This is a genomic window from Ectothiorhodospira marina (genome assembly GCF_900109495.1).
GTDB lineage: Bacteria > Pseudomonadota > Gammaproteobacteria > Ectothiorhodospirales > Ectothiorhodospiraceae > Ectothiorhodospira > Ectothiorhodospira marina.
The window spans coordinates 458,527-515,809 of record NZ_FOAA01000001.1 but is presented as its reverse complement, the minus strand read 5'-3'; the positions used below and the strand labels follow the sequence as shown (position 1 = coordinate 515,809).

Annotated in this window: 51 protein-coding genes and 1 tRNA gene (2 of these 52 running past the window's edge); 24 read left to right on the top strand and 28 right to left on the bottom strand. The window is 61.0% G+C overall.

Annotated elements, in window-relative coordinates; translation table 11 throughout:
• On the top strand, window positions 1-2,289 hold the 3' portion of the coding sequence (locus BMY52_RS02385; protein WP_090250333.1) for a putative bifunctional diguanylate cyclase/phosphodiesterase. Its footprint begins 24 nt before the window's first position; 2,289 of the gene's 2,313 nt are visible here — the last part of the coding sequence; its start codon lies off the left edge, out of view; its stop codon occupies window positions 2,287-2,289.
• A gap of 8 nt (window positions 2,290-2,297) precedes the next feature.
• Here BMY52_RS02385 and malQ read toward each other — a convergent pair whose 3' ends face one another.
• Genes malQ through glgC form a run of 3 tightly spaced genes read right to left on the bottom strand, consistent with a single transcriptional unit; the run spans window position 2,298 to window position 6,836 of the window.
• Window positions 2,298-3,791: a 4-alpha-glucanotransferase gene (malQ, locus tag BMY52_RS02380; RefSeq protein WP_090250331.1), complete on the bottom strand. Its 1,494-nt coding sequence runs from the start codon at window positions 3,789-3,791 to the stop codon at window positions 2,298-2,300.
• A 44-nt stretch (window positions 3,792-3,835) separates the two neighbouring features.
• Window positions 3,836-5,521, bottom strand: a complete 1,686-nt coding sequence (locus tag BMY52_RS02375) for a glycoside hydrolase family 57 protein (RefSeq protein ID WP_245740504.1) — start codon at window positions 5,519-5,521, stop codon at window positions 3,836-3,838.
• Between the two features lie 49 nt (window positions 5,522-5,570).
• Window positions 5,571-6,836 (bottom strand): glucose-1-phosphate adenylyltransferase, encoded by a 1,266-nt coding sequence (gene glgC, locus BMY52_RS02370; RefSeq protein ID WP_090250326.1) that lies wholly within the window; start codon window positions 6,834-6,836, stop codon window positions 5,571-5,573.
• Between the two features lie 191 nt (window positions 6,837-7,027).
• Here glgC and glgB point away from each other — a divergent pair, with 191 nt between their 5' ends.
• The 3 genes from glgB to BMY52_RS15975 all read left to right on the top strand — a co-directional run bounded on the left by glgB (window position 7,028) and on the right by BMY52_RS15975 (window position 9,833).
• Window positions 7,028-9,205, top strand: a complete 2,178-nt coding sequence (glgB, locus tag BMY52_RS02365; protein WP_090250325.1) for a 1,4-alpha-glucan branching protein GlgB — start codon at window positions 7,028-7,030, stop codon at window positions 9,203-9,205.
• A gap of 50 nt (window positions 9,206-9,255) precedes the next feature.
• Window positions 9,256-9,331: transfer RNA gene (locus BMY52_RS02360), tRNA-Ala, on the top strand.
• Window positions 9,332-9,404: 73 nt separating this feature from the next.
• Window positions 9,405-9,833 carry a DUF1326 domain-containing protein gene (locus BMY52_RS15975; RefSeq protein ID WP_425429215.1) on the top strand — a complete coding sequence of 143 codons (429 nt, stop codon included), beginning with the start codon at window positions 9,405-9,407 and terminating at the stop codon, window positions 9,831-9,833.
• A gap of 22 nt (window positions 9,834-9,855) precedes the next feature.
• Here BMY52_RS15975 and BMY52_RS02350 read toward each other — a convergent pair whose 3' ends face one another.
• Window positions 9,856-10,182 carry a rhodanese-like domain-containing protein gene (locus BMY52_RS02350; RefSeq protein ID WP_090250322.1) on the bottom strand — a complete coding sequence of 109 codons (327 nt, stop codon included), beginning with the start codon at window positions 10,180-10,182 and terminating at the stop codon, window positions 9,856-9,858.
• 90 nt (window positions 10,183-10,272) lie between these two features.
• Complete coding sequence (locus BMY52_RS02345; RefSeq protein WP_090250319.1) at window positions 10,273-10,701, bottom strand: CBS domain-containing protein; 429 nt, start codon at window positions 10,699-10,701, stop codon at window positions 10,273-10,275.
• Window positions 10,702-10,896: 195 nt separating this feature from the next.
• Here BMY52_RS02345 and BMY52_RS15565 point away from each other — a divergent pair, with 195 nt between their 5' ends.
• Both BMY52_RS15565 and BMY52_RS02335 read left to right on the top strand, forming a co-directional pair.
• Window positions 10,897-11,145, top strand: a complete 249-nt coding sequence (locus tag BMY52_RS15565) for a hypothetical protein (RefSeq protein ID WP_245740501.1) — start codon at window positions 10,897-10,899, stop codon at window positions 11,143-11,145.
• Between the two features lie 91 nt (window positions 11,146-11,236).
• Window positions 11,237-11,557: an RES domain-containing protein gene (locus BMY52_RS02335; protein WP_245740520.1), complete on the top strand. Its 321-nt coding sequence runs from the start codon at window positions 11,237-11,239 to the stop codon at window positions 11,555-11,557.
• 63 nt (window positions 11,558-11,620) lie between these two features.
• On the opposite strand, the gene BMY52_RS02330 is transcribed toward BMY52_RS02335, so the two are convergent.
• The 3 genes from BMY52_RS02330 to BMY52_RS02320 all read right to left on the bottom strand — a co-directional run bounded on the left by BMY52_RS02330 (window position 11,621) and on the right by BMY52_RS02320 (window position 14,703).
• Window positions 11,621-12,103, bottom strand: coding sequence for an RES family NAD+ phosphorylase (locus BMY52_RS02330; RefSeq protein ID WP_090250317.1), 483 nt, complete (start codon window positions 12,101-12,103; stop codon window positions 11,621-11,623).
• Window positions 12,103-12,606 carry an antitoxin Xre/MbcA/ParS toxin-binding domain-containing protein gene (locus BMY52_RS02325; protein WP_177169808.1) on the bottom strand — a complete coding sequence of 168 codons (504 nt, stop codon included), beginning with the start codon at window positions 12,604-12,606 and terminating at the stop codon, window positions 12,103-12,105. The genes BMY52_RS02330 and BMY52_RS02325 overlap by 1 nt, the downstream gene beginning before the upstream one ends.
• A 342-nt stretch (window positions 12,607-12,948) precedes the next feature.
• Complete coding sequence (locus BMY52_RS02320; RefSeq protein ID WP_143050406.1) at window positions 12,949-14,703, bottom strand: sensor domain-containing diguanylate cyclase; 1,755 nt, start codon at window positions 14,701-14,703, stop codon at window positions 12,949-12,951.
• A gap of 200 nt (window positions 14,704-14,903) precedes the next feature.
• Between BMY52_RS02320 and BMY52_RS02310 the strand changes: the two genes are divergently transcribed.
• Together BMY52_RS02310 and BMY52_RS02305 are read left to right on the top strand one after the other, a co-directional pair.
• Complete coding sequence (locus BMY52_RS02310; RefSeq protein WP_143050405.1) at window positions 14,904-15,359, top strand: hypothetical protein; 456 nt, start codon at window positions 14,904-14,906, stop codon at window positions 15,357-15,359.
• A 265-nt stretch (window positions 15,360-15,624) separates the two neighbouring features.
• Entirely contained in the window at window positions 15,625-16,143 is a 519-nt protein-coding gene (locus BMY52_RS02305) for a type IV toxin-antitoxin system AbiEi family antitoxin domain-containing protein (RefSeq protein WP_143050404.1), read from the top strand.
• On the opposite strand, the gene BMY52_RS02300 is transcribed toward BMY52_RS02305, so the two are convergent.
• The 4 genes from BMY52_RS02300 to pufB form a co-directional block, all read right to left on the bottom strand.
• Window positions 16,128-16,322, bottom strand: a complete 195-nt coding sequence (locus BMY52_RS02300) for a hypothetical protein (RefSeq protein ID WP_090250301.1) — start codon at window positions 16,320-16,322, stop codon at window positions 16,128-16,130. The genes BMY52_RS02305 and BMY52_RS02300 overlap by 16 nt on opposite strands.
• Entirely contained in the window at window positions 16,322-17,179 is an 858-nt protein-coding gene (locus tag BMY52_RS02295) for an ATP-binding protein (protein ID WP_218140376.1), read from the bottom strand. The genes BMY52_RS02300 and BMY52_RS02295 overlap by 1 nt, the downstream gene beginning before the upstream one ends.
• A gap of 309 nt (window positions 17,180-17,488) precedes the next feature.
• Entirely contained in the window at window positions 17,489-17,662 is a 174-nt protein-coding gene (gene pufA / locus BMY52_RS02290; protein WP_090250299.1) for a light-harvesting antenna LH1, alpha subunit, read from the bottom strand.
• A 90-nt stretch (window positions 17,663-17,752) separates the two neighbouring features.
• Entirely contained in the window at window positions 17,753-17,911 is a 159-nt protein-coding gene (gene pufB / locus BMY52_RS02285; protein ID WP_090250296.1) for a light-harvesting antenna LH1, beta subunit, read from the bottom strand.
• Between the two features lie 321 nt (window positions 17,912-18,232).
• Between pufB and BMY52_RS02280 the strand changes: the two genes are divergently transcribed.
• The 3 genes from BMY52_RS02280 to BMY52_RS02270 all read left to right on the top strand — a co-directional run bounded on the left by BMY52_RS02280 (window position 18,233) and on the right by BMY52_RS02270 (window position 20,722).
• Window positions 18,233-18,544 carry a PepSY domain-containing protein gene (locus BMY52_RS02280; RefSeq protein WP_090250295.1) on the top strand — a complete coding sequence of 104 codons (312 nt, stop codon included), beginning with the start codon at window positions 18,233-18,235 and terminating at the stop codon, window positions 18,542-18,544.
• A gap of 97 nt (window positions 18,545-18,641) precedes the next feature.
• Complete coding sequence (locus tag BMY52_RS02275; protein WP_090250292.1) at window positions 18,642-20,021, top strand: sensor histidine kinase; 1,380 nt, start codon at window positions 18,642-18,644, stop codon at window positions 20,019-20,021.
• The gene (locus BMY52_RS02270) at window positions 20,021-20,722 is read left to right on the top strand and encodes a response regulator transcription factor (protein ID WP_090250289.1); all 702 of its coding nucleotides are present in this window, start codon (window positions 20,021-20,023) and stop codon (window positions 20,720-20,722) included. The genes BMY52_RS02275 and BMY52_RS02270 overlap by 1 nt, the downstream gene beginning before the upstream one ends.
• Here the strand turns inward: BMY52_RS02270 and BMY52_RS02265 are convergent.
• Window positions 20,698-21,144, bottom strand: a complete 447-nt coding sequence (locus tag BMY52_RS02265) for a cytochrome c (protein WP_090250286.1) — start codon at window positions 21,142-21,144, stop codon at window positions 20,698-20,700. The genes BMY52_RS02270 and BMY52_RS02265 overlap by 25 nt on opposite strands.
• 190 nt (window positions 21,145-21,334) lie before the next feature.
• Between BMY52_RS02265 and BMY52_RS02260 the strand changes: the two genes are divergently transcribed.
• From BMY52_RS02260 to BMY52_RS02235, 6 genes are all read left to right on the top strand, one after another.
• Window positions 21,335-21,922: a cytochrome b/b6 domain-containing protein gene (locus BMY52_RS02260; protein ID WP_090250283.1), complete on the top strand. Its 588-nt coding sequence runs from the start codon at window positions 21,335-21,337 to the stop codon at window positions 21,920-21,922.
• Window positions 21,923-21,987: 65 nt separating this feature from the next.
• Window positions 21,988-23,172: a TolC family protein gene (locus BMY52_RS02255; protein ID WP_245740499.1), complete on the top strand. Its 1,185-nt coding sequence runs from the start codon at window positions 21,988-21,990 to the stop codon at window positions 23,170-23,172.
• Window positions 23,169-24,254 (top strand): efflux RND transporter periplasmic adaptor subunit, encoded by a 1,086-nt coding sequence (locus BMY52_RS02250; RefSeq protein WP_245740497.1) that lies wholly within the window; start codon window positions 23,169-23,171, stop codon window positions 24,252-24,254. The genes BMY52_RS02255 and BMY52_RS02250 overlap by 4 nt, the downstream gene beginning before the upstream one ends.
• Before the next feature lie 5 nt (window positions 24,255-24,259).
• Window positions 24,260-27,346 carry an efflux RND transporter permease subunit gene (locus BMY52_RS02245; protein ID WP_090250278.1) on the top strand — a complete coding sequence of 1,029 codons (3,087 nt, stop codon included), beginning with the start codon at window positions 24,260-24,262 and terminating at the stop codon, window positions 27,344-27,346.
• A gap of 11 nt (window positions 27,347-27,357) precedes the next feature.
• Complete coding sequence (locus BMY52_RS02240) at window positions 27,358-27,657, top strand: DUF3240 family protein (protein WP_090250276.1); 300 nt, start codon at window positions 27,358-27,360, stop codon at window positions 27,655-27,657.
• Window positions 27,658-27,756: 99 nt separating this feature from the next.
• The gene (locus tag BMY52_RS02235) at window positions 27,757-28,200 is read left to right on the top strand and encodes a hypothetical protein (protein WP_143050403.1); all 444 of its coding nucleotides are present in this window, start codon (window positions 27,757-27,759) and stop codon (window positions 28,198-28,200) included.
• 80 nt (window positions 28,201-28,280) lie between these two features.
• On the opposite strand, the gene cysN is transcribed toward BMY52_RS02235, so the two are convergent.
• From cysN to BMY52_RS02215, 4 genes are all read right to left on the bottom strand, one after another.
• A complete protein-coding gene (gene cysN / locus BMY52_RS02230; protein ID WP_090250270.1) occupies window positions 28,281-30,185 on the bottom strand; it encodes a sulfate adenylyltransferase subunit CysN in 1,905 nt (634 codons plus the stop codon).
• Window positions 30,185-31,087, bottom strand: a complete 903-nt coding sequence (gene cysD / locus BMY52_RS02225) for a sulfate adenylyltransferase subunit CysD (RefSeq protein ID WP_090250268.1) — start codon at window positions 31,085-31,087, stop codon at window positions 30,185-30,187. The genes cysN and cysD overlap by 1 nt, the downstream gene beginning before the upstream one ends.
• Entirely contained in the window at window positions 31,084-31,902 is an 819-nt protein-coding gene (locus BMY52_RS02220; protein WP_177169807.1) for a helix-turn-helix domain-containing protein, read from the bottom strand. The genes cysD and BMY52_RS02220 overlap by 4 nt, the downstream gene beginning before the upstream one ends.
• A 146-nt stretch (window positions 31,903-32,048) precedes the next feature.
• Window positions 32,049-32,696 (bottom strand): TetR/AcrR family transcriptional regulator, encoded by a 648-nt coding sequence (locus BMY52_RS02215; protein ID WP_090250263.1) that lies wholly within the window; start codon window positions 32,694-32,696, stop codon window positions 32,049-32,051.
• A 234-nt stretch (window positions 32,697-32,930) separates the two neighbouring features.
• On the opposite strand from BMY52_RS02215, the gene BMY52_RS02210 reads away from it, so the two are divergent.
• From BMY52_RS02210 to BMY52_RS02200, 3 genes are all read left to right on the top strand, one after another.
• Window positions 32,931-34,067 carry an efflux RND transporter periplasmic adaptor subunit gene (locus tag BMY52_RS02210; RefSeq protein WP_090250260.1) on the top strand — a complete coding sequence of 379 codons (1,137 nt, stop codon included), beginning with the start codon at window positions 32,931-32,933 and terminating at the stop codon, window positions 34,065-34,067.
• Window positions 34,068-34,142: 75 nt separating this feature from the next.
• Entirely contained in the window at window positions 34,143-37,274 is a 3,132-nt protein-coding gene (locus tag BMY52_RS02205) for an efflux RND transporter permease subunit (RefSeq protein WP_090250258.1), read from the top strand.
• 137 nt (window positions 37,275-37,411) lie between these two features.
• On the top strand, window positions 37,412-38,668 hold the full coding sequence (locus tag BMY52_RS02200; protein ID WP_090250254.1) for an MgtC/SapB family protein: 1,257 nt from the start codon (window positions 37,412-37,414) through the stop codon (window positions 38,666-38,668).
• A 21-nt stretch (window positions 38,669-38,689) separates the two neighbouring features.
• On the opposite strand, the gene phnE is transcribed toward BMY52_RS02200, so the two are convergent.
• From phnE to BMY52_RS02150, 9 genes are all read right to left on the bottom strand, one after another.
• Window positions 38,690-39,481, bottom strand: a complete 792-nt coding sequence (gene phnE, locus BMY52_RS02195; protein ID WP_090250251.1) for a phosphonate ABC transporter, permease protein PhnE — start codon at window positions 39,479-39,481, stop codon at window positions 38,690-38,692.
• On the bottom strand, window positions 39,478-40,287 hold the full coding sequence (locus BMY52_RS02190; protein ID WP_218140375.1) for a phosphonate ABC transporter ATP-binding protein: 810 nt from the start codon (window positions 40,285-40,287) through the stop codon (window positions 39,478-39,480). Before BMY52_RS02190 ends, phnE begins: the two co-directional genes overlap by 4 nt.
• Window positions 40,284-41,168 carry a phosphate/phosphite/phosphonate ABC transporter substrate-binding protein gene (gene phnD / locus BMY52_RS02185; RefSeq protein WP_090250246.1) on the bottom strand — a complete coding sequence of 295 codons (885 nt, stop codon included), beginning with the start codon at window positions 41,166-41,168 and terminating at the stop codon, window positions 40,284-40,286. The genes BMY52_RS02190 and phnD overlap by 4 nt, the downstream gene beginning before the upstream one ends.
• 23 nt (window positions 41,169-41,191) lie before the next feature.
• Complete coding sequence (locus BMY52_RS15325) at window positions 41,192-42,001, bottom strand: energy transducer TonB (protein WP_177169806.1); 810 nt, start codon at window positions 41,999-42,001, stop codon at window positions 41,192-41,194.
• A complete protein-coding gene (locus BMY52_RS02170) occupies window positions 41,998-42,390 on the bottom strand; it encodes an ExbD/TolR family protein (protein WP_090250238.1) in 393 nt (130 codons plus the stop codon). Before BMY52_RS02170 ends, BMY52_RS15325 begins: the two co-directional genes overlap by 4 nt.
• Complete coding sequence (gene exbB, locus BMY52_RS02165; protein WP_090250235.1) at window positions 42,374-42,823, bottom strand: TonB-system energizer ExbB; 450 nt, start codon at window positions 42,821-42,823, stop codon at window positions 42,374-42,376. The genes BMY52_RS02170 and exbB overlap by 17 nt, the downstream gene beginning before the upstream one ends.
• Before the next feature lie 159 nt (window positions 42,824-42,982).
• Window positions 42,983-45,814, bottom strand: coding sequence for a TonB-dependent receptor (locus BMY52_RS02160; RefSeq protein WP_090250232.1), 2,832 nt, complete (start codon window positions 45,812-45,814; stop codon window positions 42,983-42,985).
• 212 nt (window positions 45,815-46,026) lie between these two features.
• Window positions 46,027-47,901, bottom strand: coding sequence for a phytase (locus BMY52_RS02155; RefSeq protein ID WP_177169805.1), 1,875 nt, complete (start codon window positions 47,899-47,901; stop codon window positions 46,027-46,029).
• A 309-nt stretch (window positions 47,902-48,210) separates the two neighbouring features.
• Complete coding sequence (locus BMY52_RS02150; protein WP_090250227.1) at window positions 48,211-50,610, bottom strand: alkaline phosphatase; 2,400 nt, start codon at window positions 50,608-50,610, stop codon at window positions 48,211-48,213.
• A 192-nt stretch (window positions 50,611-50,802) separates the two neighbouring features.
• Between BMY52_RS02150 and BMY52_RS02145 the strand changes: the two genes are divergently transcribed.
• Both BMY52_RS02145 and BMY52_RS02140 read left to right on the top strand, forming a co-directional pair.
• Window positions 50,803-51,144 (top strand): carboxymuconolactone decarboxylase family protein, encoded by a 342-nt coding sequence (locus BMY52_RS02145; protein ID WP_090250224.1) that lies wholly within the window; start codon window positions 50,803-50,805, stop codon window positions 51,142-51,144.
• 162 nt (window positions 51,145-51,306) lie between these two features.
• Window positions 51,307-52,410 (top strand): GGDEF domain-containing protein, encoded by a 1,104-nt coding sequence (locus tag BMY52_RS02140; protein WP_090250222.1) that lies wholly within the window; start codon window positions 51,307-51,309, stop codon window positions 52,408-52,410.
• Between the two features lie 36 nt (window positions 52,411-52,446).
• On the opposite strand, the gene BMY52_RS02135 is transcribed toward BMY52_RS02140, so the two are convergent.
• Entirely contained in the window at window positions 52,447-53,304 is an 858-nt protein-coding gene (locus tag BMY52_RS02135; RefSeq protein WP_090250219.1) for a hypothetical protein, read from the bottom strand.
• A 3-nt stretch (window positions 53,305-53,307) separates the two neighbouring features.
• Complete coding sequence (locus tag BMY52_RS02130) at window positions 53,308-55,386, bottom strand: molybdopterin-containing oxidoreductase family protein (RefSeq protein ID WP_090250216.1); 2,079 nt, start codon at window positions 55,384-55,386, stop codon at window positions 53,308-53,310.
• A gap of 264 nt (window positions 55,387-55,650) precedes the next feature.
• On the opposite strand from BMY52_RS02130, the gene BMY52_RS02125 reads away from it, so the two are divergent.
• Together BMY52_RS02125 and BMY52_RS02120 are read left to right on the top strand one after the other, a co-directional pair.
• Window positions 55,651-56,217, top strand: a complete 567-nt coding sequence (locus tag BMY52_RS02125; RefSeq protein WP_090250213.1) for a TetR/AcrR family transcriptional regulator — start codon at window positions 55,651-55,653, stop codon at window positions 56,215-56,217.
• Window positions 56,214-57,283 carry the 5' portion of an MFS transporter gene (locus BMY52_RS02120; protein WP_090250211.1) on the top strand. The gene runs 112 nt beyond the window's last position, so 1,070 of the gene's 1,182 nt are visible here — the first part of the coding sequence; the start codon lies at window positions 56,214-56,216; the stop codon falls past the right edge of the window. The genes BMY52_RS02125 and BMY52_RS02120 overlap by 4 nt, the downstream gene beginning before the upstream one ends.

Here is a 57,283-nt window from a genome sequence, read left to right as displayed (position 1 = left end):
GACCCACAACACCTGCGCGAAAGGGCCCGTCAGATCCTTCGGGATCACAGCTTCGAGCACACCCTGGCCGCGCTGGATGAGGGGGATCTGGATCTGGAATCCCTTCTCGAGCAGCTCCACATCTACCATGCGGAGCTGAAGATCCAGCAGGAGGCACTTCAGGACAGTCAGCAAACCACCGAGGCGACGCTCACCCGTTTTAGCGGCCTGTACCAGGAATTGCCCATCCCTGTTCTGTGCATCGATGAACAAGGGTTCATCCAGGATGGCAACGCCGCCGCCCACCGCCTGCTGGCCCTGAATCACAAGCTATTCTCCCACATGGCCATTCCGGAACACCGCCTGTTCCTGGGCTCCGCGCTGCAGCGGGCTCGCAATGAGGGCATGTCCCAGTGCCACAGCGTCAGGCTGTGCAGCCGTGATGGCTCACCGCTGGTCGCCGACCTGAAGATCATCCACCTGGATCAGCACATCAGCGGGCGAAGCGAATATATCTGCAACGTGGTGGATCAAACCGAACTCATCGAGCAACAGGACAACCTGCTGCAGGCGAACCAGCAACTCCAGAAACTCGCCCTGGTCGTCGAACAGAGCCCCAGCATTGTGGTGATGACCGACCACTCAGGCGTGATCGAATACGTCAATACCCGTTTTTGCACACTCACCGGTTACTCATCCGGCGAGGTACAGGGCCGACCGATTGCCCGGCTCCAGGCCCATGGCCTGGAGCCGGATGAAGACACTCAGGAAGAGGTCTGGCAGACCCTCAAGCAAGGACGCGCATGGGAGGGTGAACTGTGTGTGCGCAAGAAACACGGCCAGCACTATTGGGAGCAGGCCACCATCACGCCGCTGCGGGATACCCAGGGCCGGATCACCCATTTCGTGAAGATGGCCGAGGATATCAGCGACAAGAAGGCCCTGTCGGCTCAGCTCACCTTCCTGGCCCACTATGATCCACTGACGGAGTTGCCCAACCGCGCCCTGATGCGTGAGCGCGTGGATCAGGCCATGGCATCTGCCCATCGCCACGAACACATGATGGCCCTGTTCGCCATTGACGTGGACGGTCTCAAACTGGTGAATGACTCCCTGGGCCACGCGGCAGGGGATCAACTCCTGTGCGGCGTGGCCCAGCGCCTGCGCGGGCTGCTGCGTGAGGAAGACAGCCTGGCTCGCCTGGGAGGAGATAATTTCGTCATCCTCTGCGGGCAAATCAGCAGTCACCAGGATGCGCTGGCGGTGGCCGAGCGCATCCATGGTGTGCTGGAAGAGCCCTTTAGCATTGACGACCACAATCTGGTGGCGACGGCCAGCACCGGGATCGCCCTCTACCCCGAGGATGCCGACAACACGGACGAACTTCTGCGCCGCGCCGATACGGCCCTGCACCGGGCCAAAGCCGATGGCGAAAAGGGTGGATACCGCTTTTACACCACCTCGCTGAACAAGCAACTGGAAGAACGTTTCCGTCTGGAACAGGATCTACGCCAGGGCCTGGAACGCAACGAACTGGTAGTGTTCTACCAGCCTCGGGTCCACATGGGTTCGGGTCGCATCCTGAGCCTGGAGGCCCTGGTGCGATGGAATCATCCCGAGTTTGGCCTGATCCCGCCGGGCCGATTCATCCCCGTTGCCGAGAGCACGGGCCTGATACTGGGCATCGGTCCCGTGGTACTGGAGAAAGTCTGCGAGCAGATCCATCAGTGGCAAAGGGCGGGACTCACCACCGTGCCGGTCGCTATCAACCTTTCCACTCAGGAGTTGTACAAGAAGAACCTGGCACGCAACATCGCCAGCATGGTCCGTGCCGCCGACATACCCCCCAACATGCTGGAATTCGAGATCACGGAAAGCACGGCCATGCGCTCCATGGGCGAGGCCATCACCATCCTCACACAACTATGGGAGGCGGGTTTCTCGCTCTCCATCGACGATTTCGGCACTGGCTATGCCTCCATGAGCTACCTGAGCAATCTGCCAGTCCAAGGGCTCAAGATCGATCGCTCCTTTGTGGCTCAACTCAACCGGGAGTCCGACTCGCGACGGCCGGGCGCAACCATCGTCAAAGCGATGATAGGCCTGGGCCACAACCTGGACCTGGGTGTGATTGCCGAGGGCGTGGAACACCCAGCCCAACAGACATTCCTTCTGGAAAATGGCTGCCACATGGGCCAGGGGTTCCTGTTCAGCCAGCCATTACCCCCCTCGGAAATGGAACCCCTACTCCGGATCGGTGCCATCTGGCCTCAATACCATCCGGCACCCTCAGTGATTGGGACAGGCTAAGCCGTCCACTATTCCCGACCGTACAACGCCATCAGATGACGCAGGTCGGAAGTCAGTTCTCCAGGCACTTCATCCCACTGAAAACGCCATGCCCAATTGTCCGAGGTGGTCCCGGGCACATTCATGCGGTGTGTGCCGTCCAACACCAGGGCATCCTGCATGGGAATCACCGCCAGGCGCGCCACCGAGGCCAGGGCGCTGCGAATCAGCGGCCATGGCATGGGTTCTGACGGGCGTCCCAGATAGTCCAGAACGTGCTGTTGCAAGCTTTCATCACAGGACTCGAACCATCCCAGGGTCGTGTCATTATCATGCGTGCCGGTATAGACCACCGCATTCGCCACGTGCCGATGCGGCAAATAGGGATTACTGGCGCCCCCCTCGAAGGCGAACTGCAGGATCTTCATTCCCGGCAGACCGTTATCGTCCCGCAGGGCCTCCACCTCATCGGTGATCACCCCCAGGTCCTCGGCCACCAGGGGCAAGGTGCCAAAATGCTCCCGCAGCCGCTGAAACAGGGCCTGACCCGGTGCCAAAGTCCAATGCCCGTTGATGGCCGTGTCGTCCTCCACCGGGATGGACCAGTAGGCCTCGAAGCCCCGGAAGTGATCGATGCGGATCAGGTCCACCATCTCCAGGGCGGCACCGATGCGCTCGATCCACCAGGCAAACCCGCTCTCCTGCATGCGCTTCCAATCGTAATGGGGGTTGCCCCAGCGCTGCCCCGTGGTAGAGAAATAATCCGGCGGCACGCCCGCCACATGCATCGGTCGCCCCCGCTCATCCAGATCAAAGAGTTCACGATGCGCCCAGACATCGGCACTGTCATGGGCCACAAAGATGGGCATGTCCCCAAACAGCAGGATACCCCGGTGGTTGGCGTGTTGCTTGACCGCCGCCCACTGCAGATAGAACAGGAACTGCTCGAAACGATACTGCGCCAGCGTGTCTGCCAGGCGTTGGCGGGCCGCCTCCATGGCCTCGGGATCCCGGTCCCGCAGTTCTGATTCCCATTCCCACCACGGAGCCCGATCCTGCTCCCGCTTGAGAGCCAGATACAGGACATAATCCTCCAGCCAGAAGGCATGGCGCGCCTTGAAGTCCTCCAGGGCCTGCTGATCGTCACGATCTGCCGAGGCCATGAACCCCTCATGGGCCTGACGCAGGGCTTGAGAGTCAAAGGGGTCCAACATGCCCTGCTCATCCAGCAGAGCCCCATCAGACAGCCAACCACGCGCCTGCAAATCATCCAGGCAAATCAATTGGGTGCTGCCGGCATGCACCGACATGCACTGGTAGGGTGAACCGCCCCCATGGGGCTGGTTCAAGGGCAATACCTGCCAGACGCTGGCCCCGGCAGAAACCAGGAAATCCACGAAACGGTGGGCTTGTGCCCCCAGCGCACCCTGCTGACCGGGTCCGGGCAGGGAGGTGGGATGAAGCAGGATACCGGCGCGGCGCCGGTCCAGGGTGGATCGTACTTGGGCGCTGTGTTGGGACACAGTTCCTCCGTCCTATGCATGGAATTCCGGGCTCTTTGGCGAGCTTACCCGTCCGATTTTTGTCCCTGCCGCATGACGCCCCCGGCAGCGGGCTCCCCGCTACCCCGACTGAGTACATGCGACAGTTCCTCTGGCGGGGTCTTTCCCAGCAGGCGGTAGAGGTGGACCAGGTGTTGGCGGTACAAGCGTTCAAACAGGCTCACGGTCCCTGAGGGGTTGTAGTCACCAAACCACCAGCACCAGTCCGAGCCTTCGCACACAGCCAGTTGCAACGTGGCCGCTTCGGCCTGCGCCGGCGTCAACTGCCCTTGGGACATCACCTCGTCAAAAATCTGCTTGGCCTGGATGAGCATCTCCCAGCCCCGATTCTTGTCCCGGGAACCCACCCAGGTATCAAAGTTACCGTACACCCAGCTTCCCGCCACGACGTGTTCCAGCGCCCGCTGTGGTCTGGCATTGAGACAATCACTGAATGTGGCAAGTTCGATGTCCGTGTGAGCTGCCAGGCGGCGGTAAAGAGCCGAGAGGAAATAATAACCATTGGCAGGATAATATTCCCAGGCATTCTCACCATCCAGGATCACTGTGACCAGGGCGCCACGCCCGTGGTTGTTTGAATCGCGATGCCAGCGCTGACCGATCTCTTCCAGATGATGGACAAAATCCCCCACCGCATCGTCGCCATGCCAGTCGGTATAACGAAAGCCAATGGAATCGGACAACCCGTCGTCACGGAAGAATAAGGACAGTTCGCGATCCTGGAAACGATACGGCTGATATAACCAGTGGCGATCGTCAGGCAGGTCCTCTTCCCGGCCCTGCTTGAGGGAATGGGTGAGTACACCCTCTCCGGAAGCGGACCAGCGGATACCCGCCTCGTCCAGCAGGGTCAAAGTGGCATCGCTGACACTGCCTTCCGACGGCCAGCAGCCAGCTGGCCGTCGGCCAAAGTGTCTTTCAAAGCTCTCCAGTCCCCGCTGCAGATGCCACTGCACCCGGGCTCGGCCGTCCGGATACTGGCCACTTTGCGGCAATTCTGCCTGTGGCGCCGCCTCGTGGGCCGATTCCATGTCCAGCATCAGCGGCATGATGGGGTGGGCATAAGGGGTGAAGGAGAGCTCCACCCGCCCGGACTCCGCCAAGCGCCGGTAACGCCCCAGCAGGCCATCAAGCAATTCCTCGATCACCTCCAGGAGTTGCCGACGTTGCGCCAAGGTGAAATCCCGGCCCTGCTTCATCAGTGGCTGGATGCGAGGATCGGTGCGGCGCACCGTCTCACCCAGCCAGACCAGGTGATACCAGGTCACGAGATCAAAAAAGAAGTGATCCCCCTGATAGGACACATAATCCGGATGCTGCTTGAGCCAGGTGACCATGTCTGCCAGCAGTCGGTAGGGCCCGAAGGGTTCAATCAGACGCTGACGATTGGCGCGGGTGCAGGCCTCCGCCAGGTTCAGTCGCTGGGAGGCGTCACCGGGTGGCCGTTCGGCCACCAACAGTGCCAGGACCGGGTCATGGATCTGACCCTCTCCCTTGAGAAAGGCACGCACCTGGCGGGCATAGTCCTCGATCTGATCCAGCAGGATGGGAGCAAAGTTCACCACCGCCCGGGCACCCGGTTCTGCTTCCAGGTGCGCCGCCATATCCACGTAGTCCTTGATGGCGTGCAGATACGTCCAGGGCAGTGCATATTCGCCGGTGTGGGCATCCAGGTACTGAGGCTGATGCATGTGCCAGCACAGCACCACCCTCAACGGCGGGTGCGCCGCGTTCGAGGGGTCAAACGCCATGATGAGGCATGTTGCCGAGCATGTCCGGCGTGACCACCGTCACCCCGCCATCGGAGACATAAAAACGCTTGGCATCCTGTTCTCGGTCCCTGCCGATCACCATTCCCTCCGGAATCCGGCAACCCTTGTCGATGACCGCCTTGTGAACCACGCAGTTACGACCGACATCCACATCCGGAAGGATGACCGAATCGGTCACCTGGGCATAGGAGTTCACTGTCACATTGGAGAATAACAGGGAATGGCGTACCAGCGATCCAGAGATGATGCAGCCACCGGATACCATGGAATCCACAGCCATGCCGCGTCGATCATCATCGTCAAACACGAACTTGGCTGGCGGTAGTTGTTCCTGGTAGGTCCAGATGGGCCAGTCCATGTCGTAAAGATTCAGTTCCGGGGTCACCCCAATCAGTTCCAGATTGGACTTCCAATAGGAGTCGATGGTCCCCACGTCACGCCAGTACGCCTGGGTGCCGGTCTGTACATCACGAAAGGGATAGGCCATCACCCGGCAGGACTGGAGCACCTTGGGAATGATGTCCTTGCCAAAATCGTGGCTCGAACCCGGGGTATCGGCATCCGCCACCAGTTGCAGGAAGAGAAAGTCCTTGTTGAACACGTAGATGCCCATGGAGGCCAGGGCCTTGTCCGTCTTGCCTGGTAACGGCTGAGGATGCTCGGGCTTCTCGTCGAAACGTTCCACCCGGCCATCGGCATCCACCCCCATCACGCCAAACCCGCGCGCCATGTCCAGGTCCACCTCCAGGCAGCCCACGGTCATATCGGCGCCGGACTCCACGTGGTAGGCGATCATGTCGCCATAGTCCATCTTGTAGATATGATCCCCCGCCAGGATGAGCACATAGCTGGGGTCGTGGTCACGGATGATGTCCAGATTCTGAAATACCGCATCGGCCGTGCCCTTGTACCAGGAGGTCTCGATACGCTGTTGCGCCGGCCATAGCTCGATGAACTCACCAAATTCGCCGCGCAGGAAGCTCCAGCCCCGCTGCACATGCTGAATCAGGGAATGCGCCTTGTACTGGGTGATCACACCCACCTGGCGAATGCCCGAGTTGATGCAGTTGGAGAGCGGAAAATCGATGATCCGGAACTTCCCCCCAAAGGGCACCGCAGGCTTGGCCCGCCATAGGGTCAACTGCTTGAGGCGGGAGCCACGCCCGCCAGCCAGTATGAGTGCCAGGGTGTCTCGGGTGATGCGGCTGACGAAGCGTTGGGATTGTGGTTTCATACCTGCCTTCTCTGACCCGGGTGTGTGGAGGACTTGGCCCCTGGAGCATGTTAAGGTTTTTTTCGCAGGGTCGCATCCGACCGGCACATCGCGTTCCCTGCCATCATGGTACGCGATCATTTCGATTCTATTACATTTTCCGGCCGCCACATCAAGGCAGGCCCAACCGCCGAACCAGGACGGGAACCCACATGCGTGCAACCAACCGTGACGACATCCAACGCATCCTGGACGCCAGACATCATGATCCGTTCAGCCTGCTGGGCAGCCATGTGGAACAGGAACAACGGGTGGTTCGTGCCTACCTGCCCTACGCTGCCCAGGCCTGGCTCGACGACCTGGACGAGCCCATGGAAAAGGTCCATGACCGAGGCATCTTCGAGTGGCGCGGTCCCCTGGACGCCCTGCCTGAGCATTATCGCCTCCGCTGGGACGACGGCCACGGCCAGGAACACATCGACTACGACCCCTACAGCTTTGGTCCCGTAGTATCGGATTTTGACATCCATCTGTTCAATGAAGGCCGGCACTGGCATGCCTACCGCTTCCTGGGGGCCCATGCCCACGAGGTGAATGGCATTGAGGGCGTGCGCTTTGCCGTGTGGGCCCCTTCTGCCGAACGGGTTTCCGTAGTGGGCGACTTCAATCGCTGGGATGGCCGTTGCCACACCATGCGAGTGCGCGGCGGCAGCGGAGTGTGGGAATTCTTCCTGCCTGGCCTGGAGCCCGGCGCACTGTACAAGTATGAAATCCGTAACCGGGACACCGGGGTCACCCAGGTCAAGACCGACCCCTATGGACAGCGTTTCGAGTTACGACCGCAAACCGCCGCCGTGGTCCATGATCCGGAACCCTTCCCCTGGTCCGACGAGGCCTGGCTGCAACAGCGTGCCGGTGATGCCTGGCTGCACCGCCCCATGTCCATCTACGAGGTTCACCTGGGCTCCTGGCGTCTTGGCAGCGATGGGGAGTTCCTCAACTACCGAGAGCTGGCCCGCTCGCTGGTCCCTTATGTGAAGGAGATGGGCTTCACCCACATCGAACTGCTGCCAATCACCGAACACCCCTTCGACGGCTCCTGGGGCTACCAGACCACTGGCTATTACGCCCCCACCAGCCGTTTTGGCAGCCCCGACGACTTCCGGGATTTTGTCAATCACTGCCATGAACAGGGTATTGGTGTATTGCTGGACTGGGCCCCAGGGCATTTCCCCAAGGACGCGCACGCCCTGGCCCGGTTCGATGGCAGCGCCCTGTACGAGCATGAAGACCCCCGCATGGGCGAACACCGTGACTGGGGCACGCTGATCTTCAACTATGGACGCAACGAGGTGCGTAACTTCCTCGTCTCCAGCGCCATGTACTGGGTGGAGGAATTTCACATCGATGGCCTGCGGGTGGATGCCGTGGCCTCCATGCTCTACCTGAACTATTCCCGTGAAGAGGGCGAATGGGTTCCCAACAAGTTCGGGGGCCAGGAGAACCTGGACGCCATCGAATTCCTGCGGGATCTCAACAGTAGCGTGCAGGGTAATCACCCCGGCGCCCTGATCATGGCCGAGGAATCCACCTCCTGGCCCCAGGTCACGCGCCCCACCTGGCTGGGTGGCCTGGGCTTCTCACTCAAGTGGAACATGGGGTGGATGAACGACACCCTGGAATACATCAAGAAGGACCCCATCCACCGTCACTACCACCACGACCAGCTCACCTTCGGCCTGCTCTACGCCTTCACCGAGAACTTCGTCCTGCCCTTCTCCCACGACGAGGTGGTGCACGGCAAGCGCTCGCTGCTCTACCGCATGCCGGGAGACGAATGGCAACGCTTTGCCAACCTGCGCCTGCTATACACCCTGATGTGGTCCTACCCAGGGAAGAAACTGCTGTTCATGGGCTGCGAATACGGCCAGGGCAATGAGTGGGACGATGCCCGGGAACTGGAGTGGTATCTGCTGCAATTCCCCTTCCACAGTGGCGTGAAGCAACTGGTGGCCGATCTCAATGCCCTCTACGCCCGCGAGGGGGCACTGCATCACTTCGATTTCGAGTGGCAGGGCTTTGAATGGATCGACTGCCACGACGCCGCCCAGTCGGTACTCAGCTTCATCCGCAAGGGCGAAGAGAAAAATGACTTCATCCTCACGGCCCTGAACTTCACCCCCGCGCCCCGGGAGGGTTACCGCATTGGCGTGCCAGCCCCAGGCCGTTACCGGGAGATCTTCAACTCCGACTCCCACTTCTACGGCGGCAGCAACCTGGGCAACCTGGAAGTGGAGGCCGAAGACCTGCCCTGGATGGGACGCCCCTACTCCGTGGTGCTCACGCTGCCTCCGCTGGCGGGCATCCTGCTCAAGCCCATTTCCACCTGAGCGCCGCCCCTGGCAAACAAGGCCTGCGCTGACTTATACTCAGCGCACATGGGGCGGTAGCTCAGTTGGGAGAGCGCAGCAATCGCACTGCTGAGGTCGTGGGTTCGACTCCCATCCGCTCCACCAGAAAAAATAAAAAGCCTTTCTTATTCATAAGCTTATAGAAGGGCTTTTTTCGCTCGACCTCGCACATCTATGTGTGCCTGGGCGACTGGCCACAGGTGATCGACTGGAACGCGCGATCGGCCGAGGTGGCGCGGGAGCACGATGTCGACGGCGCGACCTCGTTCCACTACATCCATGCCATCGACTACCGGGTCTACGGGCATTTGCAGCGCGGCGAGGATTCAGCAGCAGAAAGCATCCGCGAGCCGCATTCGACCAGCATCATCCCCACCAGGGAACGTTTCCCGGCGCCTTCCACGGAGCCAAGGCGGCCCCTGACGGCCGCTTCCAGGTCTACATCCAGGCCGTCCGGCACATCCTCGAGGGCTTGATTGCGCATGCCGAGGGCCACAATGTGGCGCATATCCCGGGCAATGCCCTGGCCGGCGGTTGGCGCAGCGTACTGATCATCGATGATCAGGCAACCGACCACCAGCACAATGCCCTGGTGTCCGCCTTTTAAGGCCAATTGACCTACACGACACTCAGGCGGCTTTTTTCTGCTCGAACCAGTCCTGGGTGCCGCCCTCATAGTCGAGGACATCAGTGAAGCCGGTATTGTCGAGCTTCGCCGCGGCCTTGCGGGAGGCATCGCAGTCGAAGTTGGCGCAATAGACCACGATCTTGCGATCCTTGCCCCCGGCGACGCGATCCACCTGCTCGGCAAAGTCATCGGATCCCACGGGGATGTTGATGGAAGTCCGGATGTGTCGTTTATTGAAGACCTCCCGGGGAAGCACGTTGATGAGGATGAAATCCTCATGATGCTCTTCATTCATTCGCTTGAGTTGTTCACGATCGATGGTTTTCATGTCTGAACTCCTCATGTCGATGCAGGTTCGGTGCATGTCAGTCGAGCGGAATCCCTTCCGCAGGCAGCGGTCCTGCAGGCCGTCGGAGGTTCAAGCGGCGTCCGCAATCCTCTCTGCGGCCCGCTCGGCGGCCGCTTCGTCCCCATGGCGGCGAATATCACCCACGGTGATGATGCCGCTCAGGCGCTTGGATTCCGGGCTGTCCAGGACGACCAGCCGATAGACCTGTTGATCGGCCATGCTTTGCGCGGCGGCATCCAGCTCGTCGTTGGCAAAGCAGTACAGAACCTTCTCACTCATGGCTTCCTGGACCGGGGTATGGGAAGGATCCTTGCCCTCGGCGAGGCAACGAATGACCATGTCCCGGTCGGTCGTGACACCGATCAACCGTTCCTGGTCAGCATCGGTGACTGGCAGAAAACCAGTCCCCATATCCCGCATTTTCCTGGCTGCGTCTGTAATCGATGATCCACCGGTGATGGTGTCGATACTCTTTGTCATCGCGTCGGCGATCTTCATGACTGCCTCCTTTTTCTGATGGCTTACATGGATTGGGACAGCAGTGACCACATGAGTTCCTGGAGCAAGGTAGCGGCCCGTGTTGGGCAGGTGCACATATACCCCCGGGAGCGAATTCCCCGGTTGATCTTATGCCAATGAGCACTAGACTCAGCTAAAAGCCAACCTTGGTTCAACTTGGGGGGCAGAAAGGATGTGGCTCGATCGACAACTCCGGCGGCAGGTACGCGAAGGCTATGGGAGCAAGGTAACCGCATCACCCGCAGCTACGGCAATATTTCCCATCACTACGATCTGGAAGACCCACAGCGGGCCATCTTCCTGGTCAAGAACGAGCCCGTTCCTGCGTTCCGTCACAAGACCCTGCTGCAACTGGTACAGGAAGGGCGGACCGAGGATGTGATCGGCTATCTGGAGTCGATCAGCGCCGGGTTCGTCGGGTGATCCTCGTCGACCTGCCTTCCGGCACCACCTTGTTTCCCGCGCTTACCCCGCAGTGGGCCAGCAGACCTCACCCTTCCTGCCACCCTGCACGATGTGTTCCTACACTGCGACGCTGCGTGATCTGGTCGACCTGCGTCAGTTACACCGCGGGGAACCCTGGGACGAGCTATGGCATGACTGGCGCGAGGATTGGCGGCACCTGAAATTCGATCTACACGTTGAACCTCCAACCTGGGTTCTTGCAGACGTGGTTCGGGCCCGTGGTTGCACAGGCCTCCTCTTCCCGAGCCAGGCACACGAGGGGGGCACGAACCTGGTCGTATACTCGGACCGGCTCACAGATGACAACTCCGTCACCGTGAACGACCCGGACGGGCAGCTACCCCGCGACCAGTCCAGTTGGGCGCGCTGATGAGACCGCTTTGCAATGGACTGCAGCCCCTTCTCGACTACCTACGAAGCCCGCTCAGGGTCGCTAATCGCCAAGACCTGGAAACGCTCTGGGATTGAAAATATCCCTCCGCACTTCAACGAGCTTGATCTGCTTGGTCAACTCATGCCGCGGATTGACAACCATAATTTCACCGAGGCCTGCCGACACAGCGCAGCTCGGGACAATCAAGCCCAGGCCCGTTCCCTCTCTCAGCCACTCATCGCCGAGCCTCTGCGTGGATTCGGGATGAGGAAAGCGGGCCCAATCCTCAGGCCAATGTTCCTGCGCCAGATACTCAATGGGAGTATCGTCAGGAATCTCGTACACTCCAAGGCGATAAGACGGAGGCACCATTCTCGGGGTTACCGTGTAATTCGCCATCTCCAGCATGGCGACCGGCGCCGACAATGCAAAATAAAGCACCGGCGTACCAGGGAGATTCCAGCGAGCCCCGTCTTTGTAGCTGCCACCCAACCCGGTATAGACCTCCAGGTACTTTTCCTTCGTGATGCGGAAAATCCGCATCAGCTGAATTCCCCATACTCGATTTTGTTCAATACCTGCGAAATCCAGCGACGACCCTCGAAGGTGTCGATCAGGTCAAGGGGGCGCTCGTCACCCAGAGCCGGTACCGGACTCTTGAACCACTGCATCGCGAGGTCATACGACTCCCAGACATCTGCTGCCTGGCGGAGCAACCGGACGGCATCCAGCACCTCCTCAGAAGTCTCTTTGGGCAGGGCTTTTCTACGGTAAACGCGACTGAGATTGCCAGAATCGATGTTCAGAATCCCCAGAAATGCTTCTCGCAGCCCCGTGGCCTCCACCACACTTTTAACCCAATCACCAGGAATGCCCTTGCGAGAGACATCGATAAACATCTTGCGACTGGAGAATACCTCTTCCGGAATGTTCCCCAGCTTTTTTCTGACCACATCACGAGTGGCATCCACGGATGGGCGATAGGCCCTGGCCTTCCGGCCAGCGACGCTGACGCGACTTTCTTCTTTCTCCGCCTGACTGATCATAGCCCACCCCGCATCAATATGAGGCGATTGTAGCATCAAAACGATGCCGGCAAGCGCAGATCAACCGTTTCTGGACGTATCTGTCCGGTGGCCCAACCCCTGCTCGGCGCTGGCACGCTCACCGGAAATCTAGGGTCTGTTGACGTTTCACATTGGGAGCCATAAAAAAGGCATCCCGCACTGCGCCAAAAAAGGTGGGAGTAACCTGTACGGTTCGAGCGGGTTTGCGGCCGCTGGCCAGCGCAAACTCAATACCCGGCTCGGGTCAATTCCCGGCATAGGAAGCATCGATCCAGACAACCCGACCACCTCACCGCCTACACCAACCCACCCGCCCGAGCCTCACCCCACCACGCGATCCTTACCCCCGGATTTGGCCTCATACAGTGCCTTGTCCGCCCGCAGGAAAAGAGAATCCGCGGACTCTCCGGTCTGCAGCGTGGCCAGTCCAATGCTGACGGTCTGCCCGATGCTCATCTCCCCCACGAGGTGAGGCTGACTGGCCACTGCCCGACGCAGCCGCTCGGCAATCTCCCTGGCCATGGTCTCGTCTGCACCCGGCATCAGGACCACGAACTCTTCCCCACCATAGCGACAGACCATGTCCCCCCGGCGTACCGAGTCGGCCATGACCTGCCCCATGCGGATCAGCACCTGGTCACCCACCGCATGCCCATGAACGTCATTGACCTGTTTAAAGTTGTCTGCATCAATCACAGCCACCGAAAGCGGTGAACCAAGAGAGTGGGCGCGGGCGACCAATTCCGGCAGGCAACGGTCCAGATGGCGACGGTTGTAGAGGCCGGTGAGATCATCCAGCAAGGTGACCCGCTCCAGTTGGTCCCCCCTACGGGCCAGTGCCTTGCGTTGCGATTGCAATTCACGGATACGATCCGCAAGTGCCAGTGACAGCATCATGGTTTCCAGGGCCGATCCCAACTGAAAGCCATAGTAGGTGATCAGATTATTGGGCAGTATCCCCAGGGCACCCAGGACGAAGAGCAAGGCGCCGATGACCATGGCTGCCCAGGCCAGGAGGAGATACAGCGCTGGCCGGAAGTTGTGAAGACGATAGGCGCGCAGGCTGGCGCCCACCACCAATACGATGACCGCCAACGCCACCAGCGAGAAGAACAGCACGCTGCCGGCCGTACCCAGCCAGACATGCAACAGAATCCCGGCCAGAGGCAGCGGCAGGGCCGCGCGCAACCAGCGGTCCCAATCCGGATCACGGCGGCGCATCAGGAGGAAACGTCGGGAGAACTGCAACGCAAACGTGGACAGCAATGCCACGCACAGAAACATCAGGAGCTGGGTGGTCTGGCTCCCCCATTCGGGGAAAAATTCCAGATGGACACCGCGCTGGAAAAAGAAATAACCCGCGGTGGAAAGAATGAAAGCAATGTACCAGGCATAGCTGGCGTCCCGCAGACTGAAGAGCAGGAACAGGTTGTAGACCGCCAGGGCCAGGATGATGCCATGATATCCCCCTTGCACCAGCCAGAACCGGGTTGCCTGAGCCTGATGCCCCTCAAAGGTCTGGATCTCGGCATGGAAACGCAGGTTCTGGCCTGTCTCCACCCTCAGCAGGTAGCGACGTGCCGGGCTGTCCGCTTCAATGTGGAAAACATGGCGCCAGGCCGGGCGCCGTTGTTGATCCCAGGCCACAGCCTGGTGTCGGGGCACCTCCTGCCACTGCCCGCTTTCCTCCTGCGCAAACAGGATCACGGAATCAAACAGGGGGTTGTCCAGCGAGAGCAGGCGCGGACGGGCATCCAGTTCCTGTAAGGCAAACGCCACCCAGAGCACCCCTGGCGATATGCCTTGGTTGAAGGAGCGTGAATCCAGTTCCACAAAATCGGGCGGATCCTTGTCCAGCAAGGCCTCGGGGGTGGTTCGCCGAGCCGTGTCCATATACACCGCGCTGTAGGGCGCCAGCGGCATCCGCTCCTGACCAGCCACATCAATGACCTCCGGCCAGCCATGGCTGGCCGCCCCCGGTGTGCCAGGCCAGGACCACACGAACATCAACAGGATGCCCAGGATGACAAGAGCCGAGCTACCGGCGAATGCCCACTGACGTCGCTCAAGCATCATGATGAAGCCCACACCACCTCGACATCCCTATTCTGGAAGGAAGGCGCCATTCTATCCCATCGGCAAGCGCAGCCGTCCCCATCCTGGCGAATCAGGGCCGCGATGATCCCGACTGGATCGGCTCCCATGTTTACCGCCAGCTGCCCGGCTACTACGGCAGCCTCAATGCCGGCAATCCTGTCCCCGGGTTCCCGGTCGACATGAGCCGGGAGACGGACCAATACTGGATGGACACCTCCGGCAGCCTGCCCCACGGCATCCCCACCTGCCAGCAATGGTGGGAAGACGCGAGTCATGGCCTGCGACAGCGTCTGCTGGAGGACAACAGCCGCACGCAGCGCGTGGTGACCTGGGTGCAATCCCGGTTCCCGGGCATGACGGTCGAGGAACGCCAGGACACCCTGGCACGCAACATCCTGGAGCAGGCGCCCCATCCCCGGCCTACCCGCCCAGGCCTGGTCAAAAAGTGTCCAATCTGTTCCGTGGCCTTCGCACCGCAAGCCCAGCAGACGTTCTTCCAGGAATTATCCACAACCTTATCCACGGATTCTGTGGACACCCTGACAGCGAACGCGAAAGGGCCCTATCCCAAAGGACTGCGCGCCAGCGCGGCGCTTGACTGGCTCCAGTCTGAAGCCAAAAAGGATTTACGGTGAACTCACGTCTTGCGCTAACATGTCGCACCGCTGTCGTCGGAATCTCCCGAAACGGCCAGCACACGGATCACGTCACGGCATTGCTCAGTATCGTGATCCACCCCGCCCCATACGCTTCACAGCAGCCTGCCGCCGAGTCCGGAGTGACCGGCCTACCGATGCCTGGACCGGTATCCAGCCAATGACGGCCCGGCAGGGGCGGCCTGATGACCTGGAACGTCCCCATTCACCTCTCGATATCAAGACGACACCAGACGATCCATCCATGACACACACCCTGAATCACCTCACCGCCCAGCAAATCTACGAACTGGCAGAGCAAAAGGCGCGCGAAGAATACGAACAGCAGGAAGCCACCCGCCGCGAACAACTCCAGGCCCTGAAGGCCGAACGTCGGGAACTGCTCAGCAGTCACCGGGAGGCCCAGCGACGTCTGCAGGAAGCCCAACGGGCGGAACTGGCCCATCTGGACGGCAAACTCCTCGAGCTTGGCGCACGCCTGCCCAAGGACAGCCCCCTCCAGGGACGATCCACCCAGCGCCCGCAGGCCGAGCAGTGGCTGCAGATTATCGCCCAGGCCCCGGAGATGACCCTGGCGAACATCCGTGAACGGGCGGCCCGGGAAGGCCTACCGACCCACAACCTCCCGCAACGCCTGGCTCAACTCAGGCGCCAGGGTCGCGTTGAACAGGTGCGCCGCGGTGTCTACCGGGTGGTTCAGCAAGATCAGGCAGTGATCAGCGGTCGGGGGCGGGAAACAACCCCCGTTCATCTTGTGTCCTGATAAGTCACACCGAAGGTGGTGTCAGCCAGCCACTTCTTGAAAGACGGATTATCACTGAATTGCTTGAACAACTCAGTGTGATCACTCAGCAAGTCCACGATCACCCGTTGCAAGGCGGCATCATTGAAGTGGACCCCAAGCGGCAGCCCATCCGCGAGGACACGGTTCTCGAAGACCATCAGGAACTCGCCGAGTCTCCTTTCAGACCCTTGAGGTATTGCTGGCCCTTTGCGGTCAGGCAGTACTGCTGCAGGCGACTGTTTGGTGTCTCGGGCAGTGTCATCTCGATGAGTCTCAGTTGCAACGCGGGCACAAGATAATGACGGCGGAAATGGGCACGGTGCCGGAGTTCCAAGTGTTGGCGAAGTTCTCCAGATGACTGCGGACCCTCGCGTAATAATTGAAGCATAGGAAGGAATGCATCGGACTGGGTCACTGACTGAGTCACTGAGGCGTTTTCTGGCGCAACCACCGGTGCAGCCAGCCAGACACTCATCCGAATGCGATTGGCAATTTCTTCAATGTGTGGCTCCGGAAGCCCCTGGGCGGCCGCCTCGGCAAAGATACGCTTGACGCCACTCCCCCACTGTTCAATCAGCCCGAGTTCGCGGAACACGCGGGCGATCACGGGATTGCGGATCATCGAAACGCCCCGTTTCATCTCGTCGATGGTCATGCCGGGCATCAGCAGCCCGGGACTTTCGATCTCGATACGATCATCGAAAAACGCGATCCGAATCGGGCTGCCCTGCTGAGAGTAGTCGCAATGCACCAAGGCATTGACGACTGCCTCACGCAGCATGGTCAGGGGGATGCTCCAAACATCGCGGCGGCGCATGGCCCCGAACTCCGCGCTCTTGAAGGCGTGCTTCTTGAGAAACAACTCGATGCTGTTGGCGGCTTGTGGCAGGGGTTCATGGATATCCGTCTGATCGAAGATGTCGATTTTGTCCGTGCCACGAAATCGACCGCACTGCACCCAGGCATCTGCAAAATGCCACTGCCGCTCACGACCAAACAGCAGGATGCCACCCACACTGGGTACCAAGCGCCCCTGATAAGGCATCAGCAGCCGCAGGGTGCGCAACTTGGCTTCGCCCAGGGGGGCGTCACAGCCAAAGGCCTCCTAGATGGCCGCCTGGTCCAGATCCTCGATCGACAGTTCCTGCTCAGTATCGCCGAGAGCGGATGTTCAGGACGATGCCTCCCACGGATTGATGGTGTTGTCCATACAACACTCAGGTCAGTACATTGCCCACGCGACCGGGCGGGATGCATGGGGTATTGCCATCCCGCCCGGTCGCGTGGGCATCAGACATTTCAAGACAAGGGTTGACTTGTCTTTTTACGCCTGCGCCACCACCTGCTCGGTGGTCTCGACCAGAGAGGCCGTGTGCATCCAGTTAAAGCGCTCGGTGCTCAGCAGGATGAAATGGATCAGAAGAGCCAGCACGGCCAGAAATGCAAACAGGGCAACCAGCGCTCTGCGCGGATCGAACAGCAGCCAAGTACGCCACATATTGAAATCTCCTATATCGGAAAGAAACTGCTTATACTGCTACGCCTGAGGTACTGCTTGGGACTTGATTCGCCGTTCAGGCGAGAAGTCTTACCAAGCCACACCCCAGGGACGCCACATCCAGGCCAGAACGTGGGCCACAGCGGCAACCGCCAGGAAGCCCATCATGCTGGACATGAAGACACCATGAAATTCCATGGCCTCTTCTTCATTGAGCCCCGAGAGCGAACCTTTCGTTTCACCAACCATTTACATACCCTCCAAATGAGCCTTATTGGCAAATACCGCGCTGGCTCAACGCCATCACGCATGTCAGGGTGAACACTACCCTACGACAAGTGCCAGGATAATGATCCAGAACAGGTAAATTCCCAAATCTGGCTGAAGCCATGCCAGAACCGGGGTACTGCCAGAGTCCCAGCCGGCATCCAGTCGGCCCATCAGTTGACCCGGTCGGTAGGCTATTCTGGCATGCCCATGCATACGGGCGGCACGGTGCATGGCTTTTAAGCTTGATTTCAGCTTACGGTGGCACACTGCCTTCACTCCCACATGAAAAGGCCCACACCCATGAATAGCCGATCATTGATCACCCCCCTCCTGTGCCTTGCCCTGATCACCCCCGGCCTGGCTCTATCCGGGGATCGCATGGAACACGACGAGATCCTGCGCCTGCGATCCGCCGGGGAGATCATGCCCATGGAAGAGATCCTCAAACATGCCAGAGAGATCGTGCCTGGGCACTTCGTGGAGGCTGAACTGGAAAGGGAAGACGGTCGCCATGTCTACGAATTGAAGATTCTCGACGCGGACGGCGTGCGCCACAAACTCTACCTGGATGCCGGCGACGGCAGCCTGATCAAACGGAAAGCCGATCGCTGAGCACACGCGGCACGAGGCAACTGAAGACCCGTTGGCTTTCCCGATACCGGCGCGCCCTCTGATCAGAGGGCGCGCCACTTTTTGAGCACGCGGATTGATGAACTCCCTAAAATTCCGACTGAGCCTGCTGGCGGGTTCCTGCCTACTGGCGCTGCTCATTGTCCAGGGCCTGGGGTTGCAGACGCTATCCCGTGTCCTGGTGGACGGCTATCTGGTGGACCGGCTGGACCATGATGCCGACACCCTGTATGTGCATCTACTGGATAGCGAGGAGGGTCCCGCCGCCTTCAATCGTACCCTGGGCATCATCTACAGTACCCCACTCTCAGGACACTACTTTCGGATTGAGTCACCTGGATCGGTGGTGCGCTCCCGCTCCCTCTGGGATGAGGACCTGGAATCCCCCGACGTTCCGGAGGGTGAGCAGTGGATCACCCGCATCCAGGGCCCTGGCGACCAGCCACTGCTGATGCTCAGCCGTGGCTACCGCATCGAGGATGAGGCTGTGGTGATCTCCGTTGCCCAGGAATTGGGACCGATGAAGGCCGCCGTGGACGAACTGGAGGGGCGTTTCATGGCCATCACTCTGCCGGCCCTGGGATTGGCGTTATTGCTGCAATTTCTGGTCATCCAGCGAGCCCTGCGCCCCCTGAATGCCGCGGTGGACGCCTGCCGCCGCCTGGAGACCGGAGAAGCCGTGCCGGTGGAACTGCCCGCCCCCCGGGAGATCGCCCCCATGCTCAAAGCAGTGAACCGGCTTGTCCACCATCACGGCCTGCGCCTGAACCGCAGCCGCCGTGCCCTGGGCAATGTGAGCCATGCCCTGAAGACCCCCCTGGCGGTCCTCTCCCAGTTGGCGGATGACATGTCAGCTCAAGGCGACGACAACGCCGCCAGAACCCTAAGGCAACAGCTGCACGCCATGAACGAGACGGTGGAGCGGGAAATGCGTCGCGCGAGCCTGGCCGGACGGGATCACCCCGGGCCCGGCTTCAATGCCCGAAAGGAACTGACAGACCTGGTGGAGGCCCTGCACCGGATCCACCAGCACCGGGTGACAGTGCATCTGCAGGTGCCCGCCGGCACATGGCCCCTGGATGCGGACGACATGCTGGAGATCTTTGGCAACCTGCTGGATAACGCCTGTCGCTGGGCGGCCTCTCAGGTTCGGGTGGAACTGCGCGTCGCTCATGATCACACCATGAAGGTCATCATTGAAGACGACGGCCCCGGCATCCCCCCGGAAGACATGCCGTTGCTTGGGCGTCAAGGTCGCCCCCTGGACGAACGGGGAGACGGGCATGGCTTGGGGCTGGGCATTGTGCAGGACGTGGTTGACCAGTATGAAGGCCAAATCACCTACGACGCCTCACCTGACCTGGGCGGGCTGCAGGTTACACTCTCCCTGCCCCTGCCTCATCCGGTTTCCCTGCATTCCAGCCCCTCACTCTCCAAGCCGCCCTCGGGAGCCCTCTGATGAGAATCCTGATCGTTGAAGATGACGCAGAACTGGGCACACGCCTGCAACGCCGCCTGCACGGAGAAGGATTGGCGGTGGATCTGGCATTGAACGGCGTGGACGGCCGGCACTTGGGTGAGACTGAGCCCTATGACCTGATCGTCCTCGACCTGGGACTGCCTGACCTGCCTGGCCTGGAGGTGCTGGCCGCCTGGCGCGACAGGGGCATCACCATCCCGGTACTGATCCTCACTGCCCGCAACAGCTGGCGAGAGCGGGTGGAAGGCTTGCAGCAGGGGGCCGATGACTACCTGGGCAAGCCCTTTCACGTGGAAGAACTGCTGGCTCGCATTCTGGCCCTGCTGCGCCGCTCGGCACCGGTCAGGGACACCACATTGCGAGTGGGCCCCTGGCACCTGGATGAACAACGTCAGATGCTGGTGGACGGCCCCACGGAATTGTCACTGACTGCCACCGAATTCAAACTGCTACGGTACTTCCTGCGTCATCCTGGCCAGGTGTTGTCCAAGACACGGCTTGCAGAGCATCTCTACGAGTATGAGAGTGAACGGGATAGCAATGTGCTGGAAGTCTACGTCTCCCGACTGCGGGACAAGCTCGGTGCAGATGTCATCCAGACCCGCCGTGGCCAGGGGTATTTACTGGCCTTGGAGCCCGCTCGACAGCCCTCCCCTCAACGCGTGCGAAACGACATGTGACAGCCCACGCAGGTAGAGGTGAGCTCGTGAAGTGCCCTGAGTGCTTTGGGCATGTCTTCCTCTTGTGCAACCTCGGCGAATTCGGTCGCTGATTCGTGCATCGCGAACGCCATCTGACGCATGCCATCCGGCATGTAGCGCCCAGGGCCACCCAGGCCGCGGGTTGCGGAGCGGTGCTTGCCCATGGTGCTGACGCCCATGGTCTGTTCTGCCATCTCTCCTGCTTCCGAGATCTCGCCACGGGCGAGATAATCCAGGATGCGTTGATAGGCGATCAGATGTTCCTGCATTTCTTCCCGCAGCAATTCACGCTGAAGCTCAGGCATATCCACCCATTGGCGGTAATCGGGCGGAGGTTCCGGGGTCTGGGCCATGGCAGGCAGAGCGCACAGGGTGAGTAGAAAAACAAACGGTAGCCGCATGACAGCACTCTGAGGAGGGATGATAGAACCACCATAGTGCCCCTTTCGCTGCACTGCAAGATGGGAGCTCAACACGGCAATGGTGAATTCGGTGAAATCGCCGCATCACCAGCGCTGGACAAATTAAGCCTGGTTTAAGCTTGCCGCGTCACACTGCCCCCATCTCCACACACATGAGGGCAACGACACCATGAACACATCCCATCAGATCACGGTCTGGGACCCCTTCGTTCGTATCTTTCACTGGGGCCTGGCCGCCGCCTTCCTCATCGCCTATTTCGTCGGTGACGATGCCATGGACGTACACACGCTGGCGGGCTATACGGTCCTTGTGCTGGTCCTGGCCCGCATCCCCTGGGGCTTCATCGGCGGCACCCATGCCCGCTTCCGGGACTTCGTGCGGCCACCCAGTGAGGTCATGGCCCACGTGCGCGGACTGCTGCGGGGACAACCTGAATACCATGAAGGCCATAACCCGCTGGCGGGCTGGATCTATGTGCTGATGTTCATCAGCCTCATCGGCCTCAGCGTCAGCGGCATTGCCACCCTGGGAGCCGAGGAATCCTCAGGCCCGCTGGCCGGGATGATGGCCGGAGTCAGCCATGACGTGGAAGAAGCGGTGGAAGAGGTCCATAAGTTCCTGGCCGACTTCACCCTGGGCCTGGTCTTGATCCATCTGGTCGGCGTACTGCTGGGCAGCCTGACCCAAAAAGAGAACCTGGTACGCGCCATGATCACCGGCCGCAAGCACACCGATGATCGCGAAGATCGGTCGTGATGGCCACAAAATCCTGGGAGTACGGGAAAACACCATCCTGGTTCAGACGGTTATCCCCGGGCCTTGTGTTCCCCATCTGCCTGACCCTGGCGAGTCCGTCGGTCAGTGCCGACACGCTGGGTCAGGTGATCTCCGCAGCTCTGGTGCGTAGTGGCGAACCCGCCCTGAGCAACAGCCTGAGGCAACAGGGAGACGCCCTGCGACGCCAGAGCAGCGGCGTTCTCTCGGCCGACCCTTCCCTGAATCTGAACTACATCTCCGACCAGATCACGGACGATGAAGGTTTCCGCGAGATCGAGGCCACGCTCGAACTGCCCTTGTGGTGGCAGGGTCAGCGCGGTGCACGGCAGGGGGTCGCTCAGGCCCTGGGAGATCAGGCCGAGGTGCTGGACCTGCAGCAGCAATGGGTCATGGCCGGACGGGTTCGGGAACAGGCCTGGGAAGTGGTTCTCGCCGAAGCCACCCTGCATCAGATGCAGCTTGCGTTGCAAACCAGCCGGGATCTGGAGATCCAGGTCACCGGGCTGGTCTCTGCTGGAGAGCTTTCACGGTTCGACCGACTGACCATCCGTCAGGAAGTGGCCGAGCGGGAGGCCGACGTCAGTGATGCTCAATCGGCGCACCGGATTGCATTGGCAGGGTACCGACAACTGACAGGCCAGACCGATTTACCCAAGCCATTGTACGAGCCCCCTGCCCCCATCACCGAGCTTCCAGAGAACCATCCCAGGCTACAGCAAGCACAGCATGCGCTTGCCCTTGCCCGGGCTGAAACCGTCCAGGCCCGGCGTTCCCGGGCGGGGACCCCGGTACTGGGCATCGGGGGGCGAAATACCCGGGAGTTCAGCGGCGCGAGTAGCCACGATGCCGTGCAGCTTTCACTGACCCTGCCTTTTGGGCTGGCCGGTCAGTCCGCACCCGCTATCGCCTCGGCGGTACGGACCCAGACCGAACAGGATGTGGCACTCCAGCAGGCGCAACTGACCACCGAACAGGCATTGTTATCGGCCCGCCTGGACCATCAGGGGGCCAAAGAGGCGCTGAACCTGGCAAAGCAGCGACAAACCCTGGCCCAGGATGCCCTGCACATGGCGCAACGCGCCTTTGATCTGGGTGAAACCGACCTGGTGCAACTCTTGCGAACCCAGGCACTGGCCCGCAACAGCGCACTGGATCTTGAACAGCGCCGTATCGAACTGGGCCGCGCCCAGGCACGTCTCAACCAGGCTCTGGGAGTCATACCCGAATGAAATACACCCTATTTCCCTTGCTCCTGGTCGCCCTTCTCGGCGGCCAGGTCGCCGCGGCGGCTCCTCCACTACCGCTGACAGAGGCCCAGGCGCAATCCCTGGGGGTGGAGTGGGCGAAACCCGCAGCAGCCGATCATTTCATCAGCGGTCGCTATCCCGGCGTGGTGACCATACCCACGGCGCAGCTAAGGGTGATCACCGCCCGCCAGAGCGGTGTCATTGAACGCCTGGTGGTGGCTGAGGGACAACACGTATCCAGTGGCACCCTGCTGGCTGAACTGAGGAGCCCAGAACTGGTGGATACGCAGCGCCAGTACCTGGATGCGTTAAACCGACTGGAGCTGGCACGGCAGGCACTTGAAAGAGATCAGAACCTGTTTCGTGAAGGACTGATTCCGGAGCGTCGGCTACTGGAAACCCAGTCCCGACAACAGGAGTTGAGCAATCACGAGAATCAGTTCAGGCAGCAACTGGCTCTGGCTGGCCTGAGCGAAAATGCTTTAACGCAATTGGCACGAACCCGGCAGCTGAGTGGCACCCTCTCGGTACACGCGCCCATCGCCGGCACCATCATCAAGCAGATGGTGGAAACCGGTCAGTCCGTGGACACGGCGGAGCCCCTCTACCGCCTGGCCCAACTGAACCCCCTATGGCTGGAAGTCCACGTCCCATTGGCGCAACTGGATACAGTCGCCCTGGGCACCTCGGTCCTGCTCCCGGCCCAGGGGCTGCAAGGCCAGGTCATTGCCGTCGGCAGCATGGTGCATGAGAAGGATCAGGGCATCTTGCTCCGGGCACGAATCCCTGATGCCGCTGAGCAGTTGCGGCCCGGGCAGTTTCTGGAGGCCCAGCTGGCCCAGCCGCTGCAACCGGGGCACTGGCGCCTCCCCGCCACGGCACTGGTGCGCCATGGCGGCGAGACCTGGATCCTTGTGGATGCGGACAACGCATTCCTCCCCCAGCCAGTACAGGTGGTGGCACAGGAAGACCAGACCGTTGTGGTGCGCGCACCACTAGAGCCTTCCAACCGGGTCGCAATACGCGGTGTTGCGGCCATGAAGGCCATCTGGCTGGGTGAGTAATTCATATGCTGACACGTTTGATACAGTTTTCCCTCAGCCAGCGCCTGCTCGTGTGCCTGGCGGTGCTGATCCTCATGGGCGCCGGCTGGCGTGCCTTTCAGGACACCCCCATCGATGCCTTTCCCGATGTCTCCACCACCCAGGTGAAGATCATCATCAAGGCGCCGGGCATGACGCCCGAGGAGATCGCCACCCGGATTACCAGCCTTGTTGAAGTGGAAATGCTCGGCATTCCTCGTCAGACCATGATGCGTTCCATTGCCAAGTATGGGCTGACCGACATCACCGTGGATTTTGCAGAGGGAACCGACATCTACTGGGCACGCCAGCAAGTGGCCGAACGCCTGAACACCGCCTGGGACAACCTGCCCGAAGGCATCGAAGGCGGCATTGCGCCCATGACCACCCCACTGGGGGAGATGTTCATGTTCACCGTTGAGGGCGAAGATCTGACGCTGGCACAACGACGGGAACTGCTGGACTGGACCATTCGCCCCGCACTGCGATCCGTTCCTGGCGTGGCCGAGGTCAACTCCCTGGGAGGATTCGTCACCACTTTTGAGGTGGTACCGGATCCGGCCCGCATGACCGCGCATGGCATCGGCCTGAATACGTTACAGGCCGCCATCAGCACCAACAATCGAAACGACGGGGCAGGACGCCTGGATGCGGGCGAGGAAACCCTGCTGGTCCGCAGCGAAGGGGCCATCAAGACCCTGGACGACCTGGCCGCCATCGTCGTCGTACCCGACCCCCACCAGCCGCTGCGGGTGGGCGACGTGGCGGACGTGCGTCTGGCGGCTCTCAGTCGCTATGGTGCCGTCACCCGCAACGGCGAGGGAGAGACGGTGCAGGGACTGGTTCTGGGTCTCAGGGGAGCCAATGCCCAGGCCGTGGTAGAAAGCGTCAAGGCCGAGTTGGCGGCTCTTGAGTCCGTGCTGCCGGAGGGCGTGCGCATCGAGACCTTTTACGATCGGAGCATGCTCGTGAACCGTGCCGTACATACGGTCACCAAGGCGCTCATCGAGGCCACGGTACTGGTCCTGATTCTGCTGGTCCTGTTTCTGGGCAACCTGCGTGCCGCCCTCACCGTGGCCCTGATACTGCCCTTGGCCGCCTTGGGTACGTTCGTGCTGATGCGGCAATTCGGTCTATCCGCCAACCTGATGTCCCTGGGTGGGCTGGCGATTGCCATCGGCATGCTGGTGGATGCCGCCGTGGTCGTGGTCGAAAACGTGGTCACGCGCTTGTCTCAAGGTGCCCGTGGTCGTCTCCCCAGGCTGAATCTGATCTACCGTGCCACCCGGGAAGTGGCCGTACCCATGGTCTCGGGCATCCTGATCATCATCATTGTGTTCCTGCCCCTGCTTACCCTGCAGGGTCTGGAAGGCAAACTGTTCAAGCCTGTTGCCCTGACCATCATTTTTGCACTGGCCTCTTCGCTACTGCTCTCGCTGACGGTCATCCCCGTATTGTCCTCGTTCCTGCTGGGGACAGGCGCCCATCATGAACCCTGGTTATCCCGCCAGCTCAGTCGCCTCTACATGCCCACGCTGGGCTTGGCCATGCGCCACGAAAAGGTGGTGGTGGCCCTTGCCGGATTGCTGCTGGTGGCTGCGGCAGGTGTTTTTGGCCTGGTGGGTAAGACCTTCATGCCCACCATGAATGAGGGGGACCTGATCGTGCAACTGGAAAAGCTGCCCTCTATTACCCTGGATGAATCCCTGGCCCTGGACCAACGAATCCAGTCGGCCTTGCTGGAACAGATCCCGGAGATACGGGGCGTCGTCGCCCGGACCGGCTCCGATGAGCTGGGACTGGACCCCATGGGCCTCAATCAGACGGACAGTTTCCTGGTCCTGGCCCCCCGTTCCGAATGGCGCTTTGAAAACCGTGAGGCCCTGATTGATGGCATCCGTGAGGTACTGGAACAGTTTCCCGGTGTGGGCTACGCCTTTACGCAGCCCATCGAGATGCGTGTGTCGGAAATGCTCACAGGCGTCCGGGGAGATCTGGCGGTGAAGGTTCTGGGGCCCGACCCACAACAACTCAACCGCATCGCCGGGGCCATCGTCAACACAATGCAGAACTTGCCGGGCGCCCGGGACGTCTATACCACCCGCAATGAAGGCGCCCAGTACCTGAATATCACCATTGATCGAATGGAGGCCGGCCGGCTGGGCATTGATGCGGATACACTGTCCACACTGCTCAGGACACAGCTGGAAGGCTGGCCCATCGGCCATGTCTTTGACGAAGGCCGCCGTATCCCGCTGGTGATTCGTGGAAGCGAGGCAATGCGGGAATCACCCGCCCGTTTAGAGGCGCTGCAGGTCACTCTGCCCAATGGCCAATCCGTGCCGCTGACCAAACTGGTCAGCCTTGAAATGACCGAAGGACACGTAGCACTGACCCGGGAAAGAGGTCAGGCCTATGCCGTGGCCATTGCCAACGTCGAAGGACGCGATCTGGTGGGCTTTGTCGAAGAAGCCCAGCAAACCGTGGCGCAGGAGGTGGATCTGCCCAGCGGCTACCGCCTGGAGTGGGGAGGTGAGTTCGAGAATCAGCAACGGGCATCCGCCCGGCTGGCCCTGGTGGTACCCATGGCCCTGGGGTTGATCTTCCTGGTGCTGTTTTCCACCTTCCGCTCGGTGCGCCAGGCCCTGCTGGTGTTGTCCAACGTCCCCTTTGCCATGATCGGCGGGATATTTGCCCTGGCCATCACCGGGGAATACCTCTCGGTACCGGCTTCGGTGGGTTTCATCGCCCTGCTGGGGATCGCCGTACTCAATGGCGTGGTTATGGTGACCTATTTCAACCAACTGCGAGCCCAGGGACAGCCCATGGACGTGGTGGTGGTGGAAGGTGCACGTCGACGCCTGCGGCCCGTCCTGATGACGGCCAGCATCGCGGCACTGGGTCTGGTGCCCCTGCTGTTTGCCACCGGCCCGGGCTCCGAGATCCAGCGCCCTCTGGCCATCGTGGTGATCGGCGGCCTGGCATCGGCCACCCTGTTGACCCTGATCCTGCTGCCCATCCTGTATCGGCGCTTTGGTTTCACACCGGTCAAGACCGAACCTTTGCCTTCCTGAGGATATCCAAGATGACGTATCAGTTGCTCTATCTGGTCATGCCCCCCCAGACCGCCGATCTGGTCACGGAATGGCTGCTGGATCGCCCCGATGTCCCTGGCTTTACCAGTGTGCCCGCGGCCGGACATGGCTCATCGGAACACTCCATGACGGTGGCGGAACAGGTGGCGGGTTACACGGCGAAGACCCTGTTACTCATCCACCTGCCCCCTGAGGCCAGCCAATCGGTACTGGACGATCTTGGCAAGGACTTTTCCGGCAGCGGCATTCATCACTGGCGCGTACCGGTCATGGACCAAGGGCGCCTCTAGGTCCGTTAATCCACCCGCGCAGATCGATCCACACCCCCTTCACGCGTGTGGTGAATGTCTAAAATACCCATCATGCATCCCCACAAGAGGTCCATACACATGAAAGGCAGACACTGGTTGTTCCCCGCCCTTACCGGCTTCATCCTCGTCACACTGTTGTCGGCATGCAGCCTGCAACCCGAGCAGGGTTCACACACCACGCTGGAAGTTGAAACCATCGACTCAACGGATTACGCGTTCGGTCCCGTTCAGGTCATACAGGAAGGAAAAGGCCTGCAAGTGAAAGGTTCCATCACCCATGGAATCGGTGGCCCCAGGGACATCCCCGGGGCCATTCATATCGAGGTGTATTCCCAGGAGGGTCAACTGCTGGCCGAAACCGATACCCACCCGATGCCCATCCATCGTCAGGCAAGGCCGGCACAGTTTGGCCTCTGGGTGCCGGTGCGCATCAATCGCCAGGCCCGAACTGCCCAGTTTGACACCTGGCTACCGGTGGAACCGGGGCTCGGCGATCGGGTCCACGTCAGCCATCGCCTCTAGCCCTATGGGCTCCTGCAACGATGATATGACCCGACGCCAGCTCAACCCACCCAGGACAGGGCCACTCACGCCACAGCACACTAGCCGATCAACTGCCGCTCCCGCAGCAACGCGATGACCGCATCGGCCGCCTCCTCGGTGCTCAGCTTTGCCGCCTGAAGATGTAGCTCCGGGTCCTCCGGGGCCTCGTAGGCAGAGTCGATGCCGGTGAAGTTCTTCAGTTCACCCCGGCGGGCCTTCTTGTAAAGGCCCTTCGGGTCACGCTCCTCGGCCACCTCCAGGGGGGTATCGACAAAGATCTCGATGAACTCACCCTCCTCCATCAGATCCCGCGCCATCCGGCGCTCACTGCGAAACGGCGAGATGAAGGCCGTCAGCACGATCAGGCCGGCGTCCACCATCAGCCGGGCCACCTCCGCCACCCGGCGGATGTTCTCCACCCGGTCGGCATCGGTAAAGCCCAGGTCCCGGTTGAGACCGTGGCGCACGTTGTCACCGTCCAGCAGGTAGGTGTGCTGGCCGGCAGCGTGCAGTTTCTTCTCCACTCGATTGGCAATGGTGGACTTGCCCGCCCCGGAAAGCCCGGTGAACCAGAGTAAGACGGGTTTCTGCCCCTTGGCGATCCCCCGCGCCTGCTTGTCGATGTCCACGTGCTGCATGTGAATGTTCTGGCTGCGGCGCAGGGCAAAGTGCAGCATGCCGGCGCCCACGGTGTTGTTGGTCATCCGGTCGATCAGGATATAACCGCCCGTATCCGCATTCTCCTGATAGGGATCGAAGGCCACCGGCTTGCTCAGACTCAGGGTACACACGCCAATGCCATTGAGATCGAGCTGTCTGGCCGCCGCGTGCTCCAGGGTGTTGACGTTCACCTGATACTTGATCTGGCTCACCGTGGCCGACACCGACTGCGTACCCAGCTTCATCAGATAGGGACGCCCCGGCAGCAGGGGCTGGTCGTGCATCCACACCAGGGTGGTCTCGAACTGATCGGCCGTCTCGGCGGGGGCATCCACACCGGAGATCACATCGCCGCGGGAGATATCGATCTCATCCTCCAGCAGCAAGGTCACCGATTGTCCGGCAATGGCCTGTTCCAGATCGCCATCGTAGGTAAAAATCCGCTTGATGTGGCTGGTCTTGCCCGAGGGCTGCACGCGGATGGCATCACCGGGCTTCACGGTGCCGCTGGCGATCAGCCCGGTGAAGCCGCGAAAATCCAGATGGGGCCGATTCACCCACTGCACCGGCATGCGGAAGGGGGTGTGCTGCAGGCGTTCCTCGTCCACCTCCACCGTTTCCAGATAGCCCATCAGAGTGGGTCCGTGATACCAGGGCATGTGATGACCGTGCTCGATGACATTATCGCCCTTGAGCGCCGACAGGGGGATGAAGGTCATGTCCTCCAGACCCAGTTGTTTGGCGAAGGCGCGGTACTCATCCACAATCTGGTCAAAGCGTGCCTTCGAGTAGTCCACCAGGTCCATCTTGTTGATGGCCACCACGATGTGCCGAATGCCGATCAGCGACATCAGAAAGCTGTGGCGGCGAGTCTGGGTGAGGATGCCGTGGCGGGCGTCCACCATCAGGATGGCGGCATCGGCGGTGGACGCCCCGGTCACCATGTTACGGGTGTACTGCTCATGGCCGGGCGTGTCGGCGACGATGAACTTGCGCTTGTCGGTGGAAAAGAAGCGGTAGGCCACGTCGATGGTGATGCCCTGCTCGCGCTCGGCGGCCAGACCATCCACCAACAGGGCAAAATCCATTTCCTCGCCCTGGGTGCCGTACTTTTTCGAGTCTGCCTCAATGGCAGCCAGTTGATCCTCGAACAGCAGTTTGGATTCGAACAGCAGCCGCCCGATCAAGGTGCTCTTGCCATCATCCACGCTGCCGCAGGTGATGAAACGCAGCAGGCCCTTGTGCTCATGGGCCTTCAGGTAGCCCTCGATATCCCCGGCGATCATGTCGGATGCGTGTGCCATCAGAAGTACCCTTCCTGCTTTTTCTTTTCCATGGAGGCGGCGCTGTCATGGTCGATGACGCGGCCCTGGCGTTCAGACGTCCTGGTGAGGAGCATTTCCTGGATGATCGCCGGCAAGGTGTCGGCCTCGGATTCAATGGCCCCCGTGAGCGGGTAGCAGCCCAGCGTACGGAATCGCACCTTGCGCATCATGGGCACCTCGCCCGGTTCCAGCGGCATGCGGTCATCGTCCACCATGATCAGCGCGCCGTCACGCTCCACCACCGGGCGCTCGGCGGCGTAGTAAAGCGGCACGATGGGAATCTCCTGGAGGTAGATGTACTGCCAGATATCCAGCTCGGTCCAGTTGGAGAGCGGGAACACGCGGATCGACTCCCCCTTGTGCTTGCGGGTGTTGTAGAGCCGCCATAGCTCCGGGCGCTGGTTCTTCGGGTCCCAGCGGTGCTGGGCGGTCCGGAAGGAGAACATCCGCTCCTTGGCGCGGGACTTCTCCTCATCCCGGCGCGCCCCGCCAAAGGCGGCATCAAAGCCATATTCATTCAGTGCCTGCTTGAGACCCTCGGTCTTCATCACATCGGTATGGATGGCGGAGCCGTGGGTGAAGGGGTTGATGTCCTTCTCCACCCCTTCCGGGTTGATGTGCACCAGCAGGTCCATGCCCATCTCCCGGGCCATGTTGTCCCGAAATGCGTACATGGCGCGAAACTTCCAGCGGGTATCCACGTGCAGCAACGGGAAGGGGGGCGGTGCCGGGGCAAAGGCCTTACGCGCCAGGTGCAGCATCACCGCACTGTCCTTGCCCACCGAGTAGAGCATCACGGGGTTCTCGGTCTCGGCGACCACCTCGCGCATGATGTGGATGCTCTCGGCTTCCAGCTTTTGTAGATGGGTGAGTGATGTCATGGCATTGGCCTGTCTGGAAAGGTCGATCTGGCCCCGTGACCGGGGGGGACATTGATCAGATAGAAATCCGGATGTACCTCCAGCCACCGGCGAATATCGGGGCTAGCCTGGAAATATGCGCCTTGGAACACCAGTGCTGTCGGCCTGCCAGGCAGCAGGTCGTGCAACCGCTGGAAGAGCGTCATATAGTCATCTGCCGCCGGTGGTGCCCACAGGCAACGGGTGTGAAGCACCCCCCGCTTGCCGTGCAGATAGAGCTGATAACGGGGCCAAACAGAGTCCGGCGCAGACTGCGACCTGATCACCCTCACGCCCCCCTGCCAGATGCCTCCGCCGGCCTTGCGCACCGCCTCCAGCACCGGCTGTACTTGCTGGCGATACCAACGGCCAGCGCTGCTGCGTTGCCGCACCAGGGCTGTCAGCGCCAGTGGCTCGGGCTTGAGGTCACGGGCCTCCAGCCAGTGCTCGACGGCACGAGCCGAGACCGGACGCCCCGCCTCGCTCAGTGCATCGGCCAGCCCACGACTGCTCCATGCCGGCTCGCCGGAATCGGGGAGCATGGTCAGCTTCGCGCCCAGCACCTGTTGAGCGGCGGCATCGAGTGTGCCCCCCTGCCCCGTCTTGCGCCCCCGCGGGCGCACTGGCACCGCCGTCCAGCCCCCTTCCCGGAAGGCCTTCCAGGCTGCAGACACGGTGGGCGCAGAAAGCCCGGCTCGGGTGGCGGTCTCAGCAACGGTGTGGCCATCCAGGCGTAGCCGCACGGCTTCAAGGCGGCGCTCATTCAGCACTTCGGGCGATAAATGTTTAGTGGACAACAAACAGTTAAACCTTTGTTTTATTTTATTTTAAAAATAAAAACGAGGGATTCTCACCCAGCCCAATCAAGCCACATCATAAAAGTACCGTCAGAATCTCACAAGCCCAGCAAACTGGGGGGGGGGTCAATATGAGAGCGGCATGATCATTCGCTCTCCCGCAGCATCCTGGCCCCCTGAAGAAACAACGACAGGGCCTGCTGCAGGGCCCGTTCGCGCTCGACCTCATCCGGGGGATGACCAAAAAGCAGGCGATAGTAGAATGGGGCGCGGGTCATATCGATGAACTGACAGGCCGCCATGTCACAATCAAGGGAGCGCAGCCGCCCCTTCTCCACCTGCGTGCGCAGGTAGTCCGCCAGCAGTCGCTGGCCACGCCGTGGCCCGGCGTCATGGAAAAACTGCTGGATGCGCTCCCGGTCCTCGCCCCTCTCCGAGACCACCAGGCGAAAGATCTCCACGGCATGCGCCTCCACCAATCGGGACTGAATGTGTCGCCCGTAAGCCAGGAGCGTGGCCTCCAGATCGTCGGTCCACATCCCCTCGACCTCGAAGGGGGCAAAGACCACCTCCGTGCGCTGCGCGATCATTGCCTCGAAGAGACCAAGCTTGTTACCGAAGAGTCGATACAGGGTGCTGAGGGAACCTCCCGCACGGCGTACAATCTCATTGACACTGGCCCCTGCGTAGCCTTGCTCCATGAAGACTTCAGCAGCGACATCCAGCAGTCTTTGACGGCGGGCCTCCCCGCGCTGGGTGCGGCAGGGGGTTGGAGTTTTGAAACATGATGGCATCGACGGCCTCGGTCGATCGGCGTGAAATGAATGCCCCTGTCATAAACGGTACGGGCGCTTGAAAGTGTAGCGTACGCTACGCTATCGTGAGGCTCTTCTCGGTACAAGGATCCGGCCACCTCCTCCTTGCGCCGCCCTGGAACATCCCCCCACCCCAGACCCGAAGGTTCGTGCCTGGGGTGGGTTCTGACATCCCCGAGCCGGCTGGACCGGCCCGTAAGATCGGTGAATCCCATGTCGATGACGATGCGCGCCCTGTTCAGCCCCCTCGGCCTCGCGGCCCTGCTGGCCCTGCCGACCCTCTCGTTCGCCGCACCTGATGGCAGCCCACCGCCGACGGTTCCGATCATCACCGTGCAACCGGCCCCTGCGGCGGTGTACAAGACCTACACAGGCCGCACCGAGGCGCATCGCCACGTGGAAGTGCGCGCCCAGGTCAATGGCATCCTGGAAGAGAGATCGTATGTGGAGGGCGCGCGGGTAGAGTCCGGTGACCCGCTGTTTCGCATCGATGCACGGCCCTATCGGGCAGCGGTCAACCAGGCAGAGGCGGACCTGGTCGCAGCCCGCGCGACCCTCTCGGCAGCCCAACGGGATTGGGAGCGCATCCGTTCTCTCTACGAGCGCAACGTTGCCAGCGAGAAGGCCTGGAATGATGCGCGCTCAGCCCTGGAGAAGGCCCAGGCCGAAGTAGAGGTGGCTCAGGCCAAGCTGGAGGCCGCGCAAATTGATCTGGACTACACCTCTGTCGACGCACCCATCGCGGGTGTCGCGGGTCTGCGGGCTGTCTCGGTGGGCAATCTGGTGGGCAACGGTGACCGGCTGGTCACCATCCAGGAGGTCAATCCCATCCAGGTGGTCCTCTCCATGCCCGTGAATGATCCCTTCGCCGATGCCCCCGCACTGAATCCCTCTCCCAGCCGTCCCATCCCGGCTGAATTGGCCGATGCGATTGATTCGGAGGGAAACCCCCTGACCGGAAAGCTGGACTATCGGGCCGCTGACATCGACCGGCGCACCAATGCCATCCGCCTGCGAGGGATATTCGACAACCCCGGCAACGTACTGCGCCCCAACGAGTATGTTCGGGTGCGCCTGAAGGTGGCCGAACCCCAGGATGCCCTCGTGATCCCGCAGACAGCCATCACCAGCGGCCCTCGGCCCAATTCCACGGCCGTCTTTGTTGTGGACGAAGAAGATCATGCCCGTCTGCAGGTGGTGGAACTGGGACCGGACACCCCTGAAGGCGTGATTGTCCGCTCGGGGCTCGAGGCAGGAGACCGGGTGATCACGGACGGCCTGATCAATGTCCGCCCCGATGCCCAGGTGACGCCGCAGCAACCGAACGGGGAAGACGCGTCGGCGGACTGATCATCCCACCGTCCCGCCTGCCCGAACCCCGATTCTGCCTGCCCTTTCCTGAAGAAAGCGGCCTGGAGCCCAGCGATGTTTTCCAAATTCTTCATCAATCGTCCCATCTTTTCCACGGTGCTGGCGATCGTCATCATGATCGCCGGCGGCGCGGCCTTCACGGCCCTGCCGGTGGAGCAGTACCCGCAGATCGTGCCGCCGGAAGTGGAGGTCCAGGCCACCTATCCAGGCGCCGACGCCGGCACCATTGCCGAGTCAGTGGCCGCGCCCCTCGAGCAGGCCATCAACGGCGTGGACAACATGCTCTACATGCAGTCGGGCAGTTCTGACGCAGGCAGCATGAACCTGACGGTGACCTTCGCCAACGACGCCGACCCAAACCAGGCCACCATCGACGTCAATAACCGGGTGCAACAGGCCGTCGCCCAGCTGCCCCAGGCAGTGCGTGACCAGGGCATCATCGTGAACAAGAAGAGTAGTTCCCTGCTCATGGTGGTCACCCTGCTCTCGGAGAACGAGCAGTTCGACACCAAGTTCCTCAGCAACTATGGCTTGATCAACATCATCGACGCCCTCAAGCGCGTGGAAGGGGTGGGTGACGCCAACCTGTTCGGGGCGCAGGACTACTCCATCCGCGTGTGGTTCGACCCCGCGCGGCTGGCCCATTTCGACCTCACTCCCGACGATGTAGCCCAGGCCATCAGCGAGCAGAACGCCCAGTTCGCCGCCGGGAAATTCAACGCTGCCCCCAATGCCTCGGGTGAGGCCTTCACCTACACCATCTCCCCCGAGGGCCGTTTCAGCCAGGTAGAAGAATTTCAGAACATCATCCTCGGGGCCTCCGAGGATGGGGGCACCCTGCGCCTGAAGGACGTGGCCGAGGTGGAACTGGGAAGCAAGCGCTACGGCTTCAACGCCACCTATAACGGCATGCCCACGGTGCCGATCGGCCTGTACCTGGCCCCCGGTGCCAATGCCCTGGAAACGGTGGACCAGGTACGCGCCACCATGGCGGATCTGGCCCAGCAATTCCCCGGCGACATGGACTACCGCGTCCCACTGGACACCACCGATTTCGTGCGCATTTCCATCAAGGAGGTGCTCAAGACCTTCGCTGAGGCACTGATCCTGGTGGTTCTGGTGATCTTTATCTTCCTGCAAAAGCCTCGTGCCACCCTGGCGCCTCTGGTCGCCATCCCCGTGGCCCTGATTGGTGCCCTGGCAGGGCTGTACCTCACCGGGATGTCCATCAACCTGCTTACCCTCTTTGGCCTCGTCCTGGCCATCGGCATCGTGGTGGACGATGCCATCATCGTCATCGAGAACGTGGAACGCATCATGCGCGAGGAGGGCCTGGGAGCACGGGATGCCTCCATCAAGGCCATGGAACAGGTCACGGGGCCCATTGTCGCCACCACGCTCGTCCTCCTGGCCGTGTTCATCCCGGTGGCCTTCGTGCCGGGATTGGCCGGGGAAATGTACCGCCAGTTCGCCGTGGCCCTGTCGGTATCCGTGGTGCTCTCGGCAGTCGTTGCCCTCACTCTGACGCCATCCATGACAGCCCTGCTCCTGGCCAACCACAAGGAGAAGGAACCGATCCTGCCCTTCCGGCTCTTCAACCGGGGCTTCGACTCCCTGCGCACGGGCTACCTGGGCGCGGTGCGCTTCTTTCTCAGGGCCTGGCCGGTGGGCCTGGCGATCTTCGTGGTCGTGCTGATCGGCACCGTACTCTTTTTCCGCGCCACCCCGTCGGGACTGGTGCCGGACGAGGATCCCGGCTACTTCATTTCCGTGATCAACATGGCCCCCAGCACCAGCCTGGAACGCACCGTGCAGGTGCGTGATGAGTACTCCAGTCTGGTAAGGGAGAACCCGGACGTCCGCATGCAGGTGGCCTTCGCCGGCTTCGACCTGCTGGCGGGCACCCAGCGTTCCTACAAGGGTGTGGCCTTCACGCGGCTCAATGACTGGTCCGAACGCACCGCTCCGGACCAGAGCGTGCAGTCCATCGTGAACCAGTCCATGGGCATGGGCGCGCGCATCGAAGAGGGGCAGATCTTTGCCTTTGTCCCCCCCCCTATCCGCGGCCTGTCCACCACCGGAGGCTTTGAAGTCTATCTGCAACAACGTGGCTCGGCGGATGTGAACAGCCTGTCCCAGGCAGCCCAGGCTCTGGTGGAGGCCGCCAACCAGCGTCCCGAGCTGGCCGAGGTGCGCTCCACCTTCGTGGCCAACACGCCCAAGTACCGGATGCAGGTGGATCGGGACCAAGCCTATGCCCTGGATGTGCCCGTGGCAGCCATCTACCGCACCATGCAGGCCACCTTCGGCACACGCTACATCAACGACTTCACCCTCTTTGGACGCAATTTCCAGGTCAACATGGCGGCCAATGCGGATTACCGGGCCAACCCCGAGGATCTGGAAAACGTCTTCGTGCGCAGCAACGGCGGCGACCTGATTCCGATCAGTTCCGTGGCCAGCCTCACGCGAGTCCCTGGTGCGGACGTCATCGACCGCTTCAACATCTTCCCCTCCGCCAAGATCATGGGCAACGCGGCCCCGGGCTACTCTTCCGGGCAGGCCCTGGCGGCCCTGCAGGAGGTCACCGCCCAGACCCTGGACGGCGGCGAGTACAGCCTGGGCTGGGTCGGGTCCGCTTTCCAGGAACTCTCTTCAGGCTCGGCCGGCAGCATCGCCTTCCTGCTGGGGGTGGTCATGGTCTTCCTGATTCTGGCCGCACAGTACGAACGCTGGTCTCTGCCCCTGGCAGTGATCACCGCCATCCCGTTCGCTGTGCTGGGTGCCTTGCTGGCCATCTGGCTGAGGGGACTGAACATCGACATCTACTTCCAGGTGGGGCTGCTGGTACTCATCGCCATGTCAGCCAAAAACGCCATTCTCATGGTGGAGTTTGCCGCCAAGATGCATCAGGAAGAGGGCCTGCCCATCAAGGAAGCCGCGCTGAGGGCTGCGCGCATCCGCTTCCGCCCGGTGATCATGACCTCCATGGCCTTCATCCTGGGGGTGCTGCCCCTGGCCCTGGCCACAGGAGCCGGTGAAGGTGCGCGCAACGCCTTGGGCACGCCCATCGTGGGCGGCATGATTGTGGCCACCTACGTGGCGATCCTGTTCATTCCCATGTTCTACGAACTGGTGGAAACCGGCACCGAGCGACTGCGGAGCCTGGGGAAGAAAAAGGGTTGAGAACAACGCCAGGCCACTTCATCGACGAAGCATCAGCGAGGTTTTAAACTCGGTCGGACGTCTTGAGGCCTCCAGGGATTTCCCCTGGGGGCGGACGTGACTCTCCTTCAGGTCCTCCAAATAACGGGATAACGACCATGGAAGAACTGACGCCGTTTTACAGTCTGGGCCTGGCTCTCGCCCTGGGGCTCCTCATCGGCCTGGAACGGGGTTGGAAAGAACGCCACCTGGATGAGGGGCGCCGCGTCGCGGGGATCCGCACCTTCGCTCTGATCGGACTGCTGGGAGGTGTTTGGGGTCTATTGGCCCAGGAGGTGGGCCAGGCTGTGCTGGCAGTGGCCTTTGGTGCGCTCGCGCTGGTATTGGTGGCCGCCCATGTCATGGCTCAGGTTCGGGACCAGGACATGGGCATCACCGGCGAGATTGCCAGCTTGCTCACTTTTGCCTTCGGCGCCCTGGCGGCCCTGGGTTATCCGGCACTTGCCGCCGCTGGCGCCGTCGTCACCGCCACGCTGCTGGGCATCAAGCCGGTTCTGCATGCCTGGGTGAATCGACTGGAGGAACGCGAGTTGTTCGCCGCCTTCCAGCTACTGCTGATCTCGGTTGTCATCCTTCCCTTATTACCCAACCAAGGTTATGGCCCCTGGGAGGCACTGAACCCCTACCGGATCTGGTGGATGGTGGTCCTGATCGCTGCCATCTCCTTTGTGGGCTATTTTTCCATGAAGATCATCGGCGAACGGAAGGGCATCCTGCTCACCGGCCTGATGGCGGGACTGGCCTCCTCTACCGCCGTGACAGTGAACTTCGCCCGCATCGCCCGAAAAACCCAAGGTTCCAGTAACGTGTTGGCCGCGGGTATCCTGGTGGCCTGCGCCACCATGTTCCCGCGAATGCTGGTGGTCAGCAGCCTGTTCAGTTGGGACCTGGCGAGACAACTGCTGTTTCCGGTCCTGGCGATGATGACCCTTTCCTATGCCCTCGCGGCCCTGTGCTGGAAGTTGAGCAGCCCAACGGCACACGAGGAAAGCCCGGGACTGACCAACCCTTTCGAGTTGAAACCAGCGTTGATCTTCGCTGCCCTGCTGGCGGGCATCATCCTGCTCTCCCAGGGCCTGTCCGAACATTTTGGAGACGCGGGCATCTACACACTGGCTGCAGTATCGGGGCTGGCCGACGTGGATGCCATCACCCTGTCGCTCGCAGACATGACCGATGGGCGACTGTCCCTTGAGACCGCCACACTGGGTATCCTCATCGCCGCCTTTGTCAACTCCCTGGTCAAGGGGACCCTGGCCATGGGCATCGGCGGGTGGGCCCTGGGTTACCGGGTTGCCGGCACCTTGAGTCTTTCCGTGGGTGCCGGCCTGCTCACTTGGTGGCTGCAGTACTGATCACGGCATGGTGGTCCCCGCTCAGATCACGCGACGACGAATTGACGCAGAGACCTGCTCAAACGCGATCACCACCACCAGGATGACGAGAATGATCATGAAGGCCCGATCGTACTGGAACAGACGCATGGAGGCAGCCAGTTCGACACCGATACCGCCAGCGCCCACCAACCCCAAGGTCACTGCCGAACGGATCGCCTTCTCGACACTATAAAGACTGGTTGCGGTCATCGATGCGAAGGTCTCCGGCAGAATCGCCCCCATGACGACCGATAGCCGCCCTGCGCCCGTCGAAGCAAGCGCCTCTGACGGGCCGGGCTGAACTTCCTCAATACGTTCGGCAAAGAAGCGCGCGGCGAAGCCGATGGTGTCCAGCACGATGGCCAGCACTCCAGCCAGGGGGCCGAGACCCACGGCCACAACGAAGATCAGCGCCCAGATCAGATCAGGTATGGTGCGCAGGGTTGCGATAACCAAGCGCACGGTGGAACGAACCAGCATGTGGGGGGTGGTATTTCGAGCCGCCAGCAATGCGAACGGCACACTCAGAACCACCCCGACACTCACACCGACGATGGCGATGTTGAGGGTTTCGAGCATGGCCCAGGCCACCGCATCCAGCCCGCCGGTATCCGGCGGGAAGGCCCGGGCGAGAAAGTCACCCAGATTGCCAATGCCCCGCAAAAGCCGCTCGGGCGTCAGTTTGATCGCCACCACGCCCTGCACGAAGATCGCCAGAAAAACTGCCCATGTCGCCCACACCGTCCAGCGCGGCGCACGCCAACGCGGCGGGATGGCTGCCTGCGTATTCATGCGCTGTCCTCCAATGAGGTCTGAGCGACGGCATCCTCAAGATACAGCGCCTCCATGCGGTCCCGCGGCACCGCTTCAAACCGGGTGTCGAAATCCACTCGTCCGGCCTTGAGGCCAACGGTTCGATCACCGTATTGCTCAACCAGGCCCAGTTGGTGCAACGAGACAAGCACTGCCATGCCGTCCTCACGAGCGACCGTTACCAGCAAGTCCATAACGGCCCGACCTGCCTCGGGATCAAGGCTCGCGACTGGCTCATCGGCGATCACGACCTCAGCCTCCTGCATCAGGGCTCTTGCGATTGCCACCCGTTGCTGCTGCCCCCCGGACAGCGTGCGCGCCGGATGATCCGCCCGATCCGCCAGCCCGACACGCGCCAGGCAGTACATGGCCTTTTCTCGAAGCCTGCCCGGTGCCAGCGGTGCAAGCACGCCCAGCACCCCAAAGGGTACTCGGCCCATTGCGCCATTGAGCACGTTTTGAAAAACCGAAACATTGCCGATGATGTTGAATTGCTGGAACACCACCGCCACCCGTCGCCGTGAACGCCGCAGATCCGAACCACGCAGGCCATCCGTGCGTTCACCGGCCACCCAGACTTCTCCTGCATCGATTCGCTCCAGGCCAGTCAGGCAGCGAATAAGCGTCGACTTTCCACTGCCGTTTGCCCCCAACAGAATCGTGACCAACCCCCTATCCACGGACAGGTCCACACCCTGCAACACAACCCGTCCATCAAAGCGTTTGTGTACGCTTCTCGCCTCAAGCCCGGGCACGGCGGATGTATCCAGACACTTTGGGCTCACAGATCAATCCCTGCCGCCCGATAGGCCTCCTCGACCAGCGAGTAGTCCAAAGCGGACCGATCAAAGCGCAGGGCCGAATCGCGCTGGACGAACTTTTCATGGTTGCGGTCGGTTGCAACCAGTGCCTCCCAGAGTGCGTCGGCATGCGCTTCGAGCCTGTCGGCGAGTTGGGTTCGGCAGTCGTGTGGCAGGCTGGCACGAACCAGCACCGGATCACCCGGCAGAAGGGGGCTCTCGGCAATCACGCGATACTCGCCATCCGGATCCATCTGACGTAGCAGTTGGAGATCACGATTCCCCCCACCCATGGCCGCGACATCACCGTTGGCCAGTGCCGCAGCACGGCTGTCGCCCGCCATGATGATATCGAGATCCCTCTTTGGATCCAGTCCCGCCTTGCGCAACATCAGTATGGGCAGCAGATGACCACTGGCAGAGCCGACATCCTTGAGCGCAACACGCTTGCCGCGCAGATCTTCCAGAGAGTGAATCTCACTGTCGGCCGGCACGAAGAAACTGCTGCCATAGTGAGGCCGTTCGACGGTGAACAATATGTCTACCCCGGTTTCACGACGGAACAGGAGGTACTCCGAGGGACCGGCAAACACCAGATCAACATCACCATAGATCAGTGCATTCCCCGCCGCAGTGCGGTTAGAGAGAGAGAACAACTGAAGCTCGATCCCGGTAATCGTTTCAAAGCGCTTGGCGAAGGGGCCAAATGCATCGTGGAGGTTCCCCATCCCCTCAATACCTGTATCCGCCATCCTGAGCACGGATGGACAGTTGTCCAGCGGTTCGGACCCCGCGGTACTCTCGATGCTCAACCCGCCGCCTAACGCCAATACCATCAAGCCGTACTTGAGGTGTTTTGCGATCATATCCTGCCCTCGAACCTATCCATTCATTGCAACCGGAAACTGATCGGCACTTGCATGGGCCAGTGGTCCCGATCGATTTCTTTCGGGAAGTTATCAAAGGGTGAAGCTCGACCGACGGCTTCCACTGCTGCCCGGTCGATGGCATCGTTGCCGCTGCCCTGTGCGACCCGGATATTGTTGATCCGACCGCTTCGATGCATGACAAAGCTGACGATCACCGTACCCTCAATACCCCTGTTACGGGCTGCATCAGGATAGTGCCGCTTGCGGGCAATCGCCTCGCGCAGCCTCGCCATGTAGGCTTGTTGCGCCTGGTGTCGGCTGGCTGCTTCGGAACCGCTGGTGGTCTCCTCGCTGGCCCAGCTGTCGTCATCGTCTTCAGGGTTGTCTTGCGTGGAGTCGGCAGCCGCCTTTGCCTGGGGCGTTTCACGAACCTGGGAGACCGGATCGGGTGAAGGGGTTGGTTCTGGTTCTGGTTCTGGTTCTGGTTCTGGTTCTGGCTCCGGCTCCGGCTCCGGCTCCGGCTCCGGCTCCGGCTCCGGCTCCGGCTCCGGCTCCGGCTCCGGCTCCGGCTCCGGCTCCGGCTCCGGCTCAGGTTCTGGCTCAGGTTCCGGCTCAGGTTCCGGCTCAGGCTTGGGTTGGACGGGACTCACGGCGGGTTGAGGCTCTTCGGTGACAAATTCACTGGCTGTCAGATTAACCGGCTTGCCCCCACCGGACGCTTGCAGCATGTCAGGCTCGCTATAGGGCCAGACCACCGCGCCCAGCACACCAGCGTGCAGTATTGTCGAGACAGCCAGCCCGATCCGCGTGGTACGTTGCCGATGCTTCACGCCCCCTCCTGCACGCGGATCGACATCTTTTCGAGCCGGTGGCCCTTGATCAGATCGACCACCTCAACAAAACGTCCAAATGACACGGATTCATCAACACTAAGCACTACCGGGCGCGCCCCCCCCTGCTCGGCAACCGTTCCCAACTCAGCGTCAAGATCCGAAAGTTGGATCGGCTTACCCTGCCAGAACAGGCTCGCCGAGGCATCGATGCCAATGCGCACGGCATCAAGCTCCGGCTCAGGTTCATGACTGTTCTGGGCCACCGGCAAGGTCACGTCGATATCGCCCTGGACCACGAAGGTCGCCGTCATCAACACAATCGCCAGCAGCACCAGCATGATGTCGATAAAAGGAATGACATTGATGGAATCAAACCGCTGCGGCATGGACGCCATCCTCCTTGCGCTGGCCTCTCCACTCCAGAGTGAGCACCTCAACACGCCGCATCAGGGTGTTAAAGAAGACGACGCTGGGGATGGCTACCGCAATCCCACCGGCGGTGGCCTTCAGTGCCAGGGCCAGTCCAAGCATGATGGACTGGGTGTCCATCGTCCCGCTCTGACCGATTTGATAGAAAGTGATCAGGATGCCGAGCACCGTGCCCAGCAGCCCCACATACGGTGCATTTGCCCCCACAGTGGAGAGCACGATCAGATGGCGGGTCAGGTCCACGGTCAACCGTTCCTCGTTATCGAAGCGACCCAGATGAACGTTGCGCAGATAGAGCCAGCGCTCAATGGCAAAACCGAAGGCAAACAGGCTCATCAGGCCCAGGATGGAGAAAACGGTGATATCGAGATAAAGCTGAATATGGTCCAAGCGTGTTTCCTCGTCACAGGATGATCAGAGCGATTCGTGGGATACCCTCTGACAACGCAGTCACCCTACGAATCGAATATGACGGTAGCGTGAAAAGGGCGCGGCAAAACCGCGCCCTCAGGTGTCGGTGCGACTCGATGGCCGCGCCCCGGGCGCTCCTCAGAAACGCCAGTTGGCACCCACCTTGTAGGTCGGGCCAAACTCGTCATACTGCGAGTTGTAACGTTTCTGATCGAAGTAGGCGTAGAACGGCTCATCCGTGATGTTGATGGCCTCGGCATAGACCTGGAAATGTTTGCTCACATCGTAGGCGCCCTTCAGATCAACCTGGTAACGGGAGTCCGCATAACGGTCAGCGGAGGAATCCTCCACATCGTTAACCTCGTCAAGGTACTTGTCACGATAGGTGACCGCTGCACGCAGCGACAAGCCATACTTCTCGTAGCCCAGTGCAAAGTTGGCAGTATTTTCCGAGGATTGCGGCAGAGGGATATCGCCATCGCGCCCTTCCAGACTCGCCTCGGTATCCGTGAACGTGTAGTTCGCGGTCACAAGCATCCCATCGAAGGGGGAAGGCAGGAAGTCTAGATGCTGGTAAGCACTTAGCTCGATACCCATAACAGTTGCATCCCCGCCGTTGACCGCAGTGATATATTCGTTGGCTGTACGGGCACGAGCATTGAAATCCGTACCGGCCACGTCGGCTTCGACCACATAGTCCTGGATATCCTTGTAGAATGCCCCGATGCTGTAAGCTGCCGACGAGCCTCGCGGGTAAAAGGCATACATCACGTCAAGATTGGTGGAACGATACGGATCCAGGTCCGGGTTACCCGCCTCGAACTCCTCTTCACCCCCGTCTATCTTGCGGACGACATATGGTGCAATATCGGAAAAGGTCGGCCTAGCAATCGAGCGGGTGACCGATCCGCGAAGTACGCTGCGCGGTGACAATTCATAGCGTAAATGCACACCCGGCAGAATGTCGACATAGCTGTTGTCGTCCTGCACGCCCGACACAGTAAGCTCACCGGTATCATCATTTTCCGTAAACTCATTGCCGGTCGCGCTATAGTCAGTGTACTCCAAGCGCACGCCGCCAAGCACACGAAGTTTGTCAAAGTCTGCCGACGCCATCAGGTAGGTGGCATAGATGTCTTCTTCTGCAGAATAGTCGGCCGCCTGAGAGTCCTCGATAAAAACATCCTCGTCATAGGTCCAATTGGCGCGATTGTTTGCGACGAAATCCCCCAAACGAGTGGACACCGCTGGTCCGAAACGGTCAAATGGATAATCGAAGTTCGTGCTGGTGTAGTCTGTCATCGACACGACACCAAAATCATCCTCATCGTACTCGTAGACGGTGTAGTCAGCATATTTTTCACGTAGGCGTGCCTTGATGCCAAACTTGATGAATCCGGGGTAGTCTCCAAACGTCGTGTCCTTTTTTATATTCAGGGCCAGTGACCACTCTTCCTCCTCTGTCTCGTTATCCTCAACGACCACTTCAGCCAATTGATAGCTGGCTGGATCATACATGGCATCCGGCCCACTCATGCGGTACTTCTTGCCACCATCGACCGTGCGATAAGCAACGCTATCAAAGGTCTCGTCAAAGCCGTTACCCGTCGCTAGGAACTCGGCATCAACGCGGTCCGGCTCTTTCTCGGTAGCCTTGGCGTAGCCTAGTTGGTAATCAAAGGTCCAGTCGTCAACCCGGTTTTCGCCGCCGCTCATCAGGGAGAAGATGCTTTGCGTCTCTTTGCGTAGCTTGATGTCCCGACCGACCTCGATGTTATCGCCTCTACCACTCGTATCACCAAGCAAGTCAACATCACCATCCTCGAACGCGTCTTCGAAGGTAAACTGATTACGGCGTCGGATCTCGTCATCCTCGAACTCCGTCATCAAGGTGCGAACGTAATACTCACTATTGGCGTCAGGACGGAAGTCGACATTGACCGCTAGGCCCTGACGCTTTCGATCGACAATGTAATCTCGCTGTTCGATCTGCGGCGGCACCCGACCATCTGCCGCAGCGATCCAGGCACCGTCGGTCTCGTTATTATCCGAGCCCAGCTGACGATCCTCGAAGCTTGCGCCCACTGCGATACCGAGGTTGTCCTTGCCCCCGCCAACACTAAAGACATCGGAGACAGTCCCGCCGACCTTTGGGCTCCAAGCATCGCGCAGGTCATTGTAGCCCCCCTCAATGCGGACGTTACCTCCTCGACCATCCCGATCAAAAGCATTGAGGGTTCTGACCTCTATATTTCCACCGATGGCGTCGCCGTCCATATCCGGTGTGATTGCCTTATCCACCTCAATCCCAGCGATCAGATCCGAGGGAATCACATCGAGCGCGACCTGGCGCTCATCAGCTTCAGCCGACGGCACTCGCATGCCATTAATGCTGATACTGTTAAGGTTGGAGTTCAGTCCACGGATGGACACAAAGCGGCCTTCGCCTTGGTCGCGCTGTAGTTGCAGACCCGGTAATCTCTGCAGGGCTTCGCCAAGGTTCTGGTCCGGAAATTGGCCGATCTCCTCAGCGGCTACAATAGTGGTCACGTTGGCGGCAGCCCGCTGACGGTTGATTGCCCGCGCCTGCCCTGCCAGCTGCCCCGTCACCGCAATGGCATCCAGGGTATCCGCACCCAGCGTGAGCTGAGCGGTGATGACGCCCTCTTCCTCAACGGTCACGATTTCGCGGGTCTCCCCCATGCCGATGTAGTCCACCACCAGCGTGTACTCACCCGGAGCGACGTCCCTGAACTGAAACCGACCGTTGGCATTGGTATAGGTCTCGCGGCCGGCTTCCATCAGGCGCACCCGAGCCCCTTCCAGGGTGGTATTGCTTGATGCTGAACGCAACTCGCCGCGTACAATGCCTTCGTCGGCCAGAACATAGGACGGCATGGCGAATGTCGACAAGGCCAGGGCGCAGGCGGCGGCCAAGCGACAGTATCGCAGATGGTTGGGTTTAGGCATGAAATAGGCTCCCGGTTATCGATCGTTGACTGACATGAACTGATCGTTCAAACACGGTCTGCACCCTAATCCGTCACTGTTACGATCACGTCACGACAAAATGACCAGGAGTTGAAGGTTCAATGACGCCCGGCATCGACGGGTATCATCATTAATGCAAAACGCCGCCATGAAGGCGGCGTTGGGTGGGAGTGATATTGATGAGGGCTTGATCATTCACCCAGCGCGTCCAGCACCGCTTCCCAGGAAACAAACTTGAAGTTCTGATTGGATTCCGGCATGAGGTTGCGTCCGTCCTGGACAACCAGAAGCCCACCAGAAAAACCCGGGCCCAGGTTGGCCGATGTCACATCGACACCATCGGTTTCCGAGGCACCATCGAGCCCCCTCTCGGCATTCATCCCGATACGGAAACGTCCCACGAAGTCATGATCTCCTTCGCGCCGATAAACCGCAAAGCTATCGTCACCCTGGCTCGATACGACCAAGTAGCCACCTCCGCTGGCTCCTGTCGCCATTGCCACGCCCTCAATGTCGGCAGTCAGATGTTTGCCGCCATGCTTGCGCGTGTAATCGACCGCATGACGTGACTCGCCGTCACCCGGCTCAGCGCCATAGCGCCAGAGCGCCACATTTTCCTCGCCAATGTACAGGTGGCCGTGATCATCATCGGCGACGCATCCTTCCGTGATCGACCCCACGGACCATTCCCGCACCTGTTGGCCAACAATCCGCCCCTCTTTCGCCTCAATGCGCCACTGACCCACGTTGCCCTCCTTGTCGTTAACAAAGACATAATGGTGGCCATCGTTCCTGCTGCGATAGTTGCATAGGCCGTAGGGGTCATCAAAACCGGTGTCAACCGGCGTTTCCGCTGACAGGCGCGAGACCTCCCCAGTGTCCGGATCAATGCTGTAAAAGGAAATCCCTTTAGTGGTCCGGTTGCTGGCCGCGACCAGGACCACCTCGCGACCCTGGATGGAAAATCCGTCGCGCAGGTCCACATTGTTCACGCGCCCATCCTCAAAGAACTGACGAAGCTTTCCATCCAGACCATAAACGGCCAGCCCTGCCTTTTTGTCGGTGCCCAGTACAAGACTTTTCGAAGGGTCTTCAGGATGGACCCAGATCGCTGGATCGTCGGCGGCGTCCCCTCCGGTTGCCACCGGATCTGTCGCGCCAATGGGCTTGACCACGACAACCGCCTCGGGAACAGGCGCAGCAGCCAGATGAACCCGGCGAGTATGTGCGGCGACCGATGTGGCATCAATCAGCTTGTAGTTGCCTGCCCCATTGGCGTTGTCCTCGTCAGTGACCACCAGCCCACCCTGGGCAAAGGTGTCCTCGAGAGGACTGTCTGACACGGCGGGTACCCAGGCGATCATCTCCGGCGCCTCGACCCCGTCGATACCTGCCTGACTCACCACTTGAAATGCGCCCAGGGGCAGGCCCGTGTCACGGGCATAGAAATGCAAAGAACCACTCCCCTCGTCAGCAACAACGATCTGCTCACGATCCGGATCGATTGCGATATCGGTTGGGTTGTCGAGGCCTCCCCAGGGAGCGACAAGATCAAGCGGACGACGACTGACAGGCCGTTCGGGATGGGCATCCCACTGCCAGATCGCCATGCCCTCCTCGGCCACATACAACTGGGCCACTCGATCGTCGACCTGACACCCCTTGGTCTCCCCCCCGACCGGTAATGAGCGTACTGCACGGGCCTCTACCGATGAATCGCCCCGCGGCATCAGCAACCATTGTTCGGCCATGCCATCGCCATCGAGCAGAAACAGGTAGAGGTTAGCCTCTACACGGTCGTAGAACAGGCACAACGCGTCTGGCATGTACGTCAGTTGATCAAATCCCGTCAACCTGGACTCGACAAACTCCCCCGATTGGGCAGTGAAGATTGCGGGCCGGCCGGCAGGTTCATCGATTGTTGCCACCACCACCGTCTCGCGACCGTGCCATTCCAGGCCGGACCTGGCATCAAGGTCAGTCATTCCTGTCCGTCCGAAGGTTGCCAACCGTTTTCCCTCAAAATTGTGAGCATCAATTCCGTGTTCCTCATCGTTGACCAACAAGGCTCGCCCCCCCTGCCAAAACACCCCCACGGCACTGACCGGAGCATTGCCTAATGTGGGCTGCGTCTCACCGGCCGGCATCAAATGCGATGCACCGTGGACAGTGGCAGTCGATGCACAGAGGAGGGCAAAGGCCAGACCAAGACGAACTGGATTCAGGAGGAACAACGGCATGAAAAGCTCCAGACAATGAATAAAGGCTTATGCGGCAAGCGACGAAGATGAATCCGATCGCCCATGTGAGAGCGATAATGAAACGGCCCCAATGGATTGGGGCCGCCGTCTTCGGGGTCGAGCGAATAGACAGTGTTAGTCCGTCAGTGCAAAGCGATGGCTGAACCGGGGGGCTGCGTCCGCATCATCCCCAGCCCGGTAGGTCTCGATCAGAACCTCGGCGTCGGTCATCACACTGACAACGTGGAAATAAGGGGTATGACGGGTCTTGTCGGGTACCTTGGTGCGCTCCAGCGCCGGGACGTGCACGTGTGTTACTCCGTTGATCTCTCGAAATGGATCGATCCGCTCGATATCCATGTGCAGGTCGCCGGAAAAGACCGCGGCGAGATTCTCATGCGCGAGCACGCTCTCAATGCGGGGATGGTTAATCCCCTTGTCTCCACCTGCGGGAAACACACCCACCGGCGCCCCATGCGTGAACAGGAATACGGGCTTGGGTGCAAGCGCTTCCAGTTGTTCCTCGACCCACGCCAGCCCTTCATCGCTGAAATCGCGCCCATCGCGATCCGGTGTTGCGAAGATGAGCGCGACCTCATCGTGCTCGACCACGTATCGAACTGAATCAATGGTGGGCTGGTCCATGCTCCATTGGTTGGCATACCTGAGGAAGCGACGTTCCGTCGAACCAAACTCCTCGTTTCCCATGATCGGATAGAACGGACGTACCAGCCGCGAAAGAACGGCGGTCACAGCGTCATACTGGATGGTGGTGCCCTTGTGGGGAATGTCCCCCACGCCAGCCACCAGATCAATACGACCCGAGTCAGCCAGTCGGTTGATGTGATCCACCGTCTTCGCCACCCCCGGGAACTCGGCGAGCGGCTTGGGCTCGGCATCACCAATAATGGCAAAGCGCAGCACGACATTTTTTTCGTTTTGATGCAACCTGGCGCTACTCAACGGTGACGGTAAAACCGCCGGGAGGTGCAAAGCAGCCTGCATCACATGGAATACATGGGTGTTCTCCACATAATCGCCATTCCAGTCATAGGGTGCCCCACGCCCCCATAAGCGACCTGCGAATGCATCGTGCCGGGTCAGGGCTTGAAATGCCTCGGCCCCATGGCCTAAAGCCCACAGGGGGACCAGTTCATTGGTATGCTTTCCGGAGGCAAATTGGTAACCCGGCAGATTACCGGCACCGCGGTCCTGAACTGCAAGAAAACGCTCAAAGCGATCTTCAGTGGGATCAAACCGTGCTGCCTCCACCGCAGCCTCGTCCTCCAGCGAGGTAGCAATTGGGCCGCCCTCACCATTCATGAATGTGCCTTCGCCCCAGATCCCTCCGGTCTCGTGATCGGCAGTGACGATCAGTAGTGTCTCCTCCCAGGAACTGTGGGTCTCAACCCAATCGATGACGGCGACGACAGCCTGGTTGAACGCTTCCTGTTCCTCGATGAACCTTGGCATATCATTATCATGTCCCATCCAGTCGACCGCGCCCCCCTCGACCATCAGAAACAGACCATCCTCATTCCGCGACAGCACCTGCAAAGCGCCGGTAGCCATGGTGGCCAGTTCCGGCACGTTGGGAACAAATGCCATACCAGAGGGGTTGTGTGGATCGGCTGACTGGTTCTGGCGCCTGGCCTGAGCGGTGCGATGTGCCTGGAAGATACCCACCAGACGTTCCGGCATCATATCGCCGGTAGCGACGGCCTCGAACGATTCAAGACCATCGATGAAAGCATAGCCGTTGTGGCCTCCCGCCTTGAGCGCTTCCCAGGTCTCGCGACCGCCTACAAAACGGAACAAGTCATCCTCGTCTGCCTGGACACGGCGCCCGTCATTGTCGAATTCCGGATGCCCTGCTCCCATCAAGACATCCAGGCGGCCATCAACCATCTCATTGAAGATCTCGGCATAGTTGTCCCGCGAAAGATTATTCGACCATGCCGATGCTGGAGTGGCGTGCGATGCCATCACGCTGGTGACGATGCCCACGGAACGGCCACTTTCATGGGCGAGTTGCCCGATGGGCATGAATGCCGACTCCCCACGCCAGTCCACGTTGATTCGACCATTGAGGGTCTTCTTGCCACTGTGCAGAGCCGTACCGGCAGCGGCAGAATCGGTGTACGTGGTATAGGAGCGGCCCACCGGCGCGAAGTCGTTCTCGAATGTCGCTTCAAACCGGTGCCAACGGGTGGCGGCATCATAGCCTTGCGGGACGGCAGCGACCGCGCGCTCATGCTTGCCCAGCAATTCACCCGCCCCATCGACCGGATTAAGGGACCACGTGGTCTGGCCAACGAGCAACGGAGCGGTCCCATCAGGACGAGGTACCTGATACGGCCGCTCGCCGGCTTTTCCTGCGTAATAGTCTGCAGCCATCCAGCCATTGAAACCGATACCATCGGCGATCATCAGAATCACGTTCTTCGCCGGTTCGCTCGCTGCCGAGGCGGGCAAGACCGCAAGGAACAGCAAAGCACTGACCAAAAACACTCGGAGACCAGACGAAAAATACATGGCAGACACTCGATAAATGCGAGGCCGCCTATGAAAACATCAACGCATTACGCTGCGATGACGTCAACATGAAACTCGTTTGTCAGAACCCAATCGACCCAAACAGTTGCTGTATCCGCGCCGGATGTACCACAATCCCACACTCATCAACTCAACTAATCCTGACATTAATCAAATATCGCGGAGCGCGGCATGCAAAAAGATTGGAACCAGACCATTAAACACCTGGGCGGACTGATGCAGGAAGTGGGTAGCGGGATCCCTGAAGTCGTCAAGGCCTTTGGTGCCATGGACAAAGCCGTGTCTCAGGACGGTGCGCTGTCCTGCAAGCAGAAAGAATTGATGGCCCTGGCCATCGGCATTGCCATCCGCTGTGAAGGGTGCATCGGCTTCCATACCAGGGCGGCCATCAAGCATGGCGCCACCCGCGAGGAAATCATGGAGACCATCGGCCTGTCCATCTACATGGGCGGTGGCCCTTCCTATGTCTACGGTGCCCAGGCACTGGAAGCCTTTGATCAGTTGAGTGGCTAAGGCGAGGCTGGCATCTCCTCACAGGCCAGCTTTCGGGCTGCCCTGTGATGGAGAGCTTCACCCTGTCAGTGGGGGTGCTGTGCACTGGCCGCCGGCTCGGTTAGGCTATCGCCCAGGTGCGCAGTACTTCCTCGCGGGTTCCAACAGAAGGCTCACTTGAACATGGAAAGACAGGCGGCAACGGAGAAACAGTGGCTGCGGACGCGGCTGGAGGCCCTGATCGACGCGGCTCGGGAAACCGAACAAAAGCTCAACCGTCTCGCCGCCCTGGAACTGCGACTGCTGGAAGCGCATGACTTCTCGGTGGTCCTGGGGATTCTTCTGGAAGATCTCAAGACCGGTTTCGACCTGGACCAAGTGGCCCTGGTGCTCTGCGACGACCAGAACGACCTGCAAACGGCACTGGAAAGTCACAACCTGCCCGAGCACTGGCCGCTGCGACTGATCGCGGACCCTGCTCCACTGCGCCCCCTGCGGGAACCCACCCTGGGCTCACCGGGGGATGACGATCCCGACGTCCTGGATTTTTGCGGCATGACACAACTGGGCAGCCGGGCCCTGCTGCCGCTCAGGCGGGGCACGGACCCCATCGGCCTGCTGGTGCTGGGCAGTTGCCGGGCCGAACGTTACAGCACCGACCAGGATACCTACCTGCTCAAGCGACTGGCGGCGGTGGTATCGGTGTGCCTGGAGAACACCCTTTCCGCGTGGCGGCTACGGGAAATCGGTGTGACGGATCCGCTCACGGGCATGCGCAATCGCCGTTTCTTCGACCAGCGACTGCAGGACGAGATCCTGCGCATGGAACGGGAGGGCCACGCCCTGGCCTGCCTGTTCGTGGATATCGACCACTTCAAGCGGGTCAACGACGATCACGGGCATGCCACCGGGGACCAGGTCATCACTGCCGTGGCACAACGTCTTGCGCACCACCTGCGCAGATTCGATCTGCTGGCCCGCTACGGCGGAGAGGAGTTCGTCGTTCTGCTACCGGCTCTGGAGCCCGCGGAAATACATACCGTGGCCGAACGCATGCGCCATCAGGTGGAAGCCACCCCCGTACCCATGGATCAAGAGGGTGAAATCCACGTGACCGTCTCCATCGGCGCCGCCCGCCTGCCGCCAAGGCTGCTGAAAGGAGAACCTCCCGAGCAACGGGCGCGGGCCCTGCTGAACGCGGCAGATCAGGCCCTGCTTCAAGCCAAGGAGTCAGGCCGCAACCGACTGATCATCTCCCAGGAATTCCGTGATGCAAGGTTGGCGTGACAAGCCAAGGACCGGGATACCCCGCCGACCCGACACTCAGGCCCCGCCATCCCCTTTCAGCGTGCCCCCTGACAGCCAAGCGTACACCTGGGCACCCGCTTCAAGATCGTGACAGCGCAGGATGGCAGCCCGACCAGGCGTGGCGTTATCCGGCTGCACTTGCACCCCGGCTGCGTCAGCAGCCTTCAGGTTGGCCTTGCTTAAATCCGCCTTGCCAAACACGGAGATCACGAAGCCGCCCTCAGGGGCCGATGGCGGGGTGAATGGCGCCCCATCGGCCAGTGCCACCCAGGCCGGCAGAAAATCCGGGCCGTAGAAGTCAAAAAAGCCATTGGACCCCCTAAGATGGGCCTCGATGGGCTGGCCGCCGATCAGTTCGATATTGCACAGGCCGTTGTAACCGGACAGATGACACCCCACCCAGTCATGAATCCAGGGCTCCAGTTCCGGCAGGGAAGCGCCGATCTCCCAGTAAATGGGCCGGGCAGCATCCTTCTCAGCCGAAGCCCGGGTATGGGCGAACCAGCGCACCACACCCTCCTGAACCAGACAGTCGGTACTGGTGTGCAATCCGCTCAAGCGCTGGCACCAGAAACTCCCGGGCTCCGCAGGGACATCACCTGCCCGCATCGACCGGGCGTCCAGCCCCATGCCAGCCAGGTTGATGATGGGCTTGACGAAGACGTCTTCATCCGGGGCCACCCCAAGATCCATGGGCGCCACGCCACAGGGGGCGGCAGTCAGCCCCGCATCCAGGGCCAGCCGCAGCTTGTCATAGATAAGGCGGTAACGCGGATTCAGTCGCCAGGCGGCCGCATCCGACACGGCAACGTCCCGCTGTGGTTCAGGCTGAAACAGATGCTTGCGTTCCGGTAGCACACCGATAAAGGGCATGGCTCAACCTACCCGTGCCACTTGGCACAGCAGCGATTTGAATGCCGGGAAGCCACTGATGGGATCCAGCTTGCAGTCATCGGTCAGTTCATTGACGTTGGCATGATTCCAGCCATGGGCGCAGTGCGCCACGCCGGGTTTGATGCGGTTGGTCACCCGCGCCACAAACCGGACCCGCCCACGCGGTGAACTGACCTCCACCACATCGCCATCATCAATGCCACGATCTGCCGCGTCGCTGGGATGCAGTTCCACCAATGGATCGGGCACCGCCCGGCGCATGCGCTCCAGATACTGATGCTGGGAGTGGGTGGCATGCTTGTGGCGGGCTCCGCTGGTGAGCACCAGCGGGTAATCCCGGGCCAGTTCAGGCGTGGAGAGGGGACTCTCGGCAGGTTCACACCACACAGGCAACCCCTCATGCCCGGCATCGCGCAGTTCCCCGGCATCGAACTCCACCTTGCCGCTCCGGGTTTTGAAACCCCTCAGGCGATACTGGCGATCCCCCTCCAAAAAGCCATGTTCCACCAGCTCATCCAGTACCCCCGCAAACACGGTCACCCCATCCGGGTCGTTGTACACCTGCTCACGAATGCTTTCCGGGATCCCTTCGGCGGCTTCGGCCCAGCAGGCCTCCAGATTGCCATTCCAGAACTGATCCGCCATCCCCAGGCGCACCCCCAGATCCAGGAAGACCTCCGCATCCGGGCGCGCCTCACCACGGGGTTTGACGGCGGCGCGCCGGTAGCGCAGTTCGCCACGGAAGTTGCAGCCCGGATAGGCGATCAAGGCCGTGCGTTCCAGATTGGTGGCGGCAGGCAGGACGATGTCCGCCATGCGCGTGGCGGGATTGTGGAAGAAATCGGATGCGGCGAAAAAGTCCAGCGCCCCCAGCGCCTGCTCCATGCGCTGTGAGTGTGGCCACATCACCGTGTTGATACCCATGGCCAGCAACGCGCGAATGGGTTGAGGCCGCCCCTCCAGAATGGCATCGGGCAACAGCATGCTTTGCGCCGCCGGCCAATGACGGGTCCACACCGGGAAGGTCTCATCGCCGATGCGCGGTGGCAGGTTCTTGAGGCAGTGATCGAACAGATCGATGGGCTTGGGGGTGACTTTGTCATTGAAGAAGCGATTACCGCCCTCGCGGTCGATATTGCCCGTGACGGCGGCCAGCAGGATGACGGCCCGGTGATTCTGGAAGCCGTTACTGTGCTGCACCGTGGACGTGGGTGAAAGCATGATCTGCGCCGGTGAATGGGTGGCATACAACCGGGCTGCACGCTCCAGATCCGCCACCGCAATGCCACAGATGGCCGCCACCCGCTCGGGCGTGAATGCCGCCACATAATCCCGAAAAGCCTCCACGCCGTTACCCCATTCGTCCAGGAAGGCCTGATCCTGCCAGCCATGCGCGAAGATGAGATGGTGCATGCCCAGTGCCAGGGCCCCGTCGGTACCGGGCCGGATCTGCAGGTGAACCTCGGCCTGCTCCGCCAGGGGCGTGACGCGCGGATCCACCACGATCATGGGTCGTCCGGGTTTGGCCTGAGCCAGGGCATGCTGATGAAAGGGCGGAATGGAGCCGCGCGGGTTGGTGGACCACACCAGCAGGCAGCGAGTGGCCTCTGAGGCCACCGTGGAGGATGTCTTGATCTTGGTGCCAAAGGTCACCTCCTCCGCCACTTTGGTGGAGGAGAAGCAGCAACCGCTCTCGGTCATGTAGTTGGGCGATCCGAAGGCGTGGGCCAGGCGCTGCAGCTGCGGGCGGGCCTCCTTGGTGTAGCCTGCGAAAAAGGCCACCGTCTCGGCGCCATGCTGAGCACGCGTGGCGCTCAAGCGCTCGGCAATGGTGTCCAGCGCCTCATCCCAGGAGATGCGCTCGAACTCGCCTCCCCCTCGGGGCCCCACCCGCCGCAGCGGGTGGATCAGTCGATCCGGATGGTTGCGCCGATCCAGCTGCACATAACATCGGGGGCAGTCGGGGCCATCGATCTTCACGGGCTCGCCACCGGGATCGAGGGTCACGTCGATGGCGCAGTTGGCATCACACTCGTAGCAGGTACTTTTGACGGTGGCCATGGGATGGGTCGTCCTCGGGAAACGCGAATGGGGCACTGGGCTGGGAAGTTTCTGAACCAGTGTCGAGAGTATGCGCGAGATACAGCCCGTATTCGAATGACCGCGATGACGTTGCGGCCATCAAGACGCCCCTGCAGCAAGGCTGCGTCCAGTTCAAAAGGACCGCTCAGTGCCTGCCGGAAGCAGCTGGCCAAGAAATCCTTTGACAGCGCCAGTCATGACGTTCATATTTATATAGACTGATCTATATAAATAGGATCCTCGATGCCCGCCTCCAAACGTGACCAACTGCTCGCCACCGCCGAGCGACTCTTCTATGAAGAGGGCTTTCATGCCACGGGAATCGACCGCATCGTGGCAGCCGCCGGGGTGGTGCGCATGACGCTCTATAACCATTTCGCCTCCAAGGAGGCCCTGGTGGCCGCCGTCCTGGCGACGCGCCATGAACGCTTCATGGCCAGCCTCGATACGGCAACGGCCTCCGCGGTGCCGGGCCAGGTCACTCGGGCCCTGGTGGACGCCCATGGCCGCTGGCTGGAAAACCACAGCCAGCATGGCTGCATCATGGTCAAGGCCATGGGGGAGTTCGCCGAACACAGCACCGAGATTCATGCCCTGGCGGTTGCCGCCAAGGCCGACCTGCTGGGGCGCCTTGAGGCCGGCCTGGCCCGCGATGGGCTGGATCACCACGACGGCCTGGCGCGACGGCTTTTCATGGTACTGGAAGGAAGCAACACCGCCGTGGCCCTGCTGGGCACGCAGGCGGCCCTGGCCGACACCCGGGCGGCCGTTGACACCCTGCTGTTGGCAGCGCAAAGCGAGACTCGATGAAACCCTTATCCCCTCTTGGCATGGCGACCCTCGGCGGCGGGGTCATCGCCATTACCTACGGCTTGGCTCGCTTCGTATTCGGACTCTTTCTGCCCGAAATGCGCAACGAACTGACGATCACGCCAACCATGGCCGGGGTCATCGGCGCCCTCCCCTTCCTGAGTTTTGTCTTCGCCATCCTTGTCGCCCCCTGGATGACCCGTCGCCTCGGGGTACGACACGCAGCGCTAACAGCCGCCAGTCTGGCCGGGGTGGGGCTGATCACGATTGCTCAGGCACCCACATCCATGCTGCTGGCCGTTGGTGTGCTGATCTGTGGAATCAGCACCGGATTGTCCTCTCCTGTCATGGCGGAGGCCGTTCACCGGGTGGTGGTGCCCCACCTTCGCGGGAGGGTGAATGCCACCATCAATGCCAGCACCAGCCTGGGCATCGCACTTGCCATGCCGGCCGTGCTGATCTGGGCAGAGGCCTGGCGTAGCGCCTATATGGGGTTCGCCGCCCTGGCTGCCATAGGCGCCCTGGCGACTCTCGTCTATTTGCCTCGGGAGGATCGGCCTGCCACAGCGTCACCATCTCGCCCAGCGCCTCCCCCCGTGAGTCGCATGCAATGGCTTGGCATCGGGCGGCTGAGTTCACTGGCCTTTGCCATGGGGTGCGTCAGCGCGGCCTACTGGGTGTTCGCGCCCGATGCGGTGATCACTTCTGGAGGTCTGGCATCGAGCCAGACCGCCTGGATGTGGCTGGCCGTGGGCATTGGAGGAATCGCGGGGGGCGGTGCGGGTGATCTCATTTCTCGCTTCGGACCGGCCCTTAGCCATGCTGCCGGCCTCACTGTGATGTCGGCTTCTATCGCGCTACTGGCCTGGGATCCAGGCAACTTTGCTCTCGCCCTGTCATCCGCGGCCCTGTTCGGCGTGGGATACATGACTCTCACCGGTTTCTACCTGGTCAGGAGTATCCAGATCATGGAGCAGGCGCCATCCCTTGGCCCGGTCGTGCCCCTGCTCGCCACCTCAATCGGCCAGGTTGCCGGCTCTCCACTGGCCGGCTGGCTTGTCGGCAC

What these genes read in the sequence shown, in the direction of transcription:
- BMY52_RS02375 (WP_245740504.1), bottom strand. Translation starts at nt 5,521, where the DNA reads ATGCATCAGCCTCAGTACCTGGATGCCCACACCGGCGAATATGCACTG.
- glgC (WP_090250326.1), bottom strand. Translation starts at nt 6,836, where the DNA reads ATGAAACCACAATCCCAACGCTTCGTCAGCCGCATCACCCGAGACACC.
- glgB (WP_090250325.1), top strand. Translation starts at nt 7,028, where the DNA reads ATGCGTGCAACCAACCGTGACGACATCCAACGCATCCTGGACGCCAGA.
- BMY52_RS02350 (WP_090250322.1), bottom strand. Translation starts at nt 10,182, where the DNA reads ATGAAAACCATCGATCGTGAACAACTCAAGCGAATGAATGAAGAGCAT.
- BMY52_RS02345 (WP_090250319.1), bottom strand. Translation starts at nt 10,701, where the DNA reads ATGAAGATCGCCGACGCGATGACAAAGAGTATCGACACCATCACCGGT.
- BMY52_RS02335 (WP_245740520.1), top strand. Translation starts at nt 11,237, where the DNA reads ATGTGTTCCTACACTGCGACGCTGCGTGATCTGGTCGACCTGCGTCAG.
- BMY52_RS02330 (WP_090250317.1), bottom strand. Translation starts at nt 12,103, where the DNA reads ATGCGGATTTTCCGCATCACGAAGGAAAAGTACCTGGAGGTCTATACC.
- BMY52_RS02325 (WP_177169808.1), bottom strand. Translation starts at nt 12,606, where the DNA reads ATGATCAGTCAGGCGGAGAAAGAAGAAAGTCGCGTCAGCGTCGCTGGC.
- BMY52_RS02320 (WP_143050406.1), bottom strand. Translation starts at nt 14,703, where the DNA reads ATGATGCTTGAGCGACGTCAGTGGGCATTCGCCGGTAGCTCGGCTCTT.
- BMY52_RS02310 (WP_143050405.1), top strand. Translation starts at nt 14,904, where the DNA reads ATGAGCCGGGAGACGGACCAATACTGGATGGACACCTCCGGCAGCCTG.
- BMY52_RS02305 (WP_143050404.1), top strand. Translation starts at nt 15,625, where the DNA reads ATGACACACACCCTGAATCACCTCACCGCCCAGCAAATCTACGAACTG.
- BMY52_RS02300 (WP_090250301.1), bottom strand. Translation starts at nt 16,322, where the DNA reads ATGGTCTTCGAGAACCGTGTCCTCGCGGATGGGCTGCCGCTTGGGGTC.
- pufA (WP_090250299.1), bottom strand. Translation starts at nt 17,662, where the DNA reads ATGTGGCGTACTTGGCTGCTGTTCGATCCGCGCAGAGCGCTGGTTGCC.
- pufB (WP_090250296.1), bottom strand. Translation starts at nt 17,911, where the DNA reads ATGGTTGGTGAAACGAAAGGTTCGCTCTCGGGGCTCAATGAAGAAGAG.
- BMY52_RS02280 (WP_090250295.1), top strand. Translation starts at nt 18,233, where the DNA reads ATGAATAGCCGATCATTGATCACCCCCCTCCTGTGCCTTGCCCTGATC.
- BMY52_RS02275 (WP_090250292.1), top strand. Translation starts at nt 18,642, where the DNA reads ATGAACTCCCTAAAATTCCGACTGAGCCTGCTGGCGGGTTCCTGCCTA.
- BMY52_RS02270 (WP_090250289.1), top strand. Translation starts at nt 20,021, where the DNA reads ATGAGAATCCTGATCGTTGAAGATGACGCAGAACTGGGCACACGCCTG.
- BMY52_RS02265 (WP_090250286.1), bottom strand. Translation starts at nt 21,144, where the DNA reads ATGCGGCTACCGTTTGTTTTTCTACTCACCCTGTGCGCTCTGCCTGCC.
- BMY52_RS02260 (WP_090250283.1), top strand. Translation starts at nt 21,335, where the DNA reads ATGAACACATCCCATCAGATCACGGTCTGGGACCCCTTCGTTCGTATC.
- BMY52_RS02250 (WP_245740497.1), top strand. Translation starts at nt 23,169, where the DNA reads ATGAAATACACCCTATTTCCCTTGCTCCTGGTCGCCCTTCTCGGCGGC.
- BMY52_RS02245 (WP_090250278.1), top strand. Translation starts at nt 24,260, where the DNA reads ATGCTGACACGTTTGATACAGTTTTCCCTCAGCCAGCGCCTGCTCGTG.
- BMY52_RS02240 (WP_090250276.1), top strand. Translation starts at nt 27,358, where the DNA reads ATGACGTATCAGTTGCTCTATCTGGTCATGCCCCCCCAGACCGCCGAT.
- BMY52_RS02235 (WP_143050403.1), top strand. Translation starts at nt 27,757, where the DNA reads ATGAAAGGCAGACACTGGTTGTTCCCCGCCCTTACCGGCTTCATCCTC.
- cysN (WP_090250270.1), bottom strand. Translation starts at nt 30,185, where the DNA reads ATGGCACACGCATCCGACATGATCGCCGGGGATATCGAGGGCTACCTG.
- cysD (WP_090250268.1), bottom strand. Translation starts at nt 31,087, where the DNA reads ATGACATCACTCACCCATCTACAAAAGCTGGAAGCCGAGAGCATCCAC.
- BMY52_RS02215 (WP_090250263.1), bottom strand. Translation starts at nt 32,696, where the DNA reads ATGCCATCATGTTTCAAAACTCCAACCCCCTGCCGCACCCAGCGCGGG.
- BMY52_RS02210 (WP_090250260.1), top strand. Translation starts at nt 32,931, where the DNA reads ATGTCGATGACGATGCGCGCCCTGTTCAGCCCCCTCGGCCTCGCGGCC.
- BMY52_RS02205 (WP_090250258.1), top strand. Translation starts at nt 34,143, where the DNA reads ATGTTTTCCAAATTCTTCATCAATCGTCCCATCTTTTCCACGGTGCTG.
- BMY52_RS02200 (WP_090250254.1), top strand. Translation starts at nt 37,412, where the DNA reads ATGGAAGAACTGACGCCGTTTTACAGTCTGGGCCTGGCTCTCGCCCTG.
- phnE (WP_090250251.1), bottom strand. Translation starts at nt 39,481, where the DNA reads ATGAATACGCAGGCAGCCATCCCGCCGCGTTGGCGTGCGCCGCGCTGG.
- phnD (WP_090250246.1), bottom strand. Translation starts at nt 41,168, where the DNA reads ATGATCGCAAAACACCTCAAGTACGGCTTGATGGTATTGGCGTTAGGC.
- BMY52_RS02170 (WP_090250238.1), bottom strand. Translation starts at nt 42,390, where the DNA reads ATGCCGCAGCGGTTTGATTCCATCAATGTCATTCCTTTTATCGACATC.
- BMY52_RS02160 (WP_090250232.1), bottom strand. Translation starts at nt 45,814, where the DNA reads ATGCCTAAACCCAACCATCTGCGATACTGTCGCTTGGCCGCCGCCTGC.
- BMY52_RS02150 (WP_090250227.1), bottom strand. Translation starts at nt 50,610, where the DNA reads ATGTATTTTTCGTCTGGTCTCCGAGTGTTTTTGGTCAGTGCTTTGCTG.
- BMY52_RS02145 (WP_090250224.1), top strand. Translation starts at nt 50,803, where the DNA reads ATGCAAAAAGATTGGAACCAGACCATTAAACACCTGGGCGGACTGATG.
- BMY52_RS02140 (WP_090250222.1), top strand. Translation starts at nt 51,307, where the DNA reads ATGGAAAGACAGGCGGCAACGGAGAAACAGTGGCTGCGGACGCGGCTG.
- BMY52_RS02135 (WP_090250219.1), bottom strand. Translation starts at nt 53,304, where the DNA reads ATGCCCTTTATCGGTGTGCTACCGGAACGCAAGCATCTGTTTCAGCCT.
- BMY52_RS02130 (WP_090250216.1), bottom strand. Translation starts at nt 55,386, where the DNA reads ATGGCCACCGTCAAAAGTACCTGCTACGAGTGTGATGCCAACTGCGCC.
- BMY52_RS02125 (WP_090250213.1), top strand. Translation starts at nt 55,651, where the DNA reads ATGCCCGCCTCCAAACGTGACCAACTGCTCGCCACCGCCGAGCGACTC.